Genomic DNA, 57,671 nt, shown 5'->3' on the forward strand with positions numbered 1-57,671 from the left:
GATTTAATTTTTGGTCAATACATTTGGCTATTTCCATCTGTTTGAGCCATTCCACTATCACCCGAATATCATCAATTCGCTCAGAATGTATTTCCATTGTTTCTCTTTATACTCGCACCTCAATCAAGAGCGCGATCGCTCTTTGCGCCAAGAATTGCCCTATCGCTGTTCTTCACACTACCGATAAAAGTGGAAATAGCGGACTGGCTATCACAAATTGGTCTTAAACTATCAGAAGAAAAGACTGAAATAGTCCACATGACGCAAGGGTTCAACTTTTTAGGATTCAATGTCCGACAATACAAAGATACATTTGCAAAAACTGGCTACAAGCTTTTAATCAAACCTAGCAAAGAAGCAATAAAGGATATCAAATGTAAATTGCGCCAAATCTGGTTTGAATATAAAGGGCTAGATGTTGGTGCAGTGATATTCAAGCTAAATCCAATTATAAGGGGATGGGCTAACTACTACAGAACAGTAGTCTCCTCAGAAATATTCGGGGATTTAGATAACTGGATGTTTCGCAGGGAAAAGAGGTGGATAAAACGCTCACATCCCAGTAAGTCAACAGGATGGGGTAATAGGAAATACTTTGGAAGATTCAACCTAGAAAGAAAGGACAAATGGACGTTTGGTGAAAAAAAATCAGGCGCACATCTCCTCAAATTCTCTTGGTTCGATATCAAAAGGCACTATATGGTTCCTGGCGATACTCTCCAGATAATCCCGAACCAGAAGTTCAGGATTTCTGGAATCAACGCCGAAAAGCAACACCCAAATCAGCCACTAAAGCAGAAATGGTAAGCTAATGGGCATTTAAGCTGCATAATATAAATGCAGAGCCGATCCAGAAAGTGGCAACGGAAGATAAAAAACAAAGGTAATAGTGACTATGTTGCAATTTAAATGCCCATTAGCTTAACTAAATTTGTCAGCAAGCTTTTTGATACTTAATAGGAAAAGTCAGTTTGTTCTACTTGATCTAGTAATGCGGCGATCGCTTCCGGATCATCTAGTGTTGGTATTTGGTTTTCGATGATAATTTTGGCTATACCTGCAACGGTTGGTGATTCAAATAAAAATTGCCGCATGGGCAGTTCTACTTGAAATTCTTCCCGTAGCTGAGAAACCGCCTGAATTGCTAGCAGTGAATGTCCACCCAACTCAAAGAAGTTATCGTGAATGCCGATGGGAGCAATACCCAATAAGTTTTCCATTAATTGAGCAACTCTGGTTTCAATGTAGTCACTAGGGGCAACGTAAGTGGTAGAAATGTTAGAGCGTGCGTGGCTATTAGGATTAGATGTCGTATCTTGAATTACTTCAGGCTGTATGAGACGAGACTGGAGGTCTACAGGAGAAACAGTAACTTGTGCAGACATGGGTTGGGCTAGAATGCGCTCAGTCACTTGCCAAACTTCCTGGGGAGTCATAGCCAAATCTACAAGAGCAGCACCTGTGAGTATGGCAGTTTCATCAAAACGTACTGCATCCCAGTTGATACTAATCCAAGGTATATCACTATTTTGACTGCGTTGCTGTGCTAAAGTATCCATAAACAAGTTTGCCCCGGCGTAAGCAGCAAAGCCAATTCCACCAACAACCGCAGACAGAGAAGATTGCAAGAGGAAAAAGTCTAAGGGTTGATTCTGGAGAACTTTTTCTAATGTTAATAAACCATGTATTTTTGTATGGAATTGTCGGCTACATTCCTGAGTATTAAGGTTACGAATCAAACAACTGGCGCGATCGCCCATAGCCGTAGCATGAATTACCCCATTAATTGTTCCAAATCGGCTTGTAGCTTCGGTAATAGCAGTTTGCACTTGGGTAATATCTGCTAAGTCAACGCTATAAAACAGCAATTCACATCCCGTACTTTGTAAAGCTTGCAACTGTTGAATACAGTGGCTAACGGGATTTTGGCGACCGTGGGAAGCCAGCCAAGTTTCCCATTGGGCAGGTTGTGGCAAATCTGACCGTCCCAAAAGTATTAATTTAGCGTTCACTGTTTGCGCCAGAAACCGGGTATAAATTAATCCCAAACCGTCCACCAAGTCTCCAGCGATCGCATACACGCCACCTGGAATTAAGGGTATTTCGGAAGACTCAGGAGTATGTAAAAGAATCGGCTGGAATTCTTGTATCCAGCGAGTTTTACCCCGAAAAGCAATGAAATTATAGTTACCCCTCCCCAGCCCTCCCCAAAGCATCGGGAGGGTGTTTGATAGGGCGGGTGGGGTGTTATTTATCGTTAATTCCGCCACCAGTTGCTCAAAATTGTTGATAGGAAGTGATAAATCAATATTTTGGCAAATTAGATTCGGGTATTCTTGGGGAATTACTTTGCAAAGACCGAGAATTGTCGCGTCTGCGGGATTGAGGGTTTCAGTTAAGAGAACATTCTGTACCTGCTGAGTCAGTACATAGATTCTCAGAGGCTGGGATGATGAAGATAATGCCTGAGTCAGCCAGAGTAAACTGTAAAAACCGAGGATTTGTCTTTGCTCAAAGCTATCATTTGCTACCGAATCGGTGAGAGTCCATAAATGTGCGATCGCATTAGGTAAAGTTTCGGCTGTTTGTAATTGCTGCCATAGTGTTTCATAATCTTTTTGGTTATCAGGCGCAATGGTGTAAGCGTCGCCATCCTGAGTAAATTCTGCTCCTGGTGTCACGATAATTACTTGCTGTCCAGCTTTCTGGAGATGCTGCACCAGTTGTTCACCAATACTATCAGGATGACAAAAGACCAAATATCGTTGTTTTGTTGGTATCTGAGAAGGACGTAGAAGAGGCAATCGCTTCCAAGAGGGCAAATAAAACCAATTTGACATATCCCCTTGCTTCTGGGGCTTTTGGGGCGGAATGGGAGCAACTTCTGGCGATGGATGTCGGTCTATCCAGTAGCGCTGACGCTCAAAGGGATAGCTTGGCAAGGGCAGTTTTTGCCGTTGTTGTTGGACATAAAATCCTGACCAGTTGACGACTACGCCCGAAAGCCAAAGCTGTCCCAAGGTTTGGCAAATCAAGGCAACATCAGATTTGGGATCTTGGGGATGTCGCCCAGATGCGAAAGTAGGCGGTGCATCGGGAAATTGTCGAATAATGGTACTCAAGGTTTGATTAAAACCAACTTCCAGAAAAACCTGATGGGATGTTTGTTGCAGTTGCCTAATTCCGTCGGTAAACTGTACTGGCTGACGCAGATGGGTTGCCCAATAGTTGGGATCACAAGCTTGTGCCGCAGTCATCCAAGTACCTGTGAGGTTAGAAATCAAAGGAATTTGCGGTGGATGGAGTTGAATCTTGTGTAAGATTTCCGTAAAAGGAGCGATCGCTTTTTCCATCAGGGGTGAGTGAAACGCATGATTTGTGTGCAATCGCCGATAGGCAATATTTTGACTTGTTAGACGTTGTTCTAAAAGTGCGATCGCTATTTCTTCTCCTGATACCACACATAATCTAGGTGCATTGTCAACAGCAATTACCAAATCATCTGTTAGCAACGGTTGCAGTTTCTCTGCGGCGAGGGAAACAGAAAGCATCAATCCTGGGGGACACTGTTGCATCAGTTGTCCACGTTGCACAACTAGCATTAAGGCATCAGCTAAGGTGAATACACCAGCTAATGTGGCGGCGACATATTCACCAATACTATGACCAATCATCGCCCGTGGCTGGATTCCCCATGACATCCAGAGTTTGGCTAGGGCATATTCAACTACAAATAAAGCGGGTTGGGCGTAGGCGGTTTGGGATAAATTTGGGGAGTGGGTAGAGACGCGATTAATCGCGTCTGTACGGAGTGGGGAAGGATAGAGAAGATTTCGCAAATCTAAGCCTAAGTGTGGTAGGAGTAATTCACAACAGCGATCGATTTCTTCCCGAAAAATTGCCTCGGTTGTGTATAACTCCTGTCCCATATTCACATATTGGCTTCCTTGTCCTGGGAACAGAAAAGCTACGGTAGTTTGAGCCGCACCGGGTGATTGACTTAAAAGTTGCAAAGAATCAGATGTAGTTAATATTTCTACCGCTGACGACACAGTTTGACAAACCAAACAGCGACGATGTTCAAAGGCGCGTCGTCCTGTTTGCAATGTATATGCCACATCAGCAATATCTGTATCGGGAAATTGTTGCAAATAGGTAGCGAGATTTGCTGTTGTTACCTCTAAGGCTGATGGGGTTTTTGCACTCAGAGTGAGAAGGTGCAGAGGACGTTCAATTCCATCTTTATTTGGAATTTTGTAGACACCCTCCGGGTGGCTTCCCGTAGGGTATTTTGAATTTTGAATTTCTGTTGGTGCTTGCTCTAAAATTGCGTGGGCATTGGTGCCACCCATGCCAAAAGAACTAACTCCCGCCCTTCTCGGTACGCCATTATTTACCCAGGATGTCAACTTGGTATTGACAAAAAATGGACTATTGGCGAAGTCAATTTGGGGATTAGGGCTGGTAAAATTCAGACTGGGGGGAATTTGCTCGTGCTTGAGAGCCAATGCGACTTTGATTAATCCTGTCACACCCGCCGCTGCATCTAGATGACCAATATTTGTTTTTACTGAGCCAATGGCACAGAATTGTTTTTTGTTGGTATGTTGGGAAAATACCTTCATCAAGGCGGCAATTTCAATGGGATCGCCTAAAGCTGTTCCTGTACCGTGGGTTTCAATATATTGGATTGTCTCTGGTTCAACTTTGGCTTTAGAGATTGCAGTGGCGATCGCCTTTGCTTGTCCTGCTACACTAGGTGCAGTCAAACCCACTTTTTGGGAACCATCATTATTAATCGCAGTGCCTTTGATGATGGCATAAATATGATCGCGATCGCTAATTGCATCTCGTAAACGTTTGAGGACGACAATTCCCAGCCCATTACCAAAAACTGTTCCCTTGGCGTTGACATCAAAGGCGCGGCAATACCCATCTGGTGAAAGTACGCCATCGTCTTTGTAAAGATAACCCGTTTTTTCCCCAGAACCAAGGGATACACCACCCGCCAAAGCCATATCGCATTCCCGATGCAGCAAACTTTGACAGGCCAAATGGACACTTACTAAAGATGTGGAACAACCCGTTTGCACTCCACAACTAGGCCCAGTGAGATTTAATTTGTAAGATACACGGGTAGGCATTAAACCCATAACATTACTAATAACAACCTGCACCGGATCGATGGTATTGTAGTTGGGATTGCTGTATAAGTTGACAAGATAACTATTTAATGCAGCACCTGCATAAACTGCGATCGCACCTGGATATTGCTCTGAATCGTAGCCTGCATTTTCTAATGCTTCCCAAGCACATTCTAAAAACAGACGGTGCTGGGGATCGAGAATTTCGGCTTCTCTAGGTGAATATCCAAAAAACGTTGCATCAAACTCATCAATTCCGGGAAAGCTAGCGTATGCACGAACATAATTAGGATTTTGTAACTCCTCTGGCTTGACTTTGGCTGTCAGTAATTCGTCATTTGTAAGTAACTCGATGGACTGGATACCATTTTTGAGATTGTACCAAAATTCATCTACACTACGAGCGCCGGGAAAGCGTCCAGCCATGCCAATAATGGCGATTTGCTCTTGTTTTTCGAGTTCAACTGCTTCTAATTTAGTACGAGCATCTTTGAGAGCAGCCAAAATGCGTTGAGATGAAGTTGAGTTATTAATGTTATCTAAGGGAGAATTCATAAGAATTTTATATTTTGGATTTTAGATGAATAGACTTAATTTTTTATCTCACGCTCCAGACGCTCCAGGCACAGAGAAGAGAGCTAGAAAGTTGGATTTAGTTTAAACCGCTTTTAATATTTACTATCTTCCTCATCTCTCAGAATGGGGATGCAAGAATTGATAGCGACTGCGGGTAAATGCATCTAGGGTATCCACGGCGCAGCTACGTTCAAATCGTAAGCTACCAGCTTCTTCGCCACCAAACTTTTGACAAACTGCGCGGTGGGAATGAGCAAGATATAGATAGGCATCGACAAACTTTTGATGTTGTGGTTGTAGTTCTATTGGTAGGTTATAAAAGTGAGGGCGTAACTGTTTCCAAACTTTGATTAAAACTGCGTGTTCCCAGGACATTAAACCGCTAAAATCATGAGATTTTACTTCAGGTGGCATCATGGAAGGACGAATTTCGGCTGCGTAAAGTTCGGGGTTGATGCTACCTGCTAACTGCATCGCTGCACCGGATGCCAGCATTAATTTTGTGGCAGTTTGTAACTCTAATAGCGCTTGCTGGATATTTCCTTTTATCAGTTGTACTTCAAAGCGACGTAAACAAATTATCAAACCTTGAATATTGATAAAAAATGACCAGTGAAATCCTTTCCAGATTTCCTGTGGTTGGATTTTACTACTGTTCATGGCTGCAAAGTTAGGTGAAAAACTCGTCCGAAAAGATAAGCATTAGCTCTAAATCCTTCTCGCTGGAAATTGAGTTGATTGATATCTAGAGAATCCTTCATACTCAAGCGCAAAAAGGCTTGACAAGCAACCATTAACCCATGCACTAGGCAAATTTCTGGTTCGGTAGTTTGCACATGACGAACACGAAAATAGTTATCAAAATCTTCAATTTCCCAGTACTTCAGCGTTGTATTTGTAGATGTCACCTCTGCGGGAAACGTATCGTAAATTTCTAATTCTGCTCCGGCATTTTCTAGTATCACAATGCCTTGCTCAACATCAGATTCAGCTAATGCTGTCAGTAGTTCCGTGAGTGCTTTCGTCAACTTGATTTGATTGGATTGACTCAACTCACGCTCAAGTGGCAATTCCCACGGAACTAGGAGTTCTAATTGTTGTAAAGGTGCATCGTGATACATGGGCAATACCAATTCGTAATTCGTAATGACGCTCGATAGCGAAGCGTTAGCGACGTAGGAGCGTCTGACTCGCTAACGCTGCGCTAACGTAATTCGTAATTCAGAAACTAAGGTGTTTGTAGCTTTCTTTTAAATTATGTTTGTTGTGCGGCTTGTTCCATCTTTTTGCGAAGGCTTAAAGGACGCATATCAGTCCACACTTGTTTGATGTATTCTAGGCATTCCTGTTTTAAGCCACTTTTGCCAACTCCCCGCCAACCATAGGGAATTTCTCGATATTCGGGCCAAATTGAATATTGTTCTTCTTCGCTGATTACAACTTGATAAATTGTGGTGTCTTCTTGTTCGTTTTGACTCATGATTTTCTCCTGGTAAACAATTCAAAATCTTCGGCACCTCCCCTTTACAAGGGGAGGTTGGGAGGGGTTAAGCAGTTTCGTATACAGGAAGTTCAAATTTTAAGGTTTGATGGCAAAAGTCTTGCCATTCGGGTGTAATGTCATCAAAAATGATGTTTTCGTCTTGAAAAATTCCATCTGTGACGATGTAATTTTCTTGGAGGTAAAGAATGTCTTCGTCGGTGAGTTCTCGATTATCGACTACCTCCTTTTGAGGGCGGATATTTTCTGTTTTTTCTCGCCATTGGGGATATTGGCGAAATTGTTTGACTAGGTATGCTTTGCAGTATTTTCCAATTGTTGCCATAGTTCTATTTTTGATGAAGTAATGTTTGAACGAACCACAGAGGCGCAGAGAACACAGAGAATAAAGAGAGAGTTTTTAGAAGTTGTATTATGTCCGTTAAATTGCCTATAATTCTCGCGTTACCCCACCCTAACCCTCCCCTTTCCAAGGGGAGGGAACTAGATTTCCTATTTCCCCCCTTTACAAGGGGGGATTAAGGGGGGTAATTCGACTTGTGTGTACACGGTTTTGCCAAGGGGAGGGTGCCCGATAGGGCGGGTGGGGTAGTTTTATTTAGGCGGACATGATATTAATCAATCATGAATCCTCCTGTTTTGAGTTCGTGAATGCTTTCAATCCATGCTTGTTTGATGGTATGAATATCTGTATCTGTGTGTGCTGTGGAGAGAAATCCGCCTTTATCTCCTTGGCGGAGATGGATACCTTTTGCTAATAGGTGATAGGAGAGTAAATTCATAGCTGTTGGAGGAATTGCGCTTTGGGAAGCTGCGATCGCAAAGAAGGAACCAAAGGAGGTAAACTTAATTACTATTCCCTTGTTTTTCATTTCTGTGTTTAAATCGCTCACAAGTTTGCTGGTACGTTGATTCAGTTGTTCATGCAATGCGGCTCCTTGAGTTTTGAGATGCTGTAACGTGGCGCGGGCTGCGGCTAGGGCTAGGGGATGTTTACAAAATGTACCTGCAAAAAAGGTGGTTGGTATTTGAGGTGAGGAGTCATCGCCAAAGCGCCATTGTCCGCCGTCGATGTAGTCCATATAACTTGCTTTACCAGCAATTACCGCAAGGGGTAAGCCACCACCAACAATTTTGCTGTAGGTGGCGATGTCTGCTTGCACGCCAAACCAGGCTTGTGCGCCTCCTGGATGAATGCGGAAGCCTGTTACCATTTCGTCAAAAATTAGGACTATGCCGAGTTGCTGGGTAATTTGGCGCAGTTGGTGCAGAAATTCACGAGGCTGGAGTTCTGGATGACGGCTTTGCACTGGTTCCACTAAAACGGCGGCGAGTTCATGGCGATGTTTGCGGATGATGTCTAGCGATCGCTCGTTATCATACTCTAAAATCAATACATCACAAGCGGCACTAGCAGGAATTCCTGTAGCGGCTGGTACGGCTTTGGGATTGAGATTTGCTGCTAAACTCGCTTGAATTGGTTGTGCTAATTTTCCCAAAAAACTACCAGATTCAGCTTTGCGATCAATTGCGCGACGGATGCCTTTTTTGACATATTCTGTTCTAGTAGCCCTTACCAGTACAGCATCAAAGTGTCCGTGGTAGGAATTGGTGAAAATGGCAATTTTTTGGCGTTTTGTCGCTGCACGGGCGATTCTGACGGCAGTCATTACCGCTTCAGTGCCTGTGTTACTAAAAGTAACCCGTTCCATGCCCGTTAAATCGCTGATTAGTTGTGCTACCTCACCCGCTAAGGCATTTTGCACCCCGATATGCATTCCTCGTTGTAATTGTTCTGCGATCGCAGTTTGCACAAATAATGGATTATGACCACATAAATTTATTCCCAATCCCATGAGAATATCTATATATTCATTGCCATCAATATCCCATAGTCGAGAACCATCAGAACGTTCCACGGCGATGGGATAGCATAGTTCTTTAATTTCTGGGGCAAAATTAAACCCAATGGAAGTTTTATCGGCCAGCACTGGACGATATTGCTGTGCTAAATTTTTGGAAGTTTGGGTGCGCTGAGTGTATGTTTGGATGAATGTTTGCAAATACTCTTGCTGCAAATTTTTTGGTTCTTTTTGGATAGCAGTCATGGGATTTTGGATTTTAAATTTTTAAAATTAAATATGTGGCAATACGGTTTAGTTAAGACTAGAATTATTTTTTTTAACGAACCGCAGAGGCGCAGAGAAGCCAGTGCGTTGGGCGGGTTTCCCGACTTGAAGCAACTGGCGCGACACAGAGAGAAGAGAGAGAAGGAGAAATGCTTAACTCAACTGTATTTAAATATGTGCAGGTTTGCGACAAAGGAAATAAGCTGAATGCTTGTTGTCTATTGTTGTGCTACCTTCAAGGGTACAAATATCAATATCGACAAAACCAACTTCTTGGAGTGCAACTTTGATTTCTTCTGGATAATATCCCCGCACGGGATAACGAACATCCATGCGTTTCCAGTGTTTTTCTTGAGCTTGAAAGGCTGATAGAAGTTTCAAACGCCAGCGATATAAAAATCGTAAATTTAAAATTCGAGATAACCCAGTCCAAATTGTCCGTAGTAGTGATGATGAAGGTTTGGAAGTAGCTTGAAACATGGTAACTTGAAAATAGCCTGTGCTATCACTTGAATTATAATTTGGTGTCAACGTCCAAGCATACTTGTTAGCAATTTCTCCTTCAGCGATTTCACCGTTCCACCAGCGTTGCATTTGCTCATGATGGTTAATATCAAATATAAACCAGCCGCCATCTTTAAGAGCAGCATACACCTTTTGAAAAACTTGCTGGAGTTCCTGAATTGTCATTATATGATTGAGAGAAGCGCTTGTAGAAAAGACGGCATCAAAAATAGGCGGTAATTCAAAATAACGAGCATCTGCTAGCAAAAAGTTTGCATCTGGAGAATTTTGACGAGCATAATTTAACATTTGTTCTGAACCATCAACACCCGTTACTTGATAGCCCCGTTCAATTAAACTCTGTACCAAATGCCCCGTACCACAACATAAATCTAGAAGTTGCGCGTTCTGGGAAAGCCGAGGTAAGAGCATTTTTTCTAAGGGTTGCAGTTGATTTTGAGAATACTGTGGCCCCATTGTTTCGTTATACAGCCATGCCCAGGCATCGTATTCGGTATAGCGCTCGTTTGAATAAATAGTTTCGGGTGACATATTAAGTGAAATAAATTAGATTTTGGGTGTTGTTGATTAATGAAAAATCTCACGCAAAGGCGCAAAGGTATAAGAAGTATTTATTAATTTTTAACTTCAACGATTGCAGGTGCTTCCATCCAACCAGCTTTTATCAGATAATCAAGGTAAATCTGAATTAAATTTCCATCAATCATCGGAGGTAATATCACTCCATTTAATGCTTTTTGGGTATTGCGATCGCTAAATTTTAATCTTACTTTATTCGTGTCAACATTATTAGTTTGATTGCGAGGAAATAACGACACCAGAGGATATAAAATATGTTCTGGTGAATGGTTGGCAATTTCTAGTAGTTGATTGTACCATTGCTCATAAGGTACTTTCTTAATTGAGTAGCCCATCTTTTGTAATTGCTCAAAGATAATATCTGAGGAAACAGGTTGAGACTGAACTAAGTGGAAAATTTGACCAAAAGATGCTATTGATGATAATTCAACTATCGCATGACTAACATAATCTACAGGTAAAATTTCTAAAGGCATAGTTCCATCTGGCATACTGCCCATCTGCACATAACCTAAAAGTGATTTATAAAGAAAATCGTTTTGATTAAATACTCCTGTTTTACTATGTCCTGAAATTGCACCTAAACGGTAAATATTGATAGGAATCCCGCGCTTACTGGCCTCAATTACCAGTTTCTCAGCCACCCATTTACTCTGAGCATAGCCACCAACGGGTATGAGATAATCATCTAAACTATCTTGTTCTTCTACTCGGAGCTTTTTCGTATTGCTATTGGCGGCAAAAACACTGATTGTAGAGATGAAATGTACAGGTTTTAATTTTGTGCAACTCGCCAGTCGTAAAACTTCTTGAGTTCCTAAAACATTTGCTTCTTTGAGGCGAGTATAAGGTTCTGTATGATTCACCCGCGCCCCATTGTGATAAATCACATCTATTTGACTAGCTAAATCTTGAAACTGGAATGACGAAAGTCCTAATTTAGGTTGAGCAAGATTCCCAAGTACAGGAACAATGCGCGTTGCTAAGGATGCATCCCAAAGTTTATAAAACTGCAATGCTGTATTAATTCTTTCCTGTGCAGCTTCAGTTGTTTCTGCTTGCACTAAACAATAAATTGATGCTGAAGTTCTGCATAATAATTCATGGAGAAGAAACGCTCCCACAAACCCCGTAGCACCGGTTAATAGAACATGATTTTTTGGAGTGTCGGAACCCCTCCCTAACCCTCCCCTTGTAAAGGCGAGGGAATCGGAATCTGTTTCTCCTGTTGCAAAGTCGGAACCCCTCCCTAACCTTCCTCTTGTAAAGGGGAGGGAATCGGAATCTGTTTCCCCCAATGCATCGGGGGGATTAAGGGGGGTGGGAAGAACAATGGTAGAATCGAGAATGGCCTCCTGTTGCCAATTGACTTCTAATCCTCGTCTAGAATTTTGCAGAAACTCGATAATTTCTGCCTTGTACGCCTGCAATTGCTCTCTGAGTGCATCTGTCAGCACACCTTTAGGAGCATTACAGCGCAGTTTCGGGGTGTCGTTGACATCATCAAGCCAAACGCGAATATCTAGACGCTGTAATTCTGAGAGGAATTTCTGGATTGGGGATATAAAACTTTCATAGATAGGTTGTGAGGGTACTTCAGATTGGCTCAAAATACTCCCTAAGGTAGATGTATTTGTTGAACGAGGTGTTAATAAAATCTCTTCACAACCAAAGAGGCGTTTACTAACAATTTCTTGACTGCAACAATACTCCACCAATTGGTTAGACTCGACAATCGGCTTTGACTCTGGGGTGTAGAGAATGGAAGTAATAAACGTTAGCCAGGGTTCCTGACCCATAGCATAAACATACACTTGTTGGGGATGGAATTGATTAACTAGCGCGATCGCTCTTTGAGCATTTGAGCCATCTAATCGCCTAGTTTTAGCAATTTTCCGAGGAACTTGCTGAGTTAATAATGCTCCGTATGCCCAGTTATAAGCTGCGCCATCACACTCCATACCAATGAACAGCACATCAATATCACCAAAAATTTGATGCAGATGTGTATATAGTTGAGGGTCAATATTGTTAGAATCGGCGGCACACAAAATTGAGCGTCCCTTAAGATTCACCAGGTAAGCTGTTTTCGCACCAATATTTAAGTCTCCGTGTTCTCCTAAAAATGGCAAACCGGCAATATAACCATCGGCGATGTTAATGATTTCTAGTTCATCAATTTCTTGGACATTCTCAAACCCAATTTGTTGCAGCATCAACTTTAAAGAGGGGTCGATGAGTGTTCCCTTATTGCTTTTTGGTACAACCACGGTTTTAATTTTGTGGCGTAACTGCAAAAGGGTTTCCAGCATTACATGGTCTTGATGATTGTGGGTAATCAAAACGTAGTCAATCACCTGGGGAAGTTCTGCAAAAGTGTAGCGCTTAATCCCCGATGCATCAGGATAGCTAATTAGAGGGTCACATAAAATACTTACAGATTGGGTTTCAATTAAAACACAGGCGTGACCAAAGTAGCGAATTCTCACTCCATCCCCATCGTAATCAGGTTCCTGGGTGGGAGGTGTAGTAGTGAAGAATTGAGAAAATAGTGCATCTTGTTGTTCGCTAATTTCCAGAATGTCTCGAATTTCGTTGTAGGGAAGCGGGTTGTGACGCAAGCTGAATAGTTGGTCTAGGCGGCGATCGCAAAAGGGAATTTGCAGGTGTAAACTATCTTCAGCAGGTAAGCGGGGTGTACTGAGGACAAAGCTACGAGTATCTCCGTCACCCAAGTATAAATTAACTGATTGATTTGCAGGATTATAGTAATAACTACGGTATAATAACTTTTCAATGAAGCGAATCGAGGGGTGATTGTTAGCGTCCTGCACAAGTTCCACATATCCCCGCAACGGTGCAGGAATTAGTTCATACAAAGGTTCTAGGGAAGCACCAACGGTATTTTCTGCTAACAACTTATCCAAGTCTGGAATTGCCTGGGCTAGCGCCAGCATTTGAGCTTGTTGCTTTTGGGTTTTTTCCAGTAATCGCCGGATTTCTTCTACCCGACTAGCATCGTAGTTGATGAAGGGGCTGCCAATCATTGCCGGATTTTTCAAAGCATCCCGATGTACTTGGGGTGCTGCAATGAAGGATTGCATAATTGGCAGATGGGAATTAGCGATATACATCGCCGCCGTTGCTGGAGAAATTAAATGTGACCAAGCATACCACTGATTAACTAGTGGCTCGACGATGACATTAGGTTTGAGATACATCGGTTGGTTCATATTAAATTTCGATTTCCTCCCGTTCCTCGTCTTTAGCATCAGGCATACTGAGTTGCTGTTGCAAAATTCGTTCTGCTAAACCCGCCACTGTTGGCGCATCGAACAAATCAATCACGGTCAGTTCTACCTGAAAGACTTGTAGTGATTGGGCAATCAATTGGGTTGCTAACAAGGAATGTCCACCTAAATCAAAAAAATCATCATGGATACTCACCTGTTTTAAGTTGAGTACCTGGGCGTAGATACTAGCTAGTTGCACCTCAATATCTGTACGAGGCGGTATAAATTTTGTTGTTAAACGTACTTGTTCGGGTATGGGGAGAGAATGCATATCTACTTTACCGTTGGCAGTTAGGGGTAAAGCATCCAGCAGTACAAACGCCGTCGGCACTAAGTATTCTGGTAACTTCTCCCGCATAAAGCGACGGAGTTCGGTAGGGGTGATGGCGGAGTCAGGAACAATATATGCGACTAAACGCTTTTCTCCTGGTTGGTCTTCACGGACAAGGACTACCCCTGCACGCACGTCGGGATGTTGGCACAAAACCGCTTCCACTTCTTGGGGTTCAATCCGAAAACCACGAATCTTTACCTGATGGTCAATTCGTCCCAAAAGTTTGATTCGACCATCTGGTAAGTAGCTAGCGAGGTCGCCGGTTTTGTAAAGGGTTTGGGGCATTGGGCATGGGGCATGGGGGGCATGGGGCATTGCGAGTGTGGGAGGGGTGGGAAGCTTTTTTATAATCTCCCCACACTCCCCACACTCCCTCATCTCCCTCATCTCCCCCTGCTCCCTGCTCCCTGCTCCCCTGCTTTTTCCCCACTCCCCACTCCCCACTCCCCACTCCCCAATAAACGGATTCGGTACAAATCTCTCGGCGGTTAAATCTGGGCGATTCAAGTAGCCTCGTGCTACGCCTACGCCGCCGATGTAGAGTTCGCCAATCACACCGATGGGGACTGGTTGCAAATAACTATCTAATATATATAGTTGCTTGTTGGCACTGGGGCAGATGGTGGGAAGCAAGGGATGTCCATTGCCGCAAAGTACCATGCTGGCGTTGACTGTGACTTCGGTAGGGCCGTAGGCGTTGATGAAGCGTCGTCCTTTCGACCATCTCACAATCAATTCTGGGGAAGGGGCTTCTCCACCTACTAATATCATCCGTAATTTGGGCAGGTCTTGTGTAGGGAGGAGGGAAAGGGCTGATGGTGTAATAGTTATATGGGTAACGGCGTTATCGCGTAGCAATTGCAGCAATTCTGCACCGGGAAGTAAGGATTCTGATTTGGCAAGGCAGAGTTTAGCACCACAACCCAGCCCCATAATGATTTCAGGAATAGATGCATCAAAGCTGAGGGAGAAAAATTGCAATACGCAGTCGCCGGGATGCACATCACAGATATTGATTTTGTGTTCTGTGAGGTTTGTTAAGCCGCTATGGGCTATGAGAACTCCTTTAGGCGTGCCAGTGGAACCGGAGGTGTAAATCAAATACGCTAAATTAGCTGGAGTTACTTGACATTGTGGATTATCTGTGCTGCATTGGCTCATTGCCTCCCAGTCTGTATCAAGACAAATTACCTCGTAGTTAGGAGAAAGTCTTTCCCCCCTGCTCCCTGCCCCCTGCCCCCTGCTCCCTGCCCCCTGCCCCCTGCCCTCTTCCAGGGTGAGCAAAATCGGTACTTGAGAATCTGCCAGCATATAAGCTAGCCGTTCTGGAGGATAATTGGGATCGAGGGGTAAATAAGCTCCACCGGCTTTGAGGATGCCGAGTAAGCCAATTATCATCTGTGGCGATCGCTCCACACACAATCCCACAATTACCTCTGGTTGCACGCCGCGTTGCTTTAAGTAATGAGCGACTTGATTACTTTGTTGATTAAGTTCTCGATAGGTGAGGCTGTGATTTTCAAATATCAAGGCGAGTGCGTCTGGTGTTTTTTCTACCTGTGCTTCAAATAGTTGGTGAAAGGTGCATTCGCTTTGATATTCCACCTGGGTTTGATTCCAGTCCACTAACACTTGTTGTCTTTCTAACTCAGTTAGCAACGGTAACTCGGAAATTCTTTGCTCTGGATTACTCACAATCCCTGCTAGTAGTGTCTGGAAATGCTCGACCATCCGGGCAATTGTCTGGGGTGCAAATAAACCCTGGTTGTATTCAAACGCACCCACTAAACCCTCGGATGTTTCGTACATATCTAAACTCAAGTCGAGTTTGGCACTGGCTTCGGTTCTCTGTATGGGTGTAAGGGTTAATCCTGGTAATTGTAATTTTTCATGCGTGTGATTTTCTAAACGAAATTTCACCTGAAACAAGGGATTAAAGCTCAAATCTCGTTCTAGTTGCAGGACTTCTACCAATTTTTCAAAGGGAATATCTTGATGATCATAAGCCTGCCAAGTTGTTCCCCGCACCTGCTCTAATAGTTCTTGGAAGGTCGGATTACCAGCAAGGTTTGTCCGTAAAACTAATGTATTGACAAAAAAGCCAATTAACCCTTCTGTTTCCCGGCGATGGCGATTAGCAACGGGAGTCCCAACAAGTAAATCTGTTTGTCCGGTGTAACGATGCAGAAGGACTTTATAAGCTGTTAATAAAATAATAAATGGCGTGACACCTGCGCTGCTGGCTAAGGATGCGATCGCAGTACTCAAATCTGGTGATAAAGAAAATGACTCAATTGCACCAAGGAATGTTTGTACCCGGCTACGAGGGTAATCTGTGGGCAATTGTAAAACTGGGAGTGTACCCCCTAATTGTTTTCGCCAATAGGCAATTTGAGTTTCTAAAACTTCTCCCTGTAACCACTGTCTCTGCCAAACAGCAAAATCAACATATTGAATTGCCAACTCTGGTAAGGGAGACGGCTGATTGGCTGCAAAAGCAGAGTATAAGGTTGCCAATTCCCGCACTAAAATGTCCATTGACCAACCATCAAAGACAATGTGGTGCATGGTAAATAAAACTACATACTCATCGACACCTAAATGCAGCAACTTTACCCGTAACAGTATATCGGTAGCTAAATCAAAAGGTTGGCGTGCTTCCTGAATAAAAAGCGATCGCACTTCATCATCTTGTTCTAGAGGATTTAGTGCTTGTAAATCCACAACAGGCACTAGTAGTCTGCCAAGGCAACAATGCTTGGTAAACCAAGTTTTAGAATCTTTCTCTCTTTCTCTTTCTCTGTGTCGCGCCAGTTGCTTCAAGTCGGGAAACCGCAAGGGCGCACTGGCTTCTCTGTGCCTCTGCGGTTCGTTATTTAAAAGAGCAAACTTTGGGACTACTAGAACCTCTACACTCGGCTGAATAGTAATTAAGGGATTTCCATCTACAGTAGGGAACTGAGTACGTAACACCTCATGACGACGGATAATTTCGTTAAGCGATCGCGCCAAGACCGCAATATTTAACGAACCAGTCAACCGAACTGCTGTCGGAATATTGTAAGTAGCACTACCAGGTTGTAATTGTTCTAAAAACCACAGTCTTTGCTGGGCAAATGAAAGGGGGAGAGCAGCATTGCGATCAACTGGCTGAATAGAATGAGCATAGGTATTGGAAGCAATTTGAGCCTGCTGCAAAAATTTGACAATCTCCATTTTGCGCGATCGCAATTCGGCATTGAGCGTATCTGTTAGCACATCCTCTGGAACACTACAACGCACGCGTAGGCTTTGCCCGCCGCAGGCATCGCCTTCTATCCAAAGTTTGACATCCAGGCTGTACAGGTGTGATAAAAACTCTTCAATAGTCTTCATAGTTCAATCTCCTTACGACCTGGTGCGGCGGTTGGGGTTGTTTGCATTTGTTGGACGCTCTTTTGCAGAATTTCGATGCGTTCTGCAAGTCCAGCAAGAGTTGGTTTTTCAAACAGACTCCCCAAGGGCAAATCTAACTGAAAGGCTTCTCGCAGCCGCGCACTCACCCGAATCGCCGATAGGGAATTTCCCCCTAATTCAAAGAAATTATCATGCACTCCTACTTTTTCTAGTCGCAACACATCCGCCCAGACATTGGCAATAATTGCTTCTGTGGGATAGCGCGGTAGTAGAATCTGACTAGCGTCCCGTATATCTTCTGGTGGTGGTAACGCTTGGCGATTAACTTTACCGTTGGGTAACAAAGGCAATTCCTCAAGTATTACAAACACCGACGGCAGCATATAATCAGGCAAAAGATTTGCTAAAAATTCCCGCAGTTCCTCGGTTAAGGTTGGTTCTTGGCTGGCTGACTTCTGAACAATATAGGCAACCAAGCGCAGATTGTCGGTTTGGTCTGGGTGAAGTTTCACTAACGCTTGTTGTACAGCCGGATGTTGATTAAGTACCGCCTCAATCTCACCTAACTCAATCCGCAATCCCCGAATTTTCACTTGATTATCTAAGCGTCCGAGATACTCGATATTACCATCTCTTAGATAGCGGGCGCGATCGCCAGTTTTGTATAGGATGGGCATTGGGCATGGATTATTTCTCCCTCCTCCCTCATCCCCCACTCCCCACTCCCCACTCCCCACTCCCCATTCCCCAATAAACGGATTCGGCACAAACCGTTCTGCGGTTAAATCTGGTCGTTTCCAATAACCCCGCGCTACTCCGACACCACCAATGTAGAGTTCGCCTGGAACACCCACGGGTACTAGTTGCAGATGGTCATCGAGGAGATAAATTTGTGTATTGGCAATGGGGCGACCGATAGGAACTGTCTGTAAATCATCATCAGGTTGACATTGATAGTAAGTTACATCAATTGCCGCTTCGGTTGGGCCATAAAGGTTGTGCAATTGTGCATCCAAACGCTGGAAAAATCGATTTTGCATTTCCAGCGATAAAGCTTCGCCGCTACAAATCACCCGTTTCAAACTTTGACAACAGCAAGTTTTTGGTTGAGTGGAAAGAACCCCACCCGCCCTATCGGGCACCCTCCCCTTGCTAAGAGGAGGGTTAGGAAGGGGTTCTAGCTCCCTCCCCTTGCTAAGGGGAGGGTTGGGGAGGGGTTCTAATGCTTCTAAAAATACCCCCAACATAGCAGGTACAAAATGTAAAGTCGTAATTTGTTCTCGGTCGATGAGTTCAACTAAATACTTTGGATCTCGATGTCCCCCCGGTTTTGCCATCACTAAACACGCGCCGTTGAGTAATGGAAAGAAAAATTCCCAGACGGAGACATCAAAGCTAAAGGGCGTTTTTTGCAAGACACGTTCGCTTGTTTGTAAACCATACTGCTGCTGCATCCAAAACAACCGATTGCTTAAACCACGATGAGTATTAATTACACCCTTGGGCTGTCCTGTGGAACCAGAGGTATAAATTACGTAAATTGTATTATCAAGGTTGACAGAAGTGCTTATATTATGCTGTGGATGCTGGCTAATTTGCTGCCAATCCCGATCTAAACATACGGCTTTATAACTGATCCCCCCAACCCCCCTTTGAAAGGGGGGCAAAAGGGGATCTAACAAAGATGCTTGGGTTAAAATTACTGACACCTCTGTTTCACTAAGAATGTATCCTAGCCGTTGTGTGGGATAATCTCTTTCAAGGGGAACGTAGGCGGCTCCGGCTTTGAGGATAGCTAAGATGCCAATAACCATTAACAGCGATCGCTCTAAATATATCCCAACTAATGTTTCTGGCTGGACTCCCAAATTTTGTAAATAATGTGCTAACTGGTTCGCACGCTGATTTAATTCTCTATAAGTAAGTTGCTGTTCTCCGAAAACAACAGCAATGCTATCTTGTGTCCGTGCTACCTGTGCTTCAAATTGGTGATGAATGCATTTTTGAGGATAATCTGTTTGGGTTTGATTCCATTGGATAATCTGCTCACGTTCTTGGTGTGTGAGCAGGGGGATTGTTCCCAAGTTTTGCCCTGAATGAACTATCATACTTTCCAGTAGGAGACAGAAATGCTCTAATAGTTGAGTCATGGCAACAGGTGCAAACCGAGTGCGATCGTACTTCAGGTTTACAGACAATTTATTTCCCACAGATACAAGCACCGTCAAAGGAAAACTTGTCCACTCGATTGATTGAATATTAACAATGCGTAAATCTTGGTTTCCCTGTACTCCCGATGTATCAACCGGATAGTTTTCAAATACCAAAATACTTTCAAATAACGGAGTTCCCCGTGGGAGTTCGCTCCATTCCTGGATTTCTAACAGCGATGTGTATTCATACTGCCATGATTCTGCCTGTTGTGCTTGTAATTTTTGCAACCATTCAACTAAGTTTGTTTGCGGTGAAACCTGCACTCGCACGGGTAATGTGTTGATAAATAGCCCGACCATCGATTGTACACCAGGTAGGGTTGCTGGTCGTCCCGACGAGGTAGCACCAAATACCACATCTGTGGTGTTACAGTAGCGACTCAATAATAGGGCGAAAGCTCCCTGTAGCACTGTATTTAGGGTTAATTGATGCTGTTTTGCCCAGGTTTGCAGAGTGGCAGTTTGATCAGGATTGAGCGAACGCATCTCTGACTGTAAACTGGGTTGAGTAGTGCGTAATTTCTGAGAAATCGGCAGCGATGTTGGGGTGATAAAACCTTGGAGTTGTTTTTGCCAAAAAGTTTTAGCAGCAGCTTGATCCTGTTGCTGCAACCAAGCGATATATTCACCGTAGGGACGCGGGTTAGGATATCGTGACGGTGAATGATAATAGTGTTGGAATTGTTGAATAACCAGCGCCGATGACCAACCATCGAGAATTAAATGATGCTGTGTCCAGATGAGAGTATGTTGAGATTTGTCAAGTTGAATAAGGGTGAAACGCATGAGGGGCGGCTCTTTCAGGTCAAATCCCAAAGAGCGATCGCCCTCTAGAAACTCCTCTAATCGTGCTTGCTGTTCTTTGTATGATAGTTCTCGCCAATCTAAAAATGTCCAAGGAAATTCAACTTGACGAAAGACGACTTGGAAAGGTTTATCACGCTGTTCCCAATAAAATGCCGATCGCAAAGCGGCATGATTTCTAATAACCTCTTGCCAAGCGGTTTGCATGGCATTGACATCTAGTTTACCTTCTAAATTCAAGCAAACCTGTGGCACATACACGCCCGCCTGCGGTGTCAGCAAGGTATGGAATAGCATTCCCTGCTGCATTGGCGAGAGAGGATAGATGTTTTCGATATTTTGACGTTTATCCACGGCGGGCATGGTTGTTGGTTGATGCTAGGATGTTTGTGAAGATTAGTCTCAGGCAGAGGTGCAGAGAGAATAGAAGTTTTATACCAATTTAGGACTTACGCACGAATTACGGAATAACGAACCGCAGAGGCACAGAGAAGCCAGTGCGTTGGGCGGGTTTCCCGACTTGAAGCAACTGGCGCGACACAGAGAAATCAGAGTTTGAGAGATATTTTGCGTAAGTCCTACAATTATCTAAAATCCGGCAACAGATTTAAACCTGGAAGCCCTGATTCAATCTGAATTTTTTAATTACGAATTACGAATTACGAATTACGAATTAGATTATATGTCTGCTAATAATTTATCGAGTTCTGCTTGGGTGAGTTGCATTTGGGGGAAGTCGGAGGGGGTGAACCCGTTAGCGTTGGGGGAGAGGCAATGCTGAATTAGCGATCGCAATTTTGTTTGATAATTTTTAGCTAGGGTGGCTATTGTTTGCTGTTGATGTCGGGTTCGACTATAGAACCAATCAAATCGCAGTTGTCCTCCTGTAACGATACTATTAATTTCGATCAGGGTGTTGCGTGTTCCTCGCTGGCTGCGGCTATGTCCGACAGACTCACGCGCCGGGATGAAAAGAGATGATTGGGAAAAGATTTGGTCAGATTGTCCGAGATAATTAAATCGTACCTGTGGTGAGGGAACTGCCCGCAATTTGGCTTGAATTGTTGGGGATGCTAAGTAGCGTAATAATCCATAGCTTATACCACGATTTGGTACTTGGCGTAGTTGCTCTTTAATTGTTTTTAGGGAATCTCCCAGTTCTGATGATGCATCTATATTTAAGAGTACTGGGAAAAGGCTGGTAAACCAACCCACTGTGCGAGATAAATTCATACTTGGAAACAAATCTTCTCGCCCGTGTCCTTCTAATTCTACTAAAAGATGGCGATCGCCACTCCAAGAGTGGAATGCTAATACTAAGGCTGTCAACAGAATATCATTAATTTGTGTGTGGTACGCTGCCGGAACTTGTTGGAGTAAGACTTGAGTATCTTGAGAACTCAGGGAAACAGAGTAGGTATCTACATCTGCCATTCTGTTGCAACCTTGGGGATCATCTATTGGTAGGGGAGTAACTTGCTGCCAAGAAGGAGATGTCCAATAATCTAATGCTGGTTGCAAATTGGCAGTTTGGGTGTAATCTCTAAGTTGAGTTGCCCATTGTTGAAAGGATGTGGTTTTTGGCGGTAGTTGGATTTCCTGTTTTTGGTTGAGTTGCTGGTAGGCTAATTGCAAATCTTCTAGAAGAATCCGCCAAGAAATGCCATCGACAATTAAATGATGGATGATGATTAACAGGCGATGACGTTGCTGTTCACCCAAGTTAAAATATGCCACACGTAGCAATGGCGGTTTATTTAGGTCAAAACTGGCTTGTAAATCATCAGCATGGGTAGTAATCGTTTTTTGCACTTTGTCCGGTGCTACAACCGCTAATTCCGATAAATCAACATATAACGTGTAGACAGAAGTTGTATTACCCCCCTTAATCCCCCCTTGTAAAGGGGAAAAATCGGAAATCTCTCTCCCTCCCCAATGCATCGGGGGGAAATCAGAAATCTCTCTCCCTCCCCTTGCCAAGGGGAGGGTTGGGGTGGGGTAATGCGATCGCAATCCATCATGGTGTGTAATTATCTTCTCTAACGCCTGCCGCAGCCAAGTAAAATTAAGAGGCTGCTGCACTTCCAAGAGAATTGCTTGGTTCCAATGGTGTGGATCAACGAGATTTTCCTCAAAAAACCAGTGTTGGATTGGAGTCAGGGGAATATCTCCCGTTACTGCCTCCTGGGGTATGGAAATTTCCTTAATAGTATCAACAATAGCTGCTAATTCTGCCACCGTTTGATATTGAAACATCTGCCGAGGGAGTAATGCCAACCCTTGCTGATTCGCCTTAGCAACCACCTGAATTGCTAGGATGGAATCACCGCCTAGACTAAAGAAATTATCGTGAATACTAATTGATTCTACACCTAAAACCTGACTCCAAATAGTAACTAATTGTTGCTCTAAGGGTGTGCGGGAGACAGTAAAAGAGGTATTTACTGGTCGCAATTCGGGAATCGGCAAGGCACGACGATCAACTTTTCCATTAACAGTTAATGGCAGAGTTTCCACAATTACCAAGGCTGACGGCACCATGTAGCCAGGCAACTTTGCTGCCAGAAATTGGCGTAACTCTGTCTCTTGTAGCTTTGACTTGGGAACCACATAGGCAACCAAACGGGCATGATCTAGCGTATCTTGCCGAGCGATCGCTACTGCTTGTAACACCCCCGGATGCTGATGTAACACTGCTTCAATTTCCCCTAACTCAATTCGGAAACCGCGCAACTTCACCTGATGATCCCAGCGCCCCAAGTATTCAATAGTACCATCTGGAAGATAACGGGCGCGATCGCCTGTTTTATAAAGGATGGGCATGGGGCATGGGGCATTGGGAATAGGGGATGAGTCTTTAATACTCGCCGATGAGTCTTTAATACTCGCTGACGAGTCTTTAATACTCGTGAATGAGTCTTTGATACTCGCCGACGAGTCTTTGATACTCGTGAATGAGTCTTTTATACTCGTGAATGAGTCTTTGATACTCGCCGACGAGTCTTTTATACTCGCTGACGAGTCTTTTATACTCGTGAATGAGTCTTTGAACTCCATTCCCCTGTTCCCCCACTCCCCACTCCCCACTCCCCACTCCCCAATCAACGGATTCGGCACAAACCTTTGGGCTGTTAAATCTGGTTGTTGCCAATAACCACGGGCAATTCCTGCACCACCGAGGTAAATCTCACCAGGTACGCCGATGGGTAAGGGTTGCAGGTTTTTATCTAAAATATAAACTTGAGTATTGGCAATCGGATGACCGATAGTTGGGGCTTGGTGGCTGTGTTTGGGAATAAGGGTAAAGGTGGAGTAGGTAGTATCTTCTGAAGGGCCGTAGAGGTTGAATACTTGGTCAATGGTGGATTGTTGGTAAAGTTGTTGTACTAAGGATTTCGGTAGGGATTCTCCTGCTAAGTTCACAGTCCGCACTGATGCGGGAATGGCATTGAGACGCAGCAATTCTCTGGCGGCTGAGGGGACGGTGTTGAGCAGAGTTACTTGCCCTGCGGCTGGTAATTCCAGTAACTCAAGGGCGTTATCTGCCAAAATCACACTTCCTCCCCAACTCAGAGGTACGAAGATTTCAAACACCGATAAATCAAAACAAATGGATGTGGAGGCCAGGACACCTGCTAATTGTGCTGTTGAATAAACTTCTTTTGCCCAAGATATCAAGGTAACGGGACTGCGATGGGAAATTGCAACTCCTTTAGAAATGCCTGTAGTTCCAGAGGTGTAGATGATGTATGCCAGATTGTCTGGTGTGAGGCTATTGATGGGATTTGCGGTATTCTCTAAGGAAATTGCTTCTGCATCTGTGTCCAGGCAAATTACAGGAATATCTAAGCTGGGTAGTTTGGGCAATTGATGCTGCTGGGTAATCAAAACTTGAATCTGGGCATTTTGGATAATTAATCCGAGTCTTTCTTGAGGATAACTTGGATCAAGGGAAACGTAAGCGCCTCCAGCTTTCAGAATACCCAACAAGCCGATAATCATATCCAGGGAACGATTTACACAAATCCCCACGGGAACTTCTGGCTGTACACCTAAACGTTGTAGGTAGTGAGCCAGCTGATTAGCTTTGGTGTTTAATTCCTGGTAACTTAAACTTTCTCTACCCCAAATAACGGCAGTATGTTTAGGAGTTTGCCTGACTTGGGCAGTAAATAATTCATGTAAACATTGCCCATCAGGATATTCCCGTTGAGTTTGGTTCCATTCTCCCAATTGCTGTTTTTCAGCAATACTCAACAAAGGTAGTTCGGCAATGGGTTGCTGGGGATTAGCAACAACGGCTTCTAATAGTGTTTCCAGATGTCCAGCCAAACGCGCAATAGTTGGCGCTGTAAATAAATCGGTGTTGTACTCCAGCTTACAACTCAGTCCCTCTCGAGTTTCGCTGACTATCCAAGTGAGGTCAAATTTTGCCGTTCCACTATCTACGTCAAGAATCTGCCATTGCATTCCTGCCATATCTAATTCTGGCAGAGGGAGATTTTGCAACACCAGCATAACTTGAAAAATCGGCGTATGACTGAGCGATCGCATCGGTTGCAAAACTTCTACTAATTGCTCAAAAGGCAAATCTTGATGAGCATAAGCACCGAGAGCCGTTGCACGTACCCGTTGCAGTAACATTTCAAAGGTGGGATAGCCGCTTAAATCGCTACGCAGTGCTAAAGTATTGGCAAAACAGCCAATTAATGATTCTGTTTCTATACGATTTCGATTAGCGATCGCACTACCAACAACAATATCATCACTGCCCGTATAACGATGTAACAGCACATTCAAAGTAGCCAGCAAAGTCATGAATAAAGTACTGTGATGACGCTGACTTAACTGTTTTAACGCTTCAGTTAACCCCGAAGACAAACCAAAGCGATGCACAGCCCCTCTAAAAGATTGCACAGCCGGACGAGAATAATCCGTTGGTAATTCCAACAAAGCAGGCACATCAGCCAACTGCTGCCGCCAATATCCCAGATGCCCCTCCAACACCTCACCCTGCAACCATTCTCGCTGCCAGTAAGCAAAATCCACATACTGAACACTTAAAAATTTCTCCTCCTCTTCTTTGCGCCTCTGCGTCTGGGCGTGATACAACCCCACCACATCCCTTACCAACAACCCCATAGACCAAGCATCAGCAATAATATGATGCAACGTCAACAGCAAAACATGACTTGTTCTCCCCAAACGCAACAACTGCACCCGCAGCAGTGGCCCATCCTCCAAATTAAACGGCTGTTGTGACAACAGCAAATCCTCAATTTCCTGTTGCTGTTCATTAGCCGCCAGAGCTTGCAAATCAATTGCTAATATATTGATCTGACAAAAATCAGCAATCCTCAAAACAGGCTGTCCATCAACGCTTTGAAAAGTTGTCCGTAAAATTTCCTGTCGTTGCACCATCTCATCAAAACTGCGCTGCAAAATTCCCAAATCGATATCTCCCTGAATTTCCACCGCCAAGGGAATATTGTAAAATGGGCTATCTGGCTCTAACTGCGACAAAACCCAAAACCGTTGTTGAGCAAAAGACAGAGGTAAATTACCAGTGCGCTGAATTGGCAATATCGCTGGGGCTACACTTAAAGATTGGCTTTGCCTCATTTGGTCAATCACTAGTGCCAGATTAGCAAGTATTGGTGTTTCAAACAGATGACGCAATGGTAATTCTACACTAAACACCTGCCGAATTTGAGAAACTACCCGCGTTGCAAAAAGTGAATGTCCCCCCAAATTGAAGAAATTGTCATCAATGCCCACTGACTCTATACCCAGCACCGATGCCCAAATGCCTGCCAACAGTTCCTCCGTGGGTGTATGGGGAGCCGTTACCGTAGTCGCCACCGAATTGACATCGGCATCTGGTAGTGCCAAGCGATCAACTTTACCATTAGGTGTAAGAGGTAATTTTTCCAGTACTACAATCGCCGTAGGGATCATATAAACTGGTAATTTTGTTGCCAGGAAGGAACGTATAGCGGTTTTTACTCCACCCGCCCTATCGGGCACCCTCCCAGTGCCTTGGGGAGGGTTAAGAAGAGGTTCTAGCTCCCTCCCAATGCCTTGGGGAAGGTTAGGGAGGGGTTCTAGCTCCCTCCCCTTGCTAAGGGGAGGGTTGGGGTGGGGTGTATTGGGGACAATATACGCTACCAAACGCCGCTCTCTGGGTTCATCCTCTTTGAGAGTAACTACAGCCTGAGCCACTTCTGGATGTTTTTGGAGTACCCCTTCAATCTCACCCAATTCAATCCGATAACCCCGAATTTTTACTTGATTATCTAATCTGCCCAAGTATTCTAAATTACCATTTTTTAAATAACGAACGCGATCGCCTGTTTTGTATAGGGCATTAGGCATGGGGCATGGGGGAGCCACTGCGTTGGGCGGCTCTGCCGACTTGAAGCAAGTGGCGTCATGGGGCATTGGGCATTGGAAGCCTTGAGGTTCCGAGGTGGATTCATCCAGTTCCGAGGTGGATGAATTTAATTTTAACTCTCCCTTGCTCCCCTGCTCTCCTCCTCCCCTGCTCCCCACTCCCCACTCCCCACTCCCCACTCCCTTCCCAAAAGGATTTGCCAAAAACCTTTGGGCTGTTAACTCTGGACGTTGCCAATAACCCCGTGCTACTCCCACACCACCGATGTAGAGTTCTCCTGGTACACCCACGGGAACTGGTTGCAAATGGTCATCGAGGACGTAAAATAGGGTGTTGGCGATGGGACGACCAATGGTAACAGACTCACGCGGACTGAGTTTTTGTACGGCTGACCAAATTGTGGTTTCTGTTGGGCCGTAAAGGTTCCAGACTTCTCGACTGAATGATATTAACTGCTGGGCGAGGGAATTATCTAAAGCTTCTCCACCGCAGAGAATTTTTAAATCTTCTTTTCCACGCCAACCACTAGCTAAGAGTAAGCGCCAGGTGGCTGGAGTAGCTTGCATGACGGTGATTTGATGTTGTTCTATGGCGGCTGCTAGTTGGACTCCATCTAGTGTTACCTCCCGTTGCACAAGAACGAGACTAGCACCAACAATTAACGGCAAGAAAATCTCTAAGGCGGCGATGTCAAATGCTAAGGTTGTCACGGCGAGGAGGCTATCTTTTGCCGTTAATCCTGGCATTTTCGCCATTGCATTCAAAAAGTTGGTCAGTCCTCTGTGCAAAATTTGCACGCCTTTCGGTGTACCTGTGGAGCCAGAGGTGTAAATTAGGTAGGCTAGTTGATTGGGGTCAACTTTAACTAAGGGATTATCACTCTCTAAATTATCAATAAAATTTAATTGCGTATCTATACAGAGAATTTCAGCAGGATTTTCAGGTAATAAATTTAATAATCTATTTTGAGTGAGTAAAATTGATATTTGAGCATCTTGGAGGATAAACCCCAAACGCTCTTGAGGATAAGCAGGGTCGAGGGGAATATATGCTGCTCCAGCTTTGAGAACTGCCAAAAGTGCGATCGCCATTTCCAAGGAGCGATCGCAGCAAATCCCCACCCGTGTTTCTGTTTGAACACCCAACTTTTGCAAATAATCGGCGAGTTGATTCGCTTTGGTGTTAAGTTCTATATAAGTTAGGGACTTATTCTCAAAAATGACTGCTATTTTATCTGGTGTTCTTTGGGCTTGTTGGGCAAATAATTCCTGAACGCATAAATCAGGAATTTCTACAACAGTATCATTCCACTGCACAAGTAACTGTTGTTGCTCATTCTCTGTGAGTAAAGGCAACTCAGCAATGTGTTGATCGGGATTTTCCCCAATTCCATGCAGCAGTGTTTGGAAATTGTGAATCAGGCGATCAATGGTTGCTGCTTGGAATAAATCGGTACTATACTCAAATGTCCCCGTTAATCCCCTTGGTGTTTCGGACATATCCAAGCTCAAATCAAAGCGGGCTGTGGAATGTTCAGTCTCCAAAGGTTCAATTGTCAATCCAGCCAAATTGGTACTTTGGCTCTTGGTGTTGTGGAGAATAAACATCACCTGAAACAGGGGATTTTGACTTAAATTCCGTTCTGGTTGCAGTTGTTCTACCAAATCTTCAAAGGGCAATTCTTGATGAGACAATGCCGCAAGGACTGTTTCGCGCACTTGGTTGAGTAAGTCACAAAAACTAGGATTACCAGATAAATTGGTACGAAAAACCAGATTATTTACAAATAACCCAATCAGATTAGCAATTTCTGGGCGATCGCGGCTAGTAACCGTGGAACCTACCAAAATATCTTTTTGCCCACTGTAGCGATACAGCAAGACATTAAATGCTGTCAGCATGGTCATAAATAATGTAGCACCTTGCTGTTGACTGAGTTGCCGCAGCCTGTCAGATAATTCTAGTGACAGTGTAAAAAACTGCCGCGCTCCCTTGAAAGTCTGTCTTGCTGGACGAGGATAATCTATTGGTAGGGATAATTCACAGGGACAATTTTGGAGTTGTTCTTTCCAGTAAGTTAGTTGAGTGGTGCGTGCTTCGCTTTGCAGCCATTTCTGTTGCCAAGTAGCAAAATCTACATACTGAATTGATAAATCAGGTAAAATTGATGGTTGCCCCTTACTATATCCTTGATATAGCAATGCTAATTCTCTCACTAAGACACGCATTGACCAATAATCAGCAATAATGTGGTGCATGACAAACAGCAGCACATATTCCGTAGTACTTAGTTGCAGCAGTGCCACACGGAACAACGGAGCCTGAGTAAGCTGGAAAGGACGCACAGTTAAAAGATTTGCCTGTTGCATGACTTGCGCTGCTTGGTGTTCTGGTGATAATCCGCGCAAATCAACTAGAGGCAGTGTGAGTGTAAAATTTGCAGTAATATTTTGTACAGGTTCGTCATCAACTACAGAAAAACTACTGTGAAGGATTTCGTGACGACGGACGATTGACTGCAAACTTTGCCCCAAACCATTAATATTTAGCTTTCCCGTCAAACGTAAAGCGCTGGGAACATTGTAAACAGATAGTCCTGGTTGTAGCTGTTCGAGAAACCATAGCCGCTTTTGGGCAAAGGATAGGGGAAAATTTTGTTGCTTGGCTGCTTGCTGTTGCAAGAGTTTTGCTAAAAGTTGTCTTTTTTGTAACGCCTGTAGTTCAGAGGTGTTTGGCTGTGAATGACTCATATAAAGAAATTATTCGCAGGAATCACAGATAAAAATGTTACTTATAAATGCTGTTTTGCGAAAGAGAGATTTTTATCGGTAGTGGCGGCGCAACGCCTGATGACAAACTGTCTGTAAAATGGTATGTGAAGCGCAATATATAACGCTTATTAGGAAATAAGTAGGTCGGCGTCAATAATTCTCGTTGGGATAAGGCAGTTCTTTATGGGCGCTAAAAGCTTGGGGAAAAAAGGGTTTGAGCCTTGTTTACTTTTCTTCACACAGTTTGGTTTTATTGTGCCAACTTACTTAATTTCGTTAAGTCAAGTTAGTATTGATATGATTTTACACTATATGACAATAATTCTCAGTTAATTTTAAAAACGTATTCACCTTAGTGCAGCTTTGCGTAAAATAGTAGCGTTGCCTACCCTACAACTATTGATTTATAGCAGCTTTTGTGCTTAAGAGCTATAGCAGCCGCAACAGATGATCGATATTACATTTTGCTATTTCAAGCTATCATATTGTTACCATGAGACTCACGGCTTCATAATAAACGTCAAATCTCTTTGTAAACCCATCTTTAAAAGCATTTCTATAGTTAACAAATTCTGGGGGTTTAAGTCCCCCGCTTCTAACAAGACGTGAATTCGATTGCTCATATAATATCTACCCAATTTGTTCAATCAAAAAACCTCTAAGAAGGTTTTACTACGCAAAACCGTCCCTCTCCGAGTCGGAGAGGGACAGACTTGAACTTTAGTTCAAGGCAGGGAGAGGTTCGTCGAACTCACGTTAACAAGCGGTAAGTTTTGTGGCGAGGTATAAATCCCCGCCACAAAACTTAATTACGAATTACGAATTACGAATTACGAATTACGAATTACGAATTATTTTAACCCCCTCTTGTGCTTGCATTTGCTTGAGTAATTTCTCTACTTCTTCTTCAGAAAGTTGGTCTAAGTTAGCTAATAACTGTTGTGCTTGTGCCCGTTCAACGCGCTCAATTTGCGGTGTCTTTGCCGGTTGTGGCTTCTTTTGCCATTGCAGTTCCAGTAAATCAGCCTGGGAAGCTAAGGTAGGATTGAGGAAAAACTCCCGAATTGGTAAATCAAGTTGGAGAGAGGAACGCATCTGAGCAAGTACCTGGGTTGCTGATAAAGAATTGCCCCCCAACTCGAAAAAGTTATCGTGGATGCTTGGCACCTCAACTTGGAGAACAGATTGCCAAAGGTTTGCGATCGCCACTTCCAAATCTGTGGTAGGAAGTATAACAGGTGAATCAGTTTTAGTGGATTGAAACTCTGGTAAAGGCAAGGCGCGGCGATCCACTTTCCCATTAGGTGTTAATGGCAATGCTTCCAAAGGCATATAAAGTGTAGGTATCATATATTCTGGCAACCGTTGCTGTAGGAATTGCCGTAACTTTTGCGTCATCAATTCTGTTTTTGTTAACTGCGTTTGCGGATTTTCTGGCGACAGCCAACGAGTTTTCCAGGTTGGATCGATACAACCACCGACAAAACTATGCAACAATATATGCTCCTCGTGCAAAGCAAAATTCTCGCGGATAACATCAAATTCTAAAGCCCCTATCGGACATAAGCCTAAGTCATAATCTGGAGCCGTTTCCATTAATAACTGACTGATATAACCCGCTTCCAATAAACAGAAATCCCTAGATTTATCGCCGTAAATTGGTGCGATCGCCTGCATTTCACCAATTAAAAATAAGGCAAACGCCGCTTGATCAAAAATCCCCTGATTAATGCCATAAATCCCACTGTCAACTTTAGCTGAATTGCTCAGGTGAATCAGTTGATGCTGTTGGGGATGATAGTAGTAAATCCCAGCCGCTAAATTTTGAACTCGATTTGGCTTAATGTAAATGTATGTCTGTACTGGATACAAACTACCAGCAGAAGCATAACGGTACTTGGGCAATGGTGAATTTAATAGTTGCTGCGATCGCAAACATTCTAAAAATTCACCCAAGCTATTAAGGGATACAGATTGCTCTAAAAATTGGCGATAACTTTGTCGTTGCAGCTTGACAGCAGAAGACTCAGCCCCAGGTAAAGCAACCGAACGAGTAGAATCAAACCCTCTAACACCCCGTTGCTGGAGCTTAAAATCCAGTTGGGATGAAGAATTGAGGGCAGTTTCTTGAGTAGAAATTACCTCTGGTTGCAACACCACGTAGGCAAGCAATTGCTGTTGAGATGGTAAGCCCAAAGTTGTAACAACTGCTTGAGCGATCGCTGGATGCTGTTGTAGAGCCGCTTCGATTTCGCCTAACTCAATCCGGTAGCCATTGATTTTAACTTGAAAATCCTCTCGTCCTAAAAATTCTATTGTCCCGTCTGGTAGATAGCGTCCTAAGTCGCCGGTTTTGTAGAGAGTATTGGGCAGGGGGCAGGGGGCAGGGGGCAGGGGGCAGGGGGCATTGGCATTGGACATTGGTATTCTCCAGACCTCTGCTTCCCTGCTCAAGAGCTTCTTCTCCAGTCTCCAGTCCCCAATAAACGGATTGGGAATAAACCTTTCTGCTGTTAATTCTGGGTTTTGCCAGTAGCCTTTGGCGATACCCAAACCGCCAATATAAAGTTCACCAATTACCCAATTCGGGCAGGGTTGAAGGGATTGATTAAGTACGTAAACCTGTTGATTGGTCAGAGAATACCCGTAGGGAATACTTTTCCAAGTGGGATCGATTTTGGTAATAGGGTAGAAAATAGACCAGATGGAGGCTTCTGTAGCACCCCCTAAACTGATAATTTGGGGATGATTAAATTGACTGCAAATGCGCTCAGGGAGTGTGAGAGGAATCCAGTCACCACTAAGGAGAATTAAGCGGAGTGACTGGGCATTGGGCATTGGGCATTGGGCATTGGGGAGCCACTGCGTTGGGCGGGCTTCCCGACTTGTTCGCGTAGCGTCTCCGACAGGAGAAGCAAGTGGCGTCATTGGGAAGAGATCCTCCTCATCCCCCTTATCTCCCTCATCCCCACTCCCCACTCCCCACTCCCCACTCCCCCATTCAACCAAAAGTTGCATTAAGGCGGGAACAGAATTCCAAATTGTTACCTGATGCTGGGTAATTAGGTGCATCCAGTGAGATGGATCCTTGGGGCGATCGCAATCGGGAATGACAATTGCTCCTCCGGCGGCGAGGATGCCAAATATGTCATATACAGATAAATCAAAACTCAGGGAAGACAGAGCTAAAATGCGATCGCTAGCTGTCATGCCAAAGCGTTGATTAATATCTAAAATCGTGTTCACCGCTCCTTGATGATCAATCATCACACCTTTAGGCTTGCCAGTAGAACCGGAAGTGTAAATGACGTATGCTAAATCTGTCGGTTGCTGTATCGGTGCAGGTATGGCTGTATGAGGTGGAGCATCGAAAGTATCAACACATATACGGCTGCAATCATCTACCCATTCTAAAGCCACATCCAGCCAGGATTGAGTGAGGATAATTTGCGCTTGGGTTGACTGCAACAAATGTAGGCGGCGTTGTGTCGGTAATTGAGGATCGATAGGTACATAAGCAGCCCCGGCTGTCAAAATTGCTAAGGCGGCAATTACTTGCTCCCAACCTTTATCCATGACAATTGCCACCAATTGATTTGGTATTACGCCTAGTTGCTGCAATAGTTGGGCAAGGTGACAAACACGATCGCTTACCTGTTGATATGTCAGAGATTTTTGTGTAATAAAGATTGCAGGCTGATTGGGTTGCTTTGTTACCTGCTCAAAAAATAGGGTGTGAAGTAAGGGAATCAGGAATGAGGAATGGGGCATTGGGCATGGGGGAGCCACTGCGCCCTGCGGCTCTGCCGACTTGTTCGCGTAGCGTCTCCGACAGGAGAAGCAAGTGGCGTCATTGGGCATTGGAAAAAAGTCCTTCTCCCTCATCTCACCTGCTGATGATGTTGCTAAATGTTCCAAGAATTCACTGTAGGTGTGGAACATTTCATCTAACAGCCCTGGTGGGAAGAGATCATCAATGGTATCCCAGTTAAAAACTAAAGCCCCGGCAACTTCTCCTACTTGATGGTCAAAATACACTTGGGAAGTCTGACTGAGGCTGTATACTAACTCACTATGCCAGCTACGCTCTGTTGTTTGTTCTCGATTGTCTTGGGTGAGTGTGCTGGTAAAAACTACGGGCATGATTGCGCCTGTCACCCGTTGTTGATTGCGGGCAAGGTGGCGTAGCACTTCCACACCACTGACGTAGCGATGATCTAAATCTTCCCATAGCTGTGCTTGGATGTGACGGGCAAGTTCCAGGAAATTTTTACGCCCCTTGTTCTCAATTGCCAAAAGCAAAGATGCGGTGAAGTCTCCCACAATTCGATTCACATCGGGATGCAAGGGTAGACGATTAAAAAGGGTCAAATTTAGGGTAAAACACGGCTCTTTGCTCCATCGAGACAGAATTTCGGCAAATGCAGATAATAGCAAACCCGATGGCGTAATTCCGACTTGACTGGCTTGCTGTTTTAGCCGATGCCATTTCTCTGGAGCTAAATTGCCACTGCGCCGGACAAAATGGGGTTGGGTGATTGTACTGAGGGGCTGAGTCAAAGGTAAATCTGGTGCGGCTGGTAGAGTGGCAAGTCGTGCTTTCCAGTATGCTTGCGATCGCGCATAAATTGCCGATTTCCGTAGTTCCTGTTCTGCCAACACATAATCACGAAAAGATAATCTGCTTGCTGGCAATTGAGTATCAGGATTGTGCAATATTTGCACTAATTGAGTGCCTAGTAGTCTAAAACTCCAAGCATCCCCAATTAAAACATCAAAGCTAATGCAGAAGCGAATTTTTTCCTTATCCAATAAAACTGCTTGAATTTCAAATAATGGATAGCAAGAGGTAGCAAATATTTGGTGAGAAAGGCGATCGCGCAACTCCATCAACTCTACCCCACCCGCCCTATCGGGCACCCTCCCCTTGTCAAGGGGAGGGTTTTGTAATTGCTCCCTCCCCTTGCTAAGGGGAGGGTTGGGGAGGGGTTCTAATTCTCCACGCAAATCAGTCACAGCAATTTTATAAGGTGGCACTTCTTTTAAAACGCGCTGTTGTCCATCGGGTTGCACAATCACCCGCAACATATCATGATGCTCAATTAGCTTCTGTAATGCCCATTCCATTTGTTCTACAGACAATCCCACCGTTTCAACTTCTTGGTAGCCGTGGGTAGCAACATTACCCAACTCAAAAGCCGCGTTACGTCCGATGAGATATGCTTGTTGAATGTCCGTTAGGGGAAAGGGTTGATAGCGTTCTTGGGGACGCGGTTGAATTTGGGGTAATCCCGACTGGGTGATATCGCCCTGTAATTGCTCAATTTGTGCTGCCAGAGCTGCGATCGTCGGATGCTGAAATAAGCTCTTGAGAGGGACTTCTACATTGAGAGATTCATTGATTTTCGCCACTAACTGAATACCCAGCAGCGAATGTCCCCCCAATACAAAAAAGTTATCATTAACTCCAATTTGTTCAACTTGAAGTGTTTCTTCCCAGATGATCACGAGAGTTTGTTCTGTGGGTGTCCGTGCTTCCACATAGGCATTCTCTAATTCTGGACGTATTTTTTCTCCCGTGGGTAATGCCTGACGATCAATTTTGCCATTGGGAGTACGCGGCAGTGCTTCCAAAGTAATAAAGTTTGTGGGAATCATATAACCCGGTAAACGTTCCGCCAAAAATTGCCGCAATTTTGAGGATTTTGCACTTATAGGAGCAATATAAGCAACTAATCGTTTGTCACCCGTTACTTCTTCAGGAGCGATTACAGCACACTCCTGCACATCTGAGTGTTGACTTAGTACCGCTTCAATCTCACCCAATTCAATACGATAACCCCGAATTTTTACTTGGTTATCCAATCGGCCCAAGTATTCCAAATTACCATCTTGAAGATAACGGACGCGATCGCCTGTTTTATACAATTTTGAATTTTGAATTTTGAATTTTGAATTGTAAAAAAGATTTGGTATAAATCTTTCTGCTGTTAAATCTGGACGCTGCCAATAACCCCGTGCTACTCCTGCACCACCGATGTAAAGTTCTCCTGATACACCCACTGGTACTGGTTGCAAATTCTCATCTAAAACGTACACTTGACTATTAGCAATGGGTTGACCAATTGTCGGAGATGGAGTAATGGGAGTCACACCTTTAAGTTGGACGTAGGTGGAATAGGTAGTATCTTCCGAGGGACCGTAGAGGTTAAATATTTGTTGAATGTGGGGTAGTTCTTCAAGTTTTTGCACGAGTCGCCAACTCAAGGGTTCACCTGCCAAATTCACAGTTTGCACAGAGTTAGGAATAGCATTGAGTTGCAGTAATTGTGCGATCGCACTGGGTACAGTATTAATCAGCGTTACCTGATTTTTAGCTGGCAAATTCGACAGCGCTAAGGCATTTTCTGCAAGAATGACTTTACCGCCCCAACTCAGAGGTACAAATAACTCGAATATTGATAAATCAAAGCAAATTGAAGTTGAGGCTAATACACCAGCGATCGCATCTGCACTAAACACCTCCCGCGCCCAATACAATAAACAAACTGGATTGCGATGCTCAATCATCACCCCCTTCGGCTTCCCTGTAGAGCCAGAAGTATAAATCAAATACGCTAGATTTTCCGGTGTAAGGTTGGTGACAGGATTACTAACAGAATTTTCAGCTATAGCTTCCCAATCTTCATCTAAATAAATAACCCTCTCAATCTCCTCTGTGCGCGGCAGTCGCTTCAAGTCGGCAAAGCCGGACGCCAGTCGCTCATGGGGGAAACCCCCAGACGCTCGTTCGCTCTTAGCGTCTCCCCTTGGGAGAAGACTCGCTAACGCTGCGCTATGCGCTAAAGCGTCTCCCCTTGGGAGAAGACCGCGCTGGCTCCCCAACGCGCTGCCTTGTCTATGCGTCTGTGCGTGACTCAACAGAATCGGAACTCGCGCATCATCCAAAATCCACCTCAACCTACTTTCAGGATAACCTGGATCTAACGGTACATAAACTCCACCCGCTTTGAGAATCCCCAGAATCCCAACCACCATCTCAACAGAACGTTCCAGACAAATTCCCACAGGTGTTTCTACTTTTACACCCAAATGTTGCAAATGATGTGCTAGTTGATTAGCTTTACTATTAAGTTCTCTATAAGTAAAAGATTGCTCACCAAAAATCAGCGCTATTTCATCCGGTGTCCGTTCCACTTGCGCTTCAAATAGTTGATGAAGGCACTGATGACTAGGATATTCTTGTGTAGTTTGGTTCCAAATTTGAAATTGCTGCTGTTCGTTTCCGGTTAAAAAAGATATTTCTGACAGCCTTTGCTCAGTATTTACAACTATACTCTTTAGCAAAGTAATCCAATGTTCTGCCATGCGGGCAATTGTAGCAACATCAAACAAATCTGTACTGTATTCAAACTGTCCAGTAATTCCTTGTTCGGTGTCCTGCAAATTCAGACGTAATTCGTATTTTGCCGTGTCTTCATCAAAAGGTAAGCGTTCCAGAGTTAATCCTGGCAATTGTGGCGATCGCACCGATGCCAATTGTAAATCAAACTTAACTTGGAATAACGGCATCATCTGACTGAGATTCCGTTCAGGATTTAACACTTCCACCAATTTTTCAAAAGGTAAATACTGATGGGCAAAGGCTGCAAGCGCCACCTCACGCACTCGCGCCAATAATTCCTGTACCGTGGGATTTCCTGCCAAATTGGTACGCAACACCAGCGTATTCACCAGCAAACCGATTAAATTTTCAGTCTCTTGGCGATCGCGGTTAACAATATCAGTACCAATAACTAAATCATCCTTTCCCGTGTAGCGATACAGCAATACCTGAAAGCTAGTTAACAGCAGCATAAACAGCGTTACCCCTTGCTTGGCTGCTAAAGCTTTGACTGCTTGGGATAAAGATGGCGATAAAGCTACAGGATAATGTGAACCGCTATATGTAGGTACGGCTGGTTGTGGGCGACTTGACAACTGTAAAACAGGTAATTCACCACCTAATTGCTGTTGCCAATAGCTAATTTGCTCTGTGAGAAACTCACCCTGTAACTGTTGCCTTTGCCACACAGCCCAATCAGCATACTGAATGGGCAACTCTGGTAATGATGAAGTTTCTTCCTGGATAAATGCTGAATATAGTAACGATAATTCTTTCAAGAAAACGCCAATCGACCAGCGATCAGAAATAATATGATGCGTTGTCAGCAGTAAAATATACTCTTTTTCTCCTAAATATAATAAGAGCGATCGCAATAAGGGCTGACTCAAATCAAAGGGGCGTTTTGCCTCTGCAAGAGCTAACATTTCCACTTCTAATGGAGTGTTAATTTCGCTGATATCAATAATGGGAAGCGCCAGAGGTTCCCAAGGTGTAATGACTTGGATAGGCTGCTTTTGCGCGTTGGTAGTGAAACAAGTGCGTAAGGTTTCGTGTCGTCGCCGTAATTCATTTAGAGATTTTTCTAATGCTGACACCTGCAAGACTCCCCGTAGCCGCAGAACACAGGGGACGTTGTAAACAGAACTGGTGGGTTCGAGTTGCTGAATGAACCAGAGGCGTTGTTGAGCAAAAGATAGAGGAATATCTTCTGTATCTGGGCGTTTGGGAATCGTCAGAGATTGCCCTAATGTCAACCCTCGCTCTTTGAGGCGGCGTTCAAATAGTAGGCGTTGTTCTGGAGATAATTTAGCTAGGAGTTGTAGTAAGTCAGCCATTTTAGATATTAGATTTTGAATTTATGAAGAAGAATTCAGCTATGTATTTTGTACGACTGGGTGATAAACTTTGGTTTAATACCGGACTTTGCCCCGCTACGCTAACGCTTTTAGTACACATCACCGCAAAAAGGGGTCGGAATTTTATTTTTTGTAGGTTGGGTTGAGGAACGAAACCCAACATTCCCGCCTCTGTTGGGTAACACTTAAGTTCAACCCAACCTACAGTTAAGATTTACGTACCCTTTTTATGATGGGCTGTATTTAGTGAGTGAAACTAGTATTAAGCTCATTTTCATCATCTTTATACAGGGAAAATATACCAAAAATGTGAAAAATTTTATTTCTGCTCTCCATTACCTACTCTTGAAGTTGTTGTGCTACCTCCTCTGGTGATAAGTTATGAATATCACTCAATAATGCGGTTATTTCGGCTAAATCCTGAGATTTTGGGTTTTTAGAGGCAATAACTGCTGCAATGCTACCAACAGTTGGTGCTTCCTCCAGTAAACTCCGCATGGAGAGTTCGATGCCGAAGCGATCGCGCTTTCGAGAGATAGCTTGAATTGCCAATAAGGAATGTCCACCTAAATCAAAGAAGTTGTCATGAATGCCAATGGGTGTAATTCCTAAGAGTTCTTGCCAAATTTGAGCGATCGCTTGTTCGATTTCGTTGCTGGGTGGAATGTATTCGTTGGCTAGGTTGGGGCGTGTATGGGCAATATCAGTGGATAATTCTGTTTTGGTTGCATTTGGGGCTTTTGGTGTTACCCATTGCTCTAAACGCTTGTGGAGGTGACTTTTGGAAACTACGACAGACTCTGGTAAGCCTAAGCTGATAACTCGGCAGGTAGCATCCCAAACCTCTTGAGGAGTAAGTGCTAGTGCGGCTAAATTTGCTCCAAAACCACTGTTAATCTCAGATGCGTCTTCTCGACAAGCATCCCAGTTGATGCTAATCCAGGGAAATGTACTGGTTTGATTTTGTTGCACAGCAAACATATCTATTACTGCATTGGCGGCGGCATAAGCTGCCAATCCCAAACCGCCCAAAACACTAGAAAGGGATGATTGCAACACGCAAAAATCTAAGGATTTGTCGCTGATAACTTCAGCTAAGGCAAATAATCCTTGCACTTTGGTACGGTAATTGTAGTCCCAGTGATTTGGTATCAATTGAGGCAGCAATGCCATTGAATGCTCATTGCTCATGGGCGTGGAATAGAAGACACCGTGTAGTTGTCCAAATTTTTGTTCGGCATGGGCGATCGCTTCTTCTAACTGCTGGTGGTCAGTAATATCTACATTCCCTGAGACATAATCGACACTGGCATTATCTAAAGTTTGTTTTAGGGTTTCGGGAATGACATCACTAAGCAGGATTAACCGCACTGGCATTTGTGTCAGAAAATCGGCGTAAACTGTTCCCAGTCCCGTTGTCAAATCTCCCACAATCAGGTATGTTCCTCCTTGTCGCAGAGGTAAAACCCCACCCGCCCTATCGGGCACCCTCCCCTTGGCAAGGGGAGGGTTAGGAAGGGGTTCTAACTCCCTCCCCTTTGCAAGGGGAGGGCTGGGGTGGGGTGTATCAATTCGCACGGGTTTAAAAATTTGTTGCCAGCGATGACTACCCCGGTAGGCAACAACAGCCTCATTTGCGGGGCTGAAACATTCTCTAATTAATTGCTGCACTAATTGCTGGCGTGTATCAGTTTCCTTGGACACTACGATGTCAACACAACAACAACTCACTTGGGAAATTTCTTGAGAAATAACTTTACCCATACCCAAAACTATTGCTTTCTTGGGGTTTATTTCTTCGTTACCCAATACTAGTTGCCCGTCATTTGTGACTATAGTAATTTGGATTGGTGGATTAACTGACTGCGAAGAAATCGCTTGCGCCAAATACAATAAATCATAACTCTGGTTTTGCTGTTCGTTAGTACTAGTTAAATTCCATAAGTGCAAAATGCGATCAAGGATAAGTTCACGCATCTGCAAGTCTTCCAGCAAATCAACAAAGTCCTGTTTTTCTTGAGGATTAACTGTAAAGGTACGGTATGCGGGTTGTTCATATTTTTCGCCAGGAGTAACGATAATTACATCATGTCCAGCGTTTTGCAGGGTGTGAATAATCTCTGTCCCTATGCCGTAATTATCTGCTAGCACCAGCCAACACTGCCGTTGTTCAGTTAAATCTACCAACGGACGTGATAAACTCCGTTCCCAAGAGGGCATATAGAACCAGTCAGAGGTAGGATTAATTTGCGGTGAATGCTCTTGTGCTAGTGGAACTGCTTGGAGGTCAATCCAGTAACGTTGACGCTCAAAGGAATAGGTGGGTAATGGCAATCGGTGGCGCTGTTCGTGAGCATAAAAGCCTGACCAATCAATCGGTACACCCGCCAACCATAATTGTCCCAAAGTTTGGAGCAAAAATGCTACATCTGATTGGGTTTGGTGGGGATGGCGGAGGGAAGATAGTATAGTTTGAGTGGGGGTTTGTTGCTTGGCTAGAGTAGTGAGTGTTTTCCCTGGACCGACTTCCAGTAAAATTCGGTTGGGTTCTTTGAGGAGTTCTGTTACCCCGTTAGCAAATTGTACAGGTTGTCGTAAGTGAGTTCCCCAGTAATCAGGGTTAGTTGCTTGCTCAGATGTAATCCAGTCGCCAGTGACGTTAGAAATAAATGGGATTTGAGGCGTTAGCAAATTCATAAGAGCCAAAGCATCAATAAATGGCGCGATGATCTCATCCATTAAGGGTGAGTGGAAAGCGTGGGATGTCTGCAAGCGACGGTAGGTAATGTTTTGGGTATTTAGATATTGTTCTAACTTGGCAATTTCTACCTCAGTACCAGATACCACAGATAACTGAGGTGCGTTATTTGCCGCAATGACTAAGCTCTCTCCCAATAAAGGTTGTAAAGTATCCGCCGACATTGCCACTGATAGCATCGCCCCTGGCGGACATTGCTGCATCAACTTACCACGCATGGCTACTAACTTTAAAGCATCCGGCAGAGAAAATACACCTGCCAAGGTTGCAGCAACATACTCACCAATGCTGTTACCAATCATGGCTTGAGGTTGAATTCCCCAGGATATCCACAGTTGTGCTAGGGCATATTCGATTACAAATAAAGCTGGTTGAGTGTAGGCGGTTTGGGATAAAGCGGGGGATTGGGCATTGGGCATTGGGCATTGGGCATTGGGCATTGGGGAAGGATAAAGTAGATTTCGCAAATCAAAATCCAAATGTTTAAGGAGTAATTCACAACAATGGTCAATATGTTGTTGAAATACTAATTCTGTGGCGTATAACTCCTTACCCATGTTGAGATATTGGCTTCCCTGTCCTGGAAATAAAAAGGCAATTTCACGCCTTTGTTTAGGAGCAACCTGAGTCAATATTTGCCCTTTATCATCCAAAATCTGGATTGCTTCTGCTGTCGTTTGACACAATAGTATCCGCCGATGGTCAAAATCCTGTCGTCCTATTTGCAGGGTATAGGCTACATCCGCCAAGTTTAATGGATGCTCTTTTAAATGACTAGCTAAATTATCTGCGATCGCACTCAAAGCAGTGGGAGTTTTCGCTGATAAAATTAACAACTGCCAGGGACGGGAAGCACTGGATGATATGATTGCAGGTGCTTCCTCAAGAATCACATGAGCATTTGTCCCACCAATACCAAAAGAACTCACACCCGCACGGCGGGGAGTCTGATCGGTTTGCCAATCGGCTAATTTGGTGTTGACATAAAAAGGAGTCTTGGTAAAATCAATTTGAGGATTAGGCTGCTGGAAGTGCAAACTAGGGGGAAGTTGTTTGTGTTTGAGCGCCAACACAGTTTTGATGAAACTGGCGATCCCGGCGGCGGCATCTAAGTGTCCAATGTTAGTTTTTACAGAGGCGATCGCACAGTATCCGGTTTTTTCAGTTTGAGAGCGAAAAGCTTGAGTTAGAGCCGCAATTTCAATCGGATCGCCCAATGCAGTACCAGTACCGTGGGTTTCAATATACGTAATAGTTTCCGGGTTTACCTCCGCCACCGCTTGAGCCGCTCGAATCACGGCTGCTTGGGTATCAATTCGGGGAGCTGTGTAGCTGACTTTCAAAGCACCATCATTATTCAGTGCCGATCCTTTAATTATAGCATGGATATAATCGCCATCCTGGAGAGCATCTTCGAGGCGTTTGAGAACAACAACACCTAAACCACTACCTGCGATCGTTCCTTGAGCATCAGCATCAAAGGCTCGACAATGCCCATCTTGCGAGTAAATTCCCCCTTCTTGGTACAAATAACCCGTTGGGCTGGATAAGGATACACCCCCCGCCAATGCCATGTCACACTCTCCACTCAACAAGCTCTGACACGCCAGATGCACGGCTACTAAGGATGTGGAACAAGCTGTTTGAATATCCACGCTTGGGCCGCGCAAATTGAGTTTGTAAGAAACCCGTGTGGTGAGAAAATCCTTGTCGTTGGATAAAAACAATTGATAGCGATTGACGTTGGCTTGAATGGTTGGATGAGAAATCAAATTCAATAGATAGCTGTTCATTGCAGAACCGGCATATACTGCGATCGCTCCTGCATAACTCTGGGGATCATATCCAGCATCTTCCAATGCTGACCAAGCACATTCTAAAAACAATCGATGCTGCGGGTCGAGAATTTCTGCTTCTCTGGGGCTGAATCCAAAGAATTCGGCATCAAAGCATTCAATATTTTCTAGAGTTGCAGCTACTTTCACGTAGTCAGGATGTTGCAGTAGTGAAGGAACTACACCACTTTTTTGTAATTGCTCATCAGTTAAAAGAGTAGCTGATTCTACACCATCCTGGAGATTTTGCCAGAATTGGTGTAAGTCATTGGCTCCGGGAAATCGCCCCGCCATGCCGATAATTGCTATTTCTAATCCGTTGTAGTTCATAATATAAGTTTTTTGAAACGTAGACGCTTCTTCGGCTTGCCGCAGGCTACCGCCAAGACGCAGAGAGCGCAGAGGAGAGAAGAATGATGTACAACTACTAGTTCAGTTCGGCTAAATCACGCCATCCATTTGAAATGTCTAAAACCCTTACGCAATAGTAATTACGAATTACGAATTACGAATTACGAATTACGCGAAGCGGTACTAGGGTTAGTTTGGTTTAGTTTGCTGATTTTCTACAAGCTGTTGGCGGCGTTGTAAAAGTCGCTGTTTACCTGTTTCTAGCTGGACAATTCTGGATTCTACTTCGCTATCAGGTAAGGTTGATGTGGTGGTTTGGGCTAAATAGGTGGAGAGGGAACTAATTGTTGAATAACGGAATAACTCTACTAAAGGAATATCTTGATTTAAGCGATCGCGCAATTGTCCTTGCATTCTTACCATCAGTAAGGAATGTCCTCCTAACTCAAAGAAATTATCATGGATGCCGATGGTGTCAACATGAAGTAATTCTTGCCAGATGTGAGCGATTTTTTGCTCGATTTGTGTCTGCGGCAAAATCAAAGATGTCGCCAGTGCCCAGAGCAAGTTATTTGGCGCGGGTAGTGCTTGGCGGTTTACCTTACCGTTGGGTGTAAGAGGTAATTGCTCTAGGACGACAAACACCACAGGTATCATATACGCTGGTAATTTTGTTGCTAAAAAGGAACGTATAGCTGTAACCCCACCCGCCCTGTCGGGCACCCCCCTCTGTCCCCCCTTGGTAAGGGGGGATGAAAGGGGTGTATTGGGGACAACATACGCTACTAAACGACGTTCTCCCGGTTCATCTTCCCGCACAGCAACTACAGCCTGCGCCACTTCTGGATGTTGGCTTAGTACCGCTTCAATCTCTCCCAACTCAATGCGAAAGCCCCGAATTTTTACTTGGTTATCCAATCTACCTAAGTATTCTAAATTACCAGACGGTAGATAACGAACGCGATCGCCTGTTTTGTATAGGGCATTGGGCATGGGGCATTGGGCATGGGGCATTGGGGATGAGTCTTTGAACTCCGTGAATGAGTCTTTGAACTCCACTCCTGTGCTCAAGAGCTCCCCACTCCCCACTCCCTTCCCAAAGGGATTTGCCACAAACCGTTCTGCTGTTAACTCTGGACGTTGCCAATAACCTCGTGCTACTCCCGCACCACCGATGTAAAGTTCTCCGGGTACACCCACGGGAATTGGTCGCAAATGGTCATCGAGGACGTAAAATTGGGTGTTGGCAATGGGACGACCAATGGTAACAGACTCCCCGTTACTGAGTTGTTGCATGGCTGACCAAATGGTGGTTTCTGTTGGCCCGTAGAGGTTCCAGACTTCTTGACTTGATGATAGAAGTTGTGCAGCCAGAGAGTTATCTAATGCTTCTCCACCGCAGAGAATTTTTAAGTCTGGTTCCCCTTGCCAACCACTGGTTAAAAGTAACCGCCAAGTTGCAGGGGTAGCTTGCATGACGGTGATTTGATGTTGTTTGATAGCGGCTGTTAATTGGCCGGGGTCAACTAGGGCGGTTTGGCGAGTGAGGATGAGTTGAGCGCCTGCAATTAGGGGTAAAAACAGTTCTAAGGCGGCTATGTCGAAGGCGATTGTCGTGCTTGCCAAAAGACGATCGCTGGCAGTAATTGATAACTGCTGCTTCAATGCTGTGAGAATATTGACAAGCGATCGCATTTCCACCATCACCCCTTTTGGTCTGCCCGTGGAACCAGAGGTATAAATCAAATAAGCTAAATTTGCTAGATTTGCTTGACATTCAGGATTTTCTATGCTGCATTGAGCGATTATTTCCCATTCTGTATTGAGACAGATTACCTGATAGTTTGGAGAGAAGCCAGACAAAAGGGAAAGACTTTCTCCCCTGCCCCCTACCCCCTGCCCCCTGCCTTCTTCCAGGCTAGATTCAGTGAGCAACAAAGCAATCTGAGCATCCTCAATCATGAAGCGCAGACGTTCAGCCGGATAGCTGGGATCGAGAGGAATGTATGCGGCTCCAGCTTTGAGGATACCTAATAGTGCTATAAGTAATTGTGGCGATCGCTCTAAATAAACTCCGATCCGTGCCTCTGGCACAATTCCCAATTTTTGGAGATAATGGGCGATTTGATTGGCTTTGGCATTTAATTCGGCGTAGCTAAGACGTTGTTCCTCAAACACAACTGCTGTTGCATCGGGTGAATGCTTTGCTTGTTGCGCGAACAATTCATCTAAACATTGGTTGGGGATTTCCCTAGCTGTGTCATTCCAGTCAACTAGTATTTGCTGCTGTTGTATCGGGGAAAGTAATGGCAGTTGTACCAAAAGACAATCACCCTGAGTCAGCATCCCTAATAATAGAGTTTTTAGCTGTTGCAATAATTGGGTAATATTGTCTTCGGTGTAGCGATCGCGATCGGATAACAATCTTAAACTAAGCTGAGAATCTGCCACCGCATACAGTGTTAAAGGATAATTTGTTTGCTCTGTGGCGTGGATGTTACGAATTTGCACCGTTTCCAAGGATTGCTTGAGGGCAGGTTCTACAGGATAATTTTCAAACACTACCAAGGTTTCAAATAATGGCAGAGAGCGCGGGACTTCGCTGCAACGTTGAATATCAGTCAAGTTACTGTATTCGTATTGCCGTATTTCTACTTGCTGTAATTGAATCTTTTGCAACCAAGAATATAATTTTTGCTGTGGTGAGACTAATACTCGTAGTGGCAATGTATTAACAAACAGTCCCACCATCGATTCAACACCTGTTAGCGTGCCTGGACGACCAGAACAGACAGTACCAAATAGGATATCCATTTCCCCACTGTAACGACTTAACAATAGAGCAAAAGCTGCCTGTACAAGAGTGTTGAGAGTAATTTGCTGTTGTTTGGCGAAATTGTATAGTTGCTGCGTTTGCTCACAAGTTAAGTGAATGCTCTGCTCAGTATAATGGGTGGATAAATTATCAGGTCGAGCATCGCTCCTTTGTCCAATACCCAAGCGGGTGGGAGTTGTAAATCCCTGTAAATGCTGTTTCCAAAACGTTTCTGCTTGGGAAACATTTTGCTGCTGCAACCAAGCGATGTAGTCTCGATAAGGACGCGGGTTAGATAGTCTCGGTGTTTGTCCCCGACTGTATCCACCATAAATCATCAGAAATTCCTGGAGCAAAATCGGCATTGACCAACCATCCAATAACAGATGGTGATAACTCCAGACAAATTGATATACTGTTGGTGCAAGTTGGATGAGAGTGATGTGCATTAGGGGCGCTTGCGATAAGCTAAATCCCTGTTGTTGCTCTTTTTGTAGTAGTGTTGTGAGTTCCTGTTGTTGGGCGGTGGTAGAATAATTGCGCCAGTCAAGATGGGTAATGGGACATTTTACTTGTTTGCCGACTACTTGCAATGGTTTTTCTAACTTATCCCAAACAAATGCTGTTCGTAACACAGCGTGGCGATTGACTAAATGTTGCCAAGCTTCCTCAAAAGCCGGAATATTTAAACTACCGTGTAATTCATAACTTACTTGGATGACATAAGCACCAGAATTGGGAGCATAAAGGCTATGGAACAGCATACCCTGCTGCATGGGTGAGAGGGGATAAATATTTTCAATAGCTTGGCGGCTTAAGGTTGTATTCACTGCTTATCCTCTATCTCAAAATTTGGTGTTGCTAAATATAAATCAATACAGTTCATATCAGGTTCGGTTAAACACTTATAATATCTGTAGGTTGGGGAGCCACTGCGCCCTTGCGGTTTCCCGACTTGAAGCAAGTGGCGTTTAAGGAACGAAACCCAACATTTACTTCTTGTTAATGTTGGGTTTCACTGCCGTTCAACCCAACCTACATTGAGAGATTTTATTATAAGTAATCCGACGTACTTGATATCAGTCAAGTATTTCTTCTCTCTTTCTTCTCTCTGCGTCGCGCCAGTTGCTTCAAGTCGGGGAACCCGCAAGGGCGCACTGGCTTCTCTGCGTCTCTGCGGTAGCCTGCGGCAAGCCGCTCCGCGTCTACGTTAAAAAAATTGACCCTTCGGCTTCGCTCAGAGTCAACAGTGAGCGAAGCCGAACTGTTGACTTTGATAACAGACTTTTAGCCTTAACCCAAGCGTATTGGAATATTAAATATGAAATTTTCACACCCAGACGCAGAGAGTCAGATTAAGTTTTTAGAATCGTTGATGTTCAAAATTCACCATCCCTAGCACTTGGTCTAATGTTTGTTGGTCTAAGTTTGCTAATTCAAAATCCGAGGGTGTATACCCGACATTATCGGGGGTTTGACAGTGGGTTATTATTTCTTGCAAGTAAGTGCAGAAGTTAGTAGCTAATTGGCTAATAGTTGTTTTTTGATACTGTTGACGGCTGTATATCCACTCAAATTGTAATTGCCCTGACCGCACAAAACCATTGATTTCAATGCGATAGCGTCGATGCTGTTGTGAATCTTGGGGTGTACCACTAAAGAAATCACAAAGGGTAAAGAGTAAATCTTCCCCCTGTCCCCTGTCTCCTGTCAACTGTCCCAGGTAGTTAAAGCTAACCTCGGCAGATGGAAAAGTCTGTAAGCGATCGCTGATTTCTTTGGATTTGCTAAGATAACGGAGTAGTCCGTAGTTAAATCCGCGATTTGGCACTCTCCGCAATTGTTCTTTGATAGCTTTGAGCTTTTCGCCCCAATTGTCGTTGCTTTCAACTTGCAACAATAGGGGATATATGACTGTAAACCAGCCCACGGTACGAGATACATCAATCTCTGCTGCGGGAAAATCCCGTCCGTAATTTTCCAAATCAATCAAGACTAAATCCTCTTTCGTCCATGTCGAGATTGCTTGTGTGCAAGCAGTCAATAACACATCATTAATTTGGGTGTTGTATGCTGAGGGGACTTGTTTAATTAATGCTTGTGTCTGGGCTACTGAAAGACTGATGGTAATGGCATCAGCATCGGCTACCGTGTTACTACCATCGAGATAATCTACTGGTAGGGGTTTTACTGTTTGGCGTAGGCTAAGCCCGCCGGAGGCATCGCATGATAGCCAGTAATCGAGTTCTTCTGATAAACTTGTTGATGATGAGTAGCTGTATAACTGTTTTGCCCAAGCTGCAAAAGCAGTGGTTTTTGGCGGTAAATCAATAGTTTTCCCTTGAATTAGTTGGCTTAAAGCCGTCTGCAAATCTTCTAGGAGAATACGCCAGGAAATTGCATCTACTACCAAATGATGAATCACTATTAATAGGCGAGATTCTTCACCCAAATCAAAATTAGCCACCCGCAGTAATAAACCGTGGGTAATATTTAAACTCCCTTGCAGTTGGCTAGAAATTTCTCTCATCGCCGCTTCTTGTTGCGTCGCCGATAAAGCCGATAAATCACAACAAACGTAGGGAATATCATTATTCATCTCCCCAATTGTAGCTAGCCATTCCACTTTCCCCTCCCCTTGGCCTATGACCCCCTCTAACTCCCCCTTGTAAAGGGGGAGAACCGGAATTTTCTCCCCTTGCAAAGCGGGGAGAACTGGAATTTTCTCCTCTTGCAAAGTGGGGAGAACCGGATATTTCCCCCCTTTACAAGGGGGGATTAAGGGGGGTAAATCCAGGGTTTGTGCTTCATTACCAAGATATGTGTACACCGTAGCCCCTTGGTAGGGGGAGGATGGGTGGGGTTTTGCAAACCGACTCCGCAGCACATCATGATGCTGTAATAGTTTTTTCAAGGCTGAGATGAGAATTGCTGGCTGTAATTTCTGCTTCGCCTGCAAAAACACCGCTTGATTGAAATGATGCAGATTCGCCAACTCTTGCTCAAAAAACCAATGTTGAATGGGTGTGAGTGGTAGAGAACCTGTAACTATACCTTGCTGGGCGCGGTTTGGGAAAGCAGGGGTAACAACTGCTGCTAGTTCTGCGATGGTTTGGTACTGGAAAAGCTGTTTGGGAGTTAGTTGCAACCCTGTTTGATTAGCACGGCTAATAACTTGAATTGCCAGAATTGAGTCTCCACCCAGTTCAAAAAAGTTATCATGGATGCCGACTTGAGGCAGATGCAAAAGTGATGACCAGATATTGACTAGTATCGCCTCTATATCAGTGCGTGGTAAAATTACATTTTGTTGGTTTGGTAGTTCTGGTGCTGGTAGCATCCGCCTATCTACCTTACCATTAGGCGTTAGCGGTAAAGTTTCCAGTGGGATAAAAAAGCTAGGAATTAAGTAATCTGGTAGCCGTTGTTGAAGAAATTGCCGCAGTTGAGTTGGAGAAATCGGCTGCAATTTTGCGTTTTGTACGAAGTAAGCTACAAGCTGCTTATGCTGTGATTTCAACTCGTCAGCAATTACCACACAATCTTGTACACTTGGATGTTGAGCCAGTACTGATTCAATCTCACCTAACTCAATCCGAAAACCCCGGATTTTAACTTGATTATCCAATCGTCCCAAGTACTCAATATTACCATCTCTCAGGTAACGGGCGCGATCGCCAGTTTTGTAAAGGATGGGCATTGGGAATTGGGCATTGGGCATTGGGCATTGGGCATTGGGCATTGGGCATTGGGCATTGGGCATTGGGCATGGGGCATTGGTTATTCTTTCTCCCCCTGCTCCCCCTGCCTCCCCTGCTCCCTCATCCTCCACTCCCCACTCCCCACTCCCCACTCCCCACTCCCCAATAAAGGGATTTGGTACAAACCGTTCTGCTGTGACATCTGCTCGATTCACGTAGCCACGGGCGAGTCCGTCACCTGCAATATATAATTCACCTGCGATACCGATGGGTACAGGGTTAAGATAGCGGTCGAGAATGTAAACTTGGGTATTAGCGATCGCTCGACCAATAGAAACGGTATTATTTATTTGTTTGGCATCGTTTATAACATAGCAACAAGTGAAGGTAGTCCCTTCGGTGGGGCCATAGCCGTTGATGACGCGACATTGAGGATAAGTTTCCAGAAGCTTTTTAATATGAACAGCAGATAAAACATCACCACCAGCCAATAATTGTTTCACGGCTTTCAGGCTAGCGAGATGTTCATCGACCATGAGGTGGAATAAGCCTGCTGTTAGCCAAAGAGTGGTAATTTGATATTGTGCGATCGCATTTGCTAATTCTTCTAAGGTTGGCTGCTGACTCGGCAAAATTACCAAGCGTGCGCCGTTGAGTAGCGCCCCCCAAATTTCAAAGGTAGAGGCATCAAATACAACCGACGCCGCTTGGAGTAAAATTTCATCGGCACTCAGTTGAGCATAATCACAGTTTTGCACTAACCGCACTACGCCGCGATGGGGTACACACACACCCTTAGGTACTCCTGTTGAGCCGGAGGTATACATCACATAAGCGAGATTTTCTGGTGTGGTATGGCTGACAGGGTTGGTTATGGGTTGTTGAGCAATACTTTGCCAATCATTATCAAAACAGAAAATTGGCAGTTCCAAAAATGGTAGTTTTTCAACGTATTGCTCTTGAGTTAGCAACACTTGCACTTGAGCATCCTGAATCAAAAATGCTAAACGCTCACTTGGATAGTTAACATCCAACGGCACATAAAAACCGCCTGCTTTGAGAATTCCCAATATTCCTATGAGAAAATCAACAGAACGTTCTACACAAATACCAACACCTACCTCTGGCTTGACTCCCAAAGATTTGAGATAGTGGGCAAGTTGATTCGCTTTGCTATTGAGTTCTGCATAGGTTAAAATACCCCTCCCCAACCCTCCCCTTGTAAAGGCGAGGGTGCTTGATATAGCCTCCATCCCTCCCCTTACCAAGGGGAGGGTGCCCGATAGGGCGGGTGGGGTGCATTCAATCCCATCAACACAAGCGATTACATCACCAAATTTTGCTACCTGCTCCTCAAATAACTCGTGAATACATTGAGGCGCATGATATGTTGCTGCACTACCAAAGCTAATAATTTGCTTTCTTTCTGCCTGCTTCATCAAAGATAAATCAGAAATCCGTTGTGTTGGCTCTGAAGTAATGCTTGTTAATAAAGTTTGTAAGTGTTCTGTAAATCGGGTGATTGTAGTTTCGGCAAACAAATCGCAGTTATATTCCCATTTGCCTTGCAATCCGGTGTTTGTTTGGGTGATCATCAAGGTGAGGTCAAACTTTGCCGTACCGCCATCAATTTCTAGGGGACTCCAGCGCAACCCTGTTAATTCTATTGGTTGGGCGGGGGCATTTTCTACAACCAGCATTACCTGAAATAATGGTGAGTGACTTAGCGATCGCAACGGTTGTAATATTTCAACTACCTGCTCAAATGGTACATCCTGATGAGCATAAGCTGCTAAGACAATTTCCCGCACCTGTGGCAATAATTCGGCAACGCTAGGATTATCTGCTAAGGAAATTCGCAGAGCTAGAGTGTTAGCAAAAAAACCGATTAATCCTTCAGTCCCCGGATAATGACGATTGGCAATGGGGCTACCAATAACGATTTCATCTTGATTACTATAGCGATGCAGCAGCACACTCAACGCCAAAAATATCACCATAAACAGAGTGGTGTTCGTTTCTTGACGTAGCTGCTTGATTGCTTGAGTCAGTTCTAAAGATAACTCAAAACTTTGTCGCCTACCCAGAAATGTCTGCACAGCCGGACGCGGATAATCTATGGGTAATTCCAAAAGCTTTGGAACTTCCTGTAACTGCTGCCGCCAGTATTCAAGCTGATAGTCAAATTTATTATCCTGTAACCACTGTCTCTGCCAAGCGGCAAAATCGGCATACTGAATTGCTAACTCTGGAAGAGGAGAAGGCTGTCCTTGGGAAAATGCTTGGTAGAAAGTTGCGATTTCTTGCGCTAAAACATCAACTGACCAACCATCGGTGATGATGTGATGTATGGTCAGTAACAATACGTGTTCATCTGGATGCAGATATAATAAATTGACTCGTAAAAGCGGACTCTGTTCTAAGTTAAATGGCTGCTGACTTTCGCAACGAGCAAGCTGTTCAACGGTTTGGTGCTGTTGCGATGCAGAGAGTGAACTTAGGTCAATAACTGGAATAAATATATTTACATCAAAAGATACAACTGCTATTCCACGACCATCAACGGGAGGAAAGCTGGTACGCAACACTTGATGACGACGGACAATTTCGGTAAAGCTTTGTCTGAGGATGGCAACATCTAAATTACCACTCAGACGCAATGCCGCAGCCACGTTGTAGGAAGGGTTATCTGGTTCTAATTGTGCTAAAAGCCAGAGGCGCTGTTGAGCAAAGGAAAGAGGTAAATTTTCCCTATCATACTCCCTCCCCTTAGCAAGGGGAGGGCTGGGGAGGGGTGTATTTAATGTTGATGATGCAATTACCCTCGCCAATTCAGCTATAGTTGGTGTTTCAAACACCTGCCGCAATGGTATATTTACTCCAAATACCTGCTGAATTTGGGCAATCATCCGAATTACCAACAGCGAATCTCCACCCAGAGCGAAGAAATTATCTTCAATTCCCACTGACTTTAAGTTCAACACTGTTTGCCAAATCCCTACCAACAATTCTTCGCTAGGTGTGCTAGCTGTTACATTGGGGCGAGGTAGTTCTTCTCCTTGCGGTAGCGCCTTCCGGTCAATTTTACCATTGGGAGTACGCGGCAATGCTGACAAGAAAACAAAATGGGCGGGAATCATATAACCTGGGAGACAGTTTGCCATAAATTGCCGCAAATTAGATGATTTTGCGGTTCTATCGGTTTTTTGTTGACTATAGAAGACCCCATCCTCGCTGTCGCTCTCCCTCCCCAAGGCATTGGGAGGGTTGGGGAGGGGTGCAATATAAGCAATTAAGCGTTTGTCACCCGTCATATCTTCACAAGCGACAACAGCACATTCTTGTACATCCGGGTATTGACTGAGTAACGCTTCAATCTCACCCAACTCTATGCGGAAACCCCGAACTTTTACTTGGTTATCAAATCTTCCCAGATACTCTATATTACCATCTGGAAGATAACGGACGCGATCGCCTGTTTTATAGAGACGCGCCCCTGTTATTTCACTAAATAAATCGGGAATAAATGCCACAGCCGTCAAGTCAGGTCGATTTAAATAGCCTCTAGTAACACCAATTCCCCCAATGTAAAGCTCTCCCGGCACTCCCACTGGGGTAAGATTTAAGTGTGAGTCGAGAATATAGGTTTTGGCATTCTTAACAGCTTTGCCAATTGCTAGTTCTCGCCCTATTGTCTGAACAGTTAGCCCTGACAAATCACAGGTAGTTGTCACGATTGTTGCTTCTGTTGGGCCGTAGCCGTTCACCAAGCGCACCTTTGGAACAAGCTGCTGCCAAGTGGTTAATCGTTCTGGTAAAGCTTTTTCACCGCCGATGATCACTAATCGGACAGAATCTGGTACTGTCAAATTCATAGCTAATAATTCAGCTACAAGTTGATGCCAAAATGCAGTAGGTAAATCCAGTACTGTAAGCTGCCAATCACCGCAGATTTTCAGAAACTCTGGTATTGAACTCAACATTTCGTCCGTTCGCAATACCAGCGTTGCACCCTGCACCAAACAAGGAAAAATTTCTTCGGCAGCTGCATCGAAGCTGATGGATGCAAATTGAAGAATGCGGTCGCTAGGAAATATATCATATTCAAGTATCCCAGCTTCTATATAATTTACCAAAGACTGGTGTTGAACCATAACGCCTTTTGGTATGCCTGTAGAGCCAGATGTATAGATGGCGTAAGCTAGGTTTTCAGATGTCATCTGAGTAGCCAGATTCTCCTGACTTTCTAGAGCAATCAACGAAGAGGCTCTTGGTTGGGGGCTATTAGCTGGGGGAAATGACCCCTGACTCCTGCGGTGGAGCGGAGCGGAACATGTTCTTACGTCCCCCACTTCTGTTAAGTGGTTCTCGAACAGGAATGGGTCGAATCCCCCTTTCTGTTCCTTCTCCCCAGCTAAGAGCTCCCTGCTCCCTTGCCTCTTTTTCAATTCCCAGTCTGCATCCAAGCAAAGTATAGGCGATTCCAAATCAGGTAGAACTTTTAGTAAAGATTCCTGAGTTAATAGCACCGACACCCGCGAATCTGATATCATGAAAGCTAGACGTTGTTGCGGGTAAGCTGGATCTAGGGGAACGTAAACCCCACCTGCTTTAAGAATGCCCAACAGTCCCACAATCATTGTGATTGAGCGCTCTAGGCAAATACCAACTAGAACTTCTGGTTTTACACCCAGCTTTTTCAGATAATGAGCCAGTTGATTAGCTCGTTGATTGAGTTCTCGATAAGTCAGCTGTTTATTTTCCTGTATTACAGCTACAGCATCAGGTGTCTTCTCCACCTGCGCTTCAAATAGTTGATGAATGCACTGTTGGCTAGAATATTTTTGTGTAGTTTGATTCCAGCTTTTCAATAATTCCTGTTCGTTGCTTGTTAAAATTGACAGTTGTGACAACTTTTGCCGAGGATTTGCCACTATACTTGTGAGCAGGGTTTCTAAGTGTCCGAGAAGACGTTCAATCGTCGCTTCATCAAAGCGAGAGCTTGCATAGCTGATTTGTAATAATAGCTCCGCACCAGGAATCACTGCAAGTGTAAGTGGATAGTTAGTTTGAGCAAATCCCTGCGCGTCTTGAATCTGTAAATGGCTGTTGGCAATTTTGAGAATCGATTCTATGGAAACTGGATAGTTCTCAAATACCAATAGGCTTTCAAATAAAGGTATGTCATTGGGAACCTCACTCCAGCCTTGAATTTCTACTAAGGAACTATAGGCGTATTGTTCTCTTTCTACTTGTTGAGTTTGCAACTGCTCAAGCCAAGGAATTATTTCGGCGTGGGCATCAATTTGCACTCGCACGGGTAGAGTGTTGATAAATAAACCAACGATGCTTTCCACATTAGCTAGTTCCGGGGGACGCCCGGAGACTGTTGTGCCAAATACGACATCTGTTTCCCCACTGTAGCGACTCAGAAGCAGCGCCCAAGCTCCTTGAATCAGGGTGTTGAGGGTGAGATAATGTTGACGAGCTAAGGTTTGGAGAGCCGTAGTAGTAACATCAAGCCTTCGTTGCTGCTCCCTTGTAACGGTTCCCGAGTTAGTTGTAACGGTTCCCGAGTTAGTTGTAACGGTTCCCGGGTTAGTTGTAACGGTTCCCGGGTTAGTTGTAACGGTTCCCGGTTGAGTTGTAACGGTTCCCGGTTGAGTTGTAACGGTTCCCGGTTGAGTTGTAACGGTTCCCGAGTTAGTTGTAACGGTTCCCGAGTTAGTTGTAACGGTTCCCGGGTTGCTGCTCACGTACACAAGCGGTGTAGGTGCTGTAAAACCCTGGAGGTTCTTTCGCCAATAGATTTCAGCTTCAGTCTGATTCTGCTCCTGGAGCCAGAGAATATAATTCCGATAGGCTGTGGGAAATGGTAACGAAACATCCTGTCCTTGACAAAATGCTTCATATAAGGTAAAAACTTCTTTTAACAAAATTCCATTACACCAACCATCCATTAGTAAATGATGGTGGCTCCAGACAAACTGGTAGATATCTGTCTGTAACTGAATCATTGTACAGCGCATCAGGGGAGGCTGTTGCAAATCGAAGCCCTCGGTGCGATCGCTCAAAAGAAAAGTTGTTAATTTTGCCTGTTGTTCAGCTACTTCCAGATTGCGCCAATCTAATTCTTGCCAAGGTAATTTTACATCGTTGTGTACTACCTGGAGCGGTTTTTCCAACTCTTGCCAGTGAAAAGCGGTGCGAAAAACGTTATGACGTTCTACTACACGTTGCCAAGCTTGATGAAAGGCAGTTAAATTTAGATGACCGCGAATCAGACAGCTACGCTGCTCAAAGTAAATACCAGAATTGGGATCATACAGGGTATGAAAGAGCATTCCCTGTTGCATAGGAGAGAGTTCGTAGATGTCAGCAATAGTGGTTTCCACGCTACCCCTTTTTTGGCTGCTGAAGTTTGCTAATAAACTGGTCAAGTTGCTTTTGATTCAAACGCGCACCTGCAAAATCCGATGGTGTATAACCGCCGCTTGTGGGTGATTGGCAATGCTGAATCAAAGCTTGTAGTGTTTTGATAAATTGCTGTGCTATCCGTTCGATGGTGGCAAACTTGTGTAAATTACAACTGTATCGCCACTGTACATATAGCTGAGACTGTGCTATCCAAGCGGTAACATTTAGTATATAATTACGTGAGTTCTGTGAGTTAGATAGTAATCCTGTTGATTCCCTAGCAATTCCGTGAATCCATGCTTGAGAGGAAAACAAATCTAGTTGCCCCAAGTAATTAAAACTAATATCAGATTGAGGTAGTTGTTGTAAACTTTGCCTAGTTATTTTATCTGAATTCAAATACCGTAGTAAACCGTAGCCTATACCCTTTTTAGGAATTTGTCGCAGTTGCTCTTTGACAGATTTAAGATTTGCTCCCAGGTCATTACTGCTGTCTAATTTTAAATATACTGGAAAAATTGTCGTAAACCAACCCACTGTTCGGCTAATGTCTGTGTTTGCAAACAAATCTTCTCGTCCATGACCTTCCAAGTCAACGAGTAGCGAATGCTCTAATGTCCATTGACTCACACTTTGCACCAATGCTGTCAATAACACATCATTTATTTGTGTATGATAAGCTTTTGGGACTTCTTTCAATAAGGCGCGGGTTTGGCTCTGATCTAGGTTAACGCTGATTTGGGTTTCGGAAGCTATGGTGTTGATATTTGGATGATACTCATAATCTAGTGGTAATGGAGGCGATTCTCTGGGGAGAATTTTTAACCAAGTTGCTAATTCTGCTCTCAGTTCTGCTGATTGAGCATAGTTTACCAACTGCTGCGCCCATTGTGGGAAAGATGTAGTTTTTGCGGGTAATTGTACAGATTCTTTGGCTTTTAGCTGTTGATACGCACTTCCTAAATCTGACAAAAGAATCAGCCAGGAAACGCCATCAACAACTAAATGGTGAATGATTAATAATAAGCGATCTCTAGCGAGAAGCCGCTTTGCGTCTACGCTGTAGCCATTTCCCAGTCGGAACAGCGCCACCCGCAGTAATTTTCCCGTTGCTAAATCTAGGCTGGCTTGGAGTTGGGATGCGGTTGACTCTATCAAATGCTGTTGTGTATTCTTGGGCAAACTGACCAAATCCACAACTGTTAATGAATCGTCATCAATTGATGCACTTATATGCTGTTGCCATTGGCCTGCTTGTTGAACAAAGCGCGATTCTCCTAAGGGGAGACGCGCAAAGCGCGATCGCAGCATATCATGATGGATTAGCAATTGCTCAATTGCCTGCTGTAAAATATCCGCTTGCAGGTTCGGCTCTACCTCCAATATTATTGCT

The 57,671-nt window shown here is 44.3% G+C and carries 17 protein-coding genes (1 of these 17 running past the window's edge); 1 reads left to right on the forward strand and 16 read right to left on the reverse strand.

Annotated features, from left to right (window positions below; genetic code table 11):
- Positions 1-189 precede the first annotated feature (189 nt).
- On the forward strand, positions 190-807 hold the full coding sequence (locus tag LC653_RS24915) for a group II intron maturase-specific domain-containing protein (protein ID WP_229497396.1): 618 nt from the start codon (positions 190-192) through the stop codon (positions 805-807).
- 146 nt (positions 808-953) lie between these two features.
- Here the strand turns inward: LC653_RS24915 and LC653_RS24920 are convergent, their stop codons facing one another.
- The 16 genes from LC653_RS24920 to LC653_RS24995 all read right to left on the reverse strand — a co-directional run.
- On the reverse strand, positions 954-5,699 hold the full coding sequence (locus LC653_RS24920) for a type I polyketide synthase (RefSeq protein ID WP_229497397.1): 4,746 nt from the start codon (positions 5,697-5,699) through the stop codon (positions 954-956).
- A 132-nt stretch (positions 5,700-5,831) separates the two neighbouring features.
- On the reverse strand, positions 5,832-6,380 hold the full coding sequence (locus LC653_RS24925) for a 3-methyl-L-tyrosine peroxygenase-related protein (RefSeq protein ID WP_229497398.1): 549 nt from the start codon (positions 6,378-6,380) through the stop codon (positions 5,832-5,834).
- Positions 6,377-6,841: a hypothetical protein gene (locus tag LC653_RS24930; protein WP_229497399.1), complete on the reverse strand. Its 465-nt coding sequence runs from the start codon at positions 6,839-6,841 to the stop codon at positions 6,377-6,379. The genes LC653_RS24925 and LC653_RS24930 overlap by 4 nt, the downstream gene beginning before the upstream one ends.
- Positions 6,842-6,975: 134 nt before the next feature.
- The gene (locus LC653_RS24935; RefSeq protein ID WP_229497400.1) at positions 6,976-7,200 is read right to left on the reverse strand and encodes an MbtH family protein; all 225 of its coding nucleotides are present in this window, start codon (positions 7,198-7,200) and stop codon (positions 6,976-6,978) included.
- A 67-nt stretch (positions 7,201-7,267) separates the two neighbouring features.
- The gene (locus LC653_RS24940) at positions 7,268-7,546 is read right to left on the reverse strand and encodes a hypothetical protein (protein ID WP_229497401.1); all 279 of its coding nucleotides are present in this window, start codon (positions 7,544-7,546) and stop codon (positions 7,268-7,270) included.
- A 289-nt stretch (positions 7,547-7,835) separates the two neighbouring features.
- Entirely contained in the window at positions 7,836-9,329 is a 1,494-nt protein-coding gene (locus LC653_RS24945; RefSeq protein ID WP_229497402.1) for an aspartate aminotransferase family protein, read from the reverse strand.
- A 189-nt stretch (positions 9,330-9,518) separates the two neighbouring features.
- On the reverse strand, positions 9,519-10,406 hold the full coding sequence (locus tag LC653_RS24950; RefSeq protein ID WP_229497403.1) for a class I SAM-dependent DNA methyltransferase: 888 nt from the start codon (positions 10,404-10,406) through the stop codon (positions 9,519-9,521).
- An 83-nt stretch (positions 10,407-10,489) separates the two neighbouring features.
- On the reverse strand, positions 10,490-13,687 hold the full coding sequence (locus tag LC653_RS24955; protein WP_229497404.1) for a thioester reductase domain-containing protein: 3,198 nt from the start codon (positions 13,685-13,687) through the stop codon (positions 10,490-10,492).
- A gap of 1 nt (position 13,688) precedes the next feature.
- Positions 13,689-17,456, reverse strand: coding sequence for a non-ribosomal peptide synthetase (locus LC653_RS24960; protein WP_229497405.1), 3,768 nt, complete (start codon positions 17,454-17,456; stop codon positions 13,689-13,691).
- On the reverse strand, positions 17,453-20,857 hold the full coding sequence (locus tag LC653_RS24965) for a condensation domain-containing protein (protein ID WP_229497406.1): 3,405 nt from the start codon (positions 20,855-20,857) through the stop codon (positions 17,453-17,455). The genes LC653_RS24960 and LC653_RS24965 overlap by 4 nt, the downstream gene beginning before the upstream one ends.
- 315 nt (positions 20,858-21,172) lie before the next feature.
- The gene (locus tag LC653_RS24970; RefSeq protein ID WP_229497407.1) at positions 21,173-29,638 is read right to left on the reverse strand and encodes a non-ribosomal peptide synthetase; all 8,466 of its coding nucleotides are present in this window, start codon (positions 29,636-29,638) and stop codon (positions 21,173-21,175) included.
- 858 nt (positions 29,639-30,496) lie between these two features.
- Positions 30,497-38,380 (reverse strand): non-ribosomal peptide synthetase, encoded by a 7,884-nt coding sequence (locus tag LC653_RS24975; RefSeq protein ID WP_229497408.1) that lies wholly within the window; start codon positions 38,378-38,380, stop codon positions 30,497-30,499.
- Positions 38,381-38,740: 360 nt separating this feature from the next.
- Positions 38,741-43,324 (reverse strand): type I polyketide synthase, encoded by a 4,584-nt coding sequence (locus LC653_RS24980; RefSeq protein ID WP_229497409.1) that lies wholly within the window; start codon positions 43,322-43,324, stop codon positions 38,741-38,743.
- Between the two features lie 210 nt (positions 43,325-43,534).
- Entirely contained in the window at positions 43,535-46,990 is a 3,456-nt protein-coding gene (locus tag LC653_RS46940; protein WP_229497410.1) for a non-ribosomal peptide synthetase, read from the reverse strand.
- A 533-nt stretch (positions 46,991-47,523) separates the two neighbouring features.
- Positions 47,524-56,256, reverse strand: a complete 8,733-nt coding sequence (locus LC653_RS24990) for a non-ribosomal peptide synthetase (protein WP_229497411.1) — start codon at positions 56,254-56,256, stop codon at positions 47,524-47,526.
- A 1-nt stretch (position 56,257) separates the two neighbouring features.
- Positions 56,258-57,671, reverse strand: partial view of a non-ribosomal peptide synthetase gene (locus tag LC653_RS24995; RefSeq protein ID WP_372478223.1) — the end only. 3,611 nt of this gene lie beyond the right edge of the window; 1,414 of the gene's 5,025 nt are visible here — the last part of the coding sequence; its start codon lies beyond the right edge, outside the window; it ends in the stop codon at positions 56,258-56,260.

This window comes from Nostoc mirabile CHAB5784, assembly GCF_020829645.1.
Taxonomy (GTDB): Bacteria; Cyanobacteriota; Cyanobacteriia; order Cyanobacteriales; family Nostocaceae; genus Nostoc; species Nostoc mirabile.

Bases quoted from the DNA above. Each gene is read 5' to 3' on its own strand.
- LC653_RS24975 (WP_229497408.1), bottom strand. From the start codon at position 38,380: ATGGCTGACTTACTACAACTCCTAGCTAAATTATCTCCAGAACAACGC.
- LC653_RS24940 (WP_229497401.1), bottom strand. From the start codon at position 7,546: ATGGCAACAATTGGAAAATACTGCAAAGCATACCTAGTCAAACAATTT.
- LC653_RS24955 (WP_229497404.1), bottom strand. From the start codon at position 13,687: ATGAACCAACCGATGTATCTCAAACCTAATGTCATCGTCGAGCCACTA.
- LC653_RS24965 (WP_229497406.1), bottom strand. From the start codon at position 20,857: ATGCCCGCCGTGGATAAACGTCAAAATATCGAAAACATCTATCCTCTC.
- LC653_RS24925 (WP_229497398.1), bottom strand. From the start codon at position 6,380: ATGAACAGTAGTAAAATCCAACCACAGGAAATCTGGAAAGGATTTCAC.
- LC653_RS24920 (WP_229497397.1), bottom strand. From the start codon at position 5,699: ATGAATTCTCCCTTAGATAACATTAATAACTCAACTTCATCTCAACGC.
- LC653_RS24970 (WP_229497407.1), bottom strand. From the start codon at position 29,638: ATGAGTCATTCACAGCCAAACACCTCTGAACTACAGGCGTTACAAAAA.
- LC653_RS24935 (WP_229497400.1), bottom strand. From the start codon at position 7,200: ATGAGTCAAAACGAACAAGAAGACACCACAATTTATCAAGTTGTAATC.
- LC653_RS24930 (WP_229497399.1), bottom strand. From the start codon at position 6,841: ATGTATCACGATGCACCTTTACAACAATTAGAACTCCTAGTTCCGTGG.
- LC653_RS24950 (WP_229497403.1), bottom strand. From the start codon at position 10,406: ATGTCACCCGAAACTATTTATTCAAACGAGCGCTATACCGAATACGAT.
- LC653_RS24945 (WP_229497402.1), bottom strand. From the start codon at position 9,329: ATGACTGCTATCCAAAAAGAACCAAAAAATTTGCAGCAAGAGTATTTG.
- LC653_RS24960 (WP_229497405.1), bottom strand. From the start codon at position 17,456: ATGAAGACTATTGAAGAGTTTTTATCACACCTGTACAGCCTGGATGTC.
- LC653_RS24980 (WP_229497409.1), bottom strand. From the start codon at position 43,324: ATGAACTACAACGGATTAGAAATAGCAATTATCGGCATGGCGGGGCGA.